This window comes from Paenibacillus validus NBRC 15382 (genome assembly GCF_004000985.1).
GTDB classification, from domain to species: Bacteria; Bacillota; Bacilli; order Paenibacillales; family NBRC-103111; genus Paenibacillus_G; species Paenibacillus_G validus.
Map to the genome: position 1 here is coordinate 1 of NZ_BIMH01000021.1, position 57,671 is coordinate 57,671.

49 protein-coding genes and 2 pseudogenes are annotated in these 57,671 nt (G+C 45.0%); 11 read left to right on the forward strand and 40 right to left on the reverse strand.

Going from position 1 to position 57,671, the window contains the following annotated elements:
* The 18 genes and pseudogenes from PVA01S_RS14940 to PVA01S_RS15025 all read right to left on the reverse strand — a co-directional run.
* Window positions 1–770 (reverse strand): annotated as a pseudogene (locus tag PVA01S_RS14940) (hypothetical protein); the annotation flags it as partial.
* Window positions 771–791: 21 nt separating this feature from the next.
* Window positions 792–1,877 (reverse strand): polysaccharide pyruvyl transferase family protein, encoded by a 1,086-nt coding sequence (locus PVA01S_RS14945; RefSeq protein WP_127608271.1) that lies wholly within the window; start codon window positions 1,875–1,877, stop codon window positions 792–794.
* A 35-nt stretch (window positions 1,878–1,912) separates the two neighbouring features.
* Complete coding sequence (locus PVA01S_RS14950; RefSeq protein WP_127608272.1) at window positions 1,913–2,914, reverse strand: glycosyltransferase family 2 protein; 1,002 nt, start codon at window positions 2,912–2,914, stop codon at window positions 1,913–1,915.
* 2 nt (window positions 2,915–2,916) lie between these two features.
* The gene (locus PVA01S_RS14955; protein ID WP_127608273.1) at window positions 2,917–4,269 is read right to left on the reverse strand and encodes a hypothetical protein; all 1,353 of its coding nucleotides are present in this window, start codon (window positions 4,267–4,269) and stop codon (window positions 2,917–2,919) included.
* Between the two features lie 42 nt (window positions 4,270–4,311).
* A complete protein-coding gene (locus PVA01S_RS14960) occupies window positions 4,312–5,406 on the reverse strand; it encodes a glycosyltransferase (RefSeq protein ID WP_127608274.1) in 1,095 nt (364 codons plus the stop codon).
* Window positions 5,407–5,617: 211 nt separating this feature from the next.
* Window positions 5,618–6,784 (reverse strand): nucleotide sugar dehydrogenase, encoded by a 1,167-nt coding sequence (locus tag PVA01S_RS14965; RefSeq protein ID WP_127608275.1) that lies wholly within the window; start codon window positions 6,782–6,784, stop codon window positions 5,618–5,620.
* A gap of 41 nt (window positions 6,785–6,825) precedes the next feature.
* Window positions 6,826–7,563, reverse strand: coding sequence for a glycosyltransferase family 2 protein (locus PVA01S_RS14970; RefSeq protein WP_127608276.1), 738 nt, complete (start codon window positions 7,561–7,563; stop codon window positions 6,826–6,828).
* Between the two features lie 67 nt (window positions 7,564–7,630).
* Window positions 7,631–8,467, reverse strand: a complete 837-nt coding sequence (locus PVA01S_RS14975; RefSeq protein WP_127608277.1) for a hypothetical protein — start codon at window positions 8,465–8,467, stop codon at window positions 7,631–7,633.
* 18 nt (window positions 8,468–8,485) lie between these two features.
* Window positions 8,486–9,184, reverse strand: a complete 699-nt coding sequence (locus tag PVA01S_RS14980; RefSeq protein ID WP_280531818.1) for a sugar transferase — start codon at window positions 9,182–9,184, stop codon at window positions 8,486–8,488.
* The gene (locus PVA01S_RS14985; protein WP_127608330.1) at window positions 9,184–10,299 is read right to left on the reverse strand and encodes a DegT/DnrJ/EryC1/StrS family aminotransferase; all 1,116 of its coding nucleotides are present in this window, start codon (window positions 10,297–10,299) and stop codon (window positions 9,184–9,186) included. Before PVA01S_RS14985 ends, PVA01S_RS14980 begins: the two co-directional genes overlap by 1 nt.
* Before the next feature lie 350 nt (window positions 10,300–10,649).
* Window positions 10,650–10,841: pseudogene (locus PVA01S_RS27740) on the reverse strand (hypothetical protein); the annotation flags it as partial.
* A gap of 757 nt (window positions 10,842–11,598) precedes the next feature.
* Window positions 11,599–11,973, reverse strand: a complete 375-nt coding sequence (locus tag PVA01S_RS14995) for a type II secretion system protein (RefSeq protein ID WP_127608278.1) — start codon at window positions 11,971–11,973, stop codon at window positions 11,599–11,601.
* 98 nt (window positions 11,974–12,071) lie between these two features.
* Window positions 12,072–12,953, reverse strand: a complete 882-nt coding sequence (gene galU, locus PVA01S_RS15000; RefSeq protein WP_164751844.1) for a UTP--glucose-1-phosphate uridylyltransferase GalU — start codon at window positions 12,951–12,953, stop codon at window positions 12,072–12,074.
* A gap of 616 nt (window positions 12,954–13,569) precedes the next feature.
* Entirely contained in the window at window positions 13,570–15,393 is a 1,824-nt protein-coding gene (locus tag PVA01S_RS15005; RefSeq protein ID WP_127608280.1) for a polysaccharide biosynthesis protein, read from the reverse strand.
* A gap of 27 nt (window positions 15,394–15,420) precedes the next feature.
* Window positions 15,421–16,122 (reverse strand): CpsD/CapB family tyrosine-protein kinase, encoded by a 702-nt coding sequence (locus tag PVA01S_RS15010; RefSeq protein ID WP_127608281.1) that lies wholly within the window; start codon window positions 16,120–16,122, stop codon window positions 15,421–15,423.
* Window positions 16,103–16,867: a YveK family protein gene (locus PVA01S_RS15015; protein ID WP_127608282.1), complete on the reverse strand. Its 765-nt coding sequence runs from the start codon at window positions 16,865–16,867 to the stop codon at window positions 16,103–16,105. Before PVA01S_RS15015 ends, PVA01S_RS15010 begins: the two co-directional genes overlap by 20 nt.
* Before the next feature lie 130 nt (window positions 16,868–16,997).
* Entirely contained in the window at window positions 16,998–19,409 is a 2,412-nt protein-coding gene (locus tag PVA01S_RS15020; protein WP_127608283.1) for an S-layer homology domain-containing protein, read from the reverse strand.
* Window positions 19,410–19,669: 260 nt separating this feature from the next.
* Entirely contained in the window at window positions 19,670–20,434 is a 765-nt protein-coding gene (locus PVA01S_RS15025) for a tyrosine-protein phosphatase (protein ID WP_127608284.1), read from the reverse strand.
* A gap of 223 nt (window positions 20,435–20,657) precedes the next feature.
* Between PVA01S_RS15025 and PVA01S_RS15030 the strand changes: the two genes are divergently transcribed.
* Entirely contained in the window at window positions 20,658–22,202 is a 1,545-nt protein-coding gene (locus PVA01S_RS15030; protein ID WP_127608285.1) for an ATP-binding protein, read from the forward strand.
* A gap of 72 nt (window positions 22,203–22,274) precedes the next feature.
* Here PVA01S_RS15030 and PVA01S_RS15035 read toward each other — a convergent pair whose 3' ends face one another.
* Complete coding sequence (locus PVA01S_RS15035; RefSeq protein WP_127608286.1) at window positions 22,275–24,170, reverse strand: PrkA family serine protein kinase; 1,896 nt, start codon at window positions 24,168–24,170, stop codon at window positions 22,275–22,277.
* 237 nt (window positions 24,171–24,407) lie between these two features.
* On the opposite strand from PVA01S_RS15035, the gene PVA01S_RS15040 reads away from it, so the two are divergent.
* Complete coding sequence (locus tag PVA01S_RS15040; protein WP_127608287.1) at window positions 24,408–25,214, forward strand: DUF2161 domain-containing phosphodiesterase; 807 nt, start codon at window positions 24,408–24,410, stop codon at window positions 25,212–25,214.
* Window positions 25,215–25,231: 17 nt separating this feature from the next.
* On the opposite strand, the gene PVA01S_RS15045 is transcribed toward PVA01S_RS15040, so the two are convergent.
* The 5 genes from PVA01S_RS15045 to PVA01S_RS15060 all read right to left on the reverse strand — a co-directional run bounded on the left by PVA01S_RS15045 (window position 25,232) and on the right by PVA01S_RS15060 (window position 30,490).
* Window positions 25,232–26,170: an NAD(P)/FAD-dependent oxidoreductase gene (locus PVA01S_RS15045; protein WP_127608288.1), complete on the reverse strand. Its 939-nt coding sequence runs from the start codon at window positions 26,168–26,170 to the stop codon at window positions 25,232–25,234.
* A gap of 526 nt (window positions 26,171–26,696) precedes the next feature.
* A complete protein-coding gene (locus PVA01S_RS26660) occupies window positions 26,697–26,885 on the reverse strand; it encodes a hypothetical protein (RefSeq protein WP_164751845.1) in 189 nt (62 codons plus the stop codon).
* 422 nt (window positions 26,886–27,307) lie between these two features.
* Window positions 27,308–28,612, reverse strand: a complete 1,305-nt coding sequence (locus PVA01S_RS15050; RefSeq protein ID WP_127608289.1) for an ABC transporter substrate-binding protein — start codon at window positions 28,610–28,612, stop codon at window positions 27,308–27,310.
* A 157-nt stretch (window positions 28,613–28,769) separates the two neighbouring features.
* Window positions 28,770–29,606, reverse strand: coding sequence for a carbohydrate ABC transporter permease (locus PVA01S_RS15055; RefSeq protein WP_054796071.1), 837 nt, complete (start codon window positions 29,604–29,606; stop codon window positions 28,770–28,772).
* Window positions 29,606–30,490 carry a carbohydrate ABC transporter permease gene (locus tag PVA01S_RS15060; RefSeq protein ID WP_127608290.1) on the reverse strand — a complete coding sequence of 295 codons (885 nt, stop codon included), beginning with the start codon at window positions 30,488–30,490 and terminating at the stop codon, window positions 29,606–29,608. Before PVA01S_RS15060 ends, PVA01S_RS15055 begins: the two co-directional genes overlap by 1 nt.
* A gap of 171 nt (window positions 30,491–30,661) precedes the next feature.
* Between PVA01S_RS15060 and PVA01S_RS15065 the strand changes: the two genes are divergently transcribed.
* From PVA01S_RS15065 to PVA01S_RS15080, 4 genes are read left to right on the forward strand one after another with little or no spacing between them, the layout of a single operon-like run.
* Window positions 30,662–32,464: a cache domain-containing sensor histidine kinase gene (locus PVA01S_RS15065; protein WP_127608291.1), complete on the forward strand. Its 1,803-nt coding sequence runs from the start codon at window positions 30,662–30,664 to the stop codon at window positions 32,462–32,464.
* Complete coding sequence (locus PVA01S_RS15070; protein WP_127608292.1) at window positions 32,445–34,067, forward strand: response regulator; 1,623 nt, start codon at window positions 32,445–32,447, stop codon at window positions 34,065–34,067. The genes PVA01S_RS15065 and PVA01S_RS15070 overlap by 20 nt, the downstream gene beginning before the upstream one ends.
* Window positions 34,064–34,495 carry a hypothetical protein gene (locus PVA01S_RS15075; RefSeq protein ID WP_127608293.1) on the forward strand — a complete coding sequence of 144 codons (432 nt, stop codon included), beginning with the start codon at window positions 34,064–34,066 and terminating at the stop codon, window positions 34,493–34,495. The genes PVA01S_RS15070 and PVA01S_RS15075 overlap by 4 nt, the downstream gene beginning before the upstream one ends.
* Window positions 34,496–34,509: 14 nt before the next feature.
* A complete protein-coding gene (locus PVA01S_RS15080) occupies window positions 34,510–35,586 on the forward strand; it encodes a phosphodiester glycosidase family protein (protein WP_127608294.1) in 1,077 nt (358 codons plus the stop codon).
* A 326-nt stretch (window positions 35,587–35,912) separates the two neighbouring features.
* On the opposite strand, the gene PVA01S_RS26665 is transcribed toward PVA01S_RS15080, so the two are convergent.
* The gene (locus PVA01S_RS26665) at window positions 35,913–36,071 is read right to left on the reverse strand and encodes a hypothetical protein (protein WP_155614500.1); all 159 of its coding nucleotides are present in this window, start codon (window positions 36,069–36,071) and stop codon (window positions 35,913–35,915) included.
* A 229-nt stretch (window positions 36,072–36,300) separates the two neighbouring features.
* On the opposite strand from PVA01S_RS26665, the gene PVA01S_RS15085 reads away from it, so the two are divergent.
* Window positions 36,301–37,860 (forward strand): alpha/beta fold hydrolase, encoded by a 1,560-nt coding sequence (locus PVA01S_RS15085; protein WP_127608295.1) that lies wholly within the window; start codon window positions 36,301–36,303, stop codon window positions 37,858–37,860.
* A gap of 75 nt (window positions 37,861–37,935) precedes the next feature.
* Here the strand turns inward: PVA01S_RS15085 and PVA01S_RS15090 are convergent, their stop codons facing one another.
* Window positions 37,936–38,193 carry an AbrB/MazE/SpoVT family DNA-binding domain-containing protein gene (locus tag PVA01S_RS15090; RefSeq protein WP_127608331.1) on the reverse strand — a complete coding sequence of 86 codons (258 nt, stop codon included), beginning with the start codon at window positions 38,191–38,193 and terminating at the stop codon, window positions 37,936–37,938.
* 163 nt (window positions 38,194–38,356) lie between these two features.
* Complete coding sequence (locus PVA01S_RS15095; RefSeq protein WP_127608296.1) at window positions 38,357–38,821, reverse strand: tRNA (cytidine(34)-2'-O)-methyltransferase; 465 nt, start codon at window positions 38,819–38,821, stop codon at window positions 38,357–38,359.
* A 105-nt stretch (window positions 38,822–38,926) separates the two neighbouring features.
* Between PVA01S_RS15095 and PVA01S_RS15100 the strand changes: the two genes are divergently transcribed.
* Window positions 38,927–39,643 carry a response regulator transcription factor gene (locus PVA01S_RS15100; RefSeq protein ID WP_054796065.1) on the forward strand — a complete coding sequence of 239 codons (717 nt, stop codon included), beginning with the start codon at window positions 38,927–38,929 and terminating at the stop codon, window positions 39,641–39,643.
* A 107-nt stretch (window positions 39,644–39,750) separates the two neighbouring features.
* Here the strand turns inward: PVA01S_RS15100 and serC are convergent, their stop codons facing one another.
* The gene (gene serC, locus PVA01S_RS15105; protein ID WP_127608297.1) at window positions 39,751–40,839 is read right to left on the reverse strand and encodes a 3-phosphoserine/phosphohydroxythreonine transaminase; all 1,089 of its coding nucleotides are present in this window, start codon (window positions 40,837–40,839) and stop codon (window positions 39,751–39,753) included.
* Window positions 40,840–40,941: 102 nt separating this feature from the next.
* On the opposite strand from serC, the gene thpR reads away from it, so the two are divergent.
* Complete coding sequence (gene thpR / locus PVA01S_RS15110) at window positions 40,942–41,517, forward strand: RNA 2',3'-cyclic phosphodiesterase (protein ID WP_127608298.1); 576 nt, start codon at window positions 40,942–40,944, stop codon at window positions 41,515–41,517.
* Window positions 41,518–41,938: 421 nt separating this feature from the next.
* Here the strand turns inward: thpR and PVA01S_RS15115 are convergent, their stop codons facing one another.
* The gene (locus tag PVA01S_RS15115) at window positions 41,939–42,280 is read right to left on the reverse strand and encodes a helix-turn-helix domain-containing protein (RefSeq protein WP_054796062.1); all 342 of its coding nucleotides are present in this window, start codon (window positions 42,278–42,280) and stop codon (window positions 41,939–41,941) included.
* A gap of 254 nt (window positions 42,281–42,534) precedes the next feature.
* On the opposite strand from PVA01S_RS15115, the gene PVA01S_RS15120 reads away from it, so the two are divergent.
* Window positions 42,535–42,906 (forward strand): helix-turn-helix domain-containing protein, encoded by a 372-nt coding sequence (locus PVA01S_RS15120; protein WP_054796061.1) that lies wholly within the window; start codon window positions 42,535–42,537, stop codon window positions 42,904–42,906.
* 573 nt (window positions 42,907–43,479) lie between these two features.
* Window positions 43,480–43,848, forward strand: coding sequence for a helix-turn-helix domain-containing protein (locus PVA01S_RS15125; RefSeq protein WP_127608299.1), 369 nt, complete (start codon window positions 43,480–43,482; stop codon window positions 43,846–43,848).
* A gap of 93 nt (window positions 43,849–43,941) precedes the next feature.
* Here PVA01S_RS15125 and PVA01S_RS15130 read toward each other — a convergent pair whose 3' ends face one another.
* The 11 genes from PVA01S_RS15130 to PVA01S_RS15180 all read right to left on the reverse strand — a co-directional run bounded on the left by PVA01S_RS15130 (window position 43,942) and on the right by PVA01S_RS15180 (window position 57,652).
* Complete coding sequence (locus PVA01S_RS15130; protein ID WP_164751846.1) at window positions 43,942–44,718, reverse strand: L-type lectin family protein; 777 nt, start codon at window positions 44,716–44,718, stop codon at window positions 43,942–43,944.
* Window positions 44,719–45,089: 371 nt separating this feature from the next.
* Window positions 45,090–46,460 carry a sugar phosphate nucleotidyltransferase gene (locus tag PVA01S_RS15135; RefSeq protein ID WP_127608301.1) on the reverse strand — a complete coding sequence of 457 codons (1,371 nt, stop codon included), beginning with the start codon at window positions 46,458–46,460 and terminating at the stop codon, window positions 45,090–45,092.
* Window positions 46,457–47,656, reverse strand: coding sequence for a glycosyltransferase family 4 protein (locus PVA01S_RS15140; protein WP_127608302.1), 1,200 nt, complete (start codon window positions 47,654–47,656; stop codon window positions 46,457–46,459). The genes PVA01S_RS15135 and PVA01S_RS15140 overlap by 4 nt, the downstream gene beginning before the upstream one ends.
* Window positions 47,657–47,661: 5 nt before the next feature.
* Complete coding sequence (locus PVA01S_RS15145; protein WP_127608303.1) at window positions 47,662–48,459, reverse strand: glycosyltransferase family 2 protein; 798 nt, start codon at window positions 48,457–48,459, stop codon at window positions 47,662–47,664.
* A gap of 2 nt (window positions 48,460–48,461) precedes the next feature.
* Window positions 48,462–49,814, reverse strand: a complete 1,353-nt coding sequence (locus tag PVA01S_RS15150) for an oligosaccharide flippase family protein (RefSeq protein ID WP_127608304.1) — start codon at window positions 49,812–49,814, stop codon at window positions 48,462–48,464.
* Window positions 49,814–51,265 (reverse strand): O-antigen ligase family protein, encoded by a 1,452-nt coding sequence (locus PVA01S_RS15155; protein ID WP_127608305.1) that lies wholly within the window; start codon window positions 51,263–51,265, stop codon window positions 49,814–49,816. The genes PVA01S_RS15150 and PVA01S_RS15155 overlap by 1 nt, the downstream gene beginning before the upstream one ends.
* A gap of 45 nt (window positions 51,266–51,310) precedes the next feature.
* A complete protein-coding gene (locus PVA01S_RS15160) occupies window positions 51,311–52,393 on the reverse strand; it encodes a glycosyltransferase (protein ID WP_244932967.1) in 1,083 nt (360 codons plus the stop codon).
* Window positions 52,394–52,442: 49 nt separating this feature from the next.
* Window positions 52,443–53,603 (reverse strand): glycosyltransferase family 4 protein, encoded by a 1,161-nt coding sequence (locus PVA01S_RS15165; RefSeq protein ID WP_127608307.1) that lies wholly within the window; start codon window positions 53,601–53,603, stop codon window positions 52,443–52,445.
* A 35-nt stretch (window positions 53,604–53,638) separates the two neighbouring features.
* On the reverse strand, window positions 53,639–54,793 hold the full coding sequence (locus tag PVA01S_RS15170; RefSeq protein WP_127608308.1) for a glycosyltransferase family 4 protein: 1,155 nt from the start codon (window positions 54,791–54,793) through the stop codon (window positions 53,639–53,641).
* Between the two features lie 51 nt (window positions 54,794–54,844).
* Window positions 54,845–56,224, reverse strand: coding sequence for an oligosaccharide flippase family protein (locus tag PVA01S_RS15175; protein ID WP_127608309.1), 1,380 nt, complete (start codon window positions 56,222–56,224; stop codon window positions 54,845–54,847).
* A 9-nt stretch (window positions 56,225–56,233) separates the two neighbouring features.
* Window positions 56,234–57,652 carry an O-antigen ligase family protein gene (locus PVA01S_RS15180; RefSeq protein ID WP_127608310.1) on the reverse strand — a complete coding sequence of 473 codons (1,419 nt, stop codon included), beginning with the start codon at window positions 57,650–57,652 and terminating at the stop codon, window positions 56,234–56,236.
* Between the last annotated feature and the right edge of the window lie 19 nt (window positions 57,653–57,671).

The window sequence follows — 57,671 nt, forward strand, 5'->3', positions numbered from 1 at the left end:
ACTAGCTTTAGATTTCCTGTCACAATTGTTAAAATTACAATAGGAGCCCCTTTATGGATAGCTCCTAGTACTTGTAAATAGAGAGCATCCCACCTCTTATTTAAAGCACTAAAATTTGGTTTTTCGTTGTAATCGAGATATTTATATTTCAACTTTACATAACCCATAAGAATGAATGAGCGAAGGAATATTGATAATAATGCCACAAAGTATATTATGACTATACTTACTTGATGCATTGCTAATGAGGTAATAATAAGTGTACTAACAACGATATTAACTATAGAAGCTAAAGAAACTACATATGTTTTCTGATCAGCTGTTAGTATCACTCTGTATTTTGCTAACGTAAAAAACTCTAGTGCCCCATTTACACCCAAAATTAATATTAGTAGTCCAACGCTTAAGGGAGATAGCGAATCCAATTTTATATGCAATGGATAGATTAATGATAAACCTAATGTTAAAGATATAAAAATATAGCCTGATAATGTATAAAATTTCTTAGCAGCAACCACTATTGCATTAATAGCCTTATAATTCTTATCAGCTAAAGGTCTATATAATGTATATATTACCGCACTGGATAAACCAGCTTCTACTAAATTGAAGTAAACAATAAATTGATTGATGGATGATACAAGTCCATTAATTTCCGAACCATAATATTCTAACATGACACGAGGAAGAATGAATCCGGTAATCACGAGTATTAATTGGTAAAATGCCGCTGTTGATGAATTATAAAAATAAATTTTAGTTCTATTCATAATTTTATTCCACGATTCAATTTATATATTTTGTATAGCATTTTTCAAAAACTCTAATGATTTTTCTTTCTCTTCATTAAGAATCTTATTTGTTACTGTATAGTCAATTTTTTGTTCAAGATAATCATCAATTTTCATTTGATTATTGATGATTCTTGCATCTAATTTTAGTAAATTTAATAAATCAATCATTCGAGTACCACCTGTTTTATGGGGGATTGTTAAAAAGTCTTTATTAAATATTATTGAAAAAGCGGTACCATGAAATGAATTAGTAATTATAAAAGTGGCATTCTTAAATAAACCAACAAAACTTTCTGGACCTATATCTCTCAAAGTTTTAACATTATACTTTTTTATCATTATTTTATCAGTAATATTTATAATCTTAATCCCCATCTTCTTTGCAATATAATTTGCTATTTCCATTACATTACCTATTGGCCCAACAGTATATACCAGCAAATATTCATTAGCACTTTTTCCACAAATAAGTTCATCCCAAATTTTGGTATCCGCCAATAATGTTGGGTCTAACACTCGTTCAACTCTATTTTCAGTTAACCCATTTAGTATTTTTAAAGCACTGTCCTCTCTTACTGAGATTAAATCGAGATTCTTAATGTTATTTTTTAAAAAATCTTTTTCTTTCTCTGAAATCTCATCCCGACCTATACTGGCTGCGTAAGATATTTTTCTTCCCTCATTTGAAAATTTTAAAAAGAATACCTCATCAAAATTGGTTATCTCTGGATTCCAAACTTGATCACTACCAGATATATATATGTCATAACCTTTAATCTCATTTTTTTCTTTATAAATTTCTTCGGATATATTAAGATATCTTTTTCTAAAATTATTGAAAGCCTCTTTTTTTCGTGATGTATCCTTATATCTTATTAATGTTGATATAATCGAACGTATTAATTTTAGTAAACTACTATTATTAATTCGCACCACTTTATATTTATCAATAATGTAAGGTTGTTTATAATTGACTATTTCTACATCATTGGTCAAAAATTTTACAGTTTCCTGTAAAGCGTATGCCTGAAGAACTGCCCCATAATTATCAGCATCATGAAATGTAAATATTCCAACTTTCATTAATTTATCTCCTTTATTTCCGCTATACTACAATTTTAGTTATTAACTTTACTTTTCCAATAGTTATTTGTATCGAATACCAAGGAACATAACTTTCGATTAAAACGAAAGAGTTTTATAAATAAGATCCTTGTTTTTAAATTTTTAATTATTCCACCATTATTTCTTATTAGTTTATAAAATTCATTTGAATCTGCTATTAAACTCTCTAGTATTTCTTTCTTATTTTCAATATTTACCTTAGACAATTCACAATAACATTGTGCAGCATACGAACAGATATGGAGAGCAGCAAATTTACTTAATTCAGGAAAACAGCTTTGATAAAAGTGATACATGAACTTACCAGCTTCTATATTATCAAGTCTCTTTACTGAAAATGGCATTCGACAAAGACTTTCTGGGGTCATAACATAGTTATAAAAACATTCTTTGACTGTGATCACTTTTTCGGAGAAAGAATACAATTGTGTAAGTAAACAAGAATCCTCTCCAGCATATAATTCAGGATAAACGACATTTTTAAATAGGTGTGCTCTAAAAAGTTTATTCCATAAATAATTAGTCGTATTACTCTGTGAGGCATAATTATAAGAACATTCATATTTTCCAGTTATATAATCATTATCCAAATAATAAGTCTTAATTGTCTCGCCATTAATATTTACTTCTCTATATCCACACTGAATAATATCTATGTTATTATTTTCAGCTTTATTTATTAAAAATTGGTACATATTTTTGTCAATATAGTCATCCGCATCAACAAATGTTATATAATCCCCTGAAGAAACACTTATACCATCTCTTCTTGCTGCTCCGGGACCAGCGTTTTTCTTATGGATTACTTTAACCCTTTTATCCTTATCGGCATAAGAATCACATATTTTTTGTGAATTGTCATATGAGCCATCGTTCACTAAAATTACTTCTATATTTCTGTATGATTGCCCTAAAACACTTTCTATACATTTTTTTAAGAATTTTTCACAATTATATACTGGTATAATAATACTTATTAAAAATTTATTATTCATTTTTAGCTTACCCCATTATAGTTGTTCTTAACTGTTGACTTTTTTAATCTTATTATAGGAATAATATGGAATATAATATACAATACTAAAAGTATAATACTTGAAACTAAAGCAAAATATACACCATTATAAACGGACCCTCTACCAATAATGACATAAACACAGCTGAATATAACAATTAAATTCGATTTAAGCACAAGACTTTTTCTATTGAGCAATTTATCAACAACGGTTGCATATAAAGCCCAAAATATCGCTAGCAAGATGCCGAACCAGTACAAGTTCGCGAAAACATCTCCATACAGTGTTGGGTGTGTAGAAAACGTCGTATTGTAAGTATTACCCAACTCAGCACTCCCCATTGATATGGCAAAATCTGGAGGTTTAAATCCAAAAGAAAAACTAGTTGGTATGGCTATCAATAATAATCTTATATAGGTGTGACCCTGATTAAAATTCATAAAATCATTATTATTGTCAATAAAATTTAAAAAAACATTTCTCAATCCTAACTCACCATCATCATTTAATAACATGTTGAATAACTTATTGTTAAATTCAAAAAAGTCAAAGGTATTAATAAAATTAGTTATTTCCCCATAATGTCGAAATAGTCTCAATGCATAAATAATATATATTACAATAAACCCAACAATAGTAAGTTGTAATACTTTCTTAAAGTTAATTTTTGGATTTTTCATTAAGAAAATCAATATAAAAGGTATAATAATTGGTAGAATTGTTATTCTATCCCTAGTAATAATCGATAACATTATAATAATTCCTGCAACAATCATACTTTTTAACATTTGTTTTTGGTAAAAGTAAAGTAAAAATAACCCTCCCGTTGCAAAAAGAATATACTTAGTAAAATATCGAATACTTTCTAAATTAAATCCTAATGAATAAGCGCTCATAGAGTTTCCATATAGTTGTCCCCAAGATGTATGAAGTAAACTTCCATATTCCTTAGTAAAAAATACAATAGAAATAAGAAAGAAGAAACATAATAAAAACAGTAACCTTCCAGGCTCCTTTTTTTCTTTAAATAAGATAGTTTTATTTTCCAGATCAAACTTTAGACTTTCAAATGTATTTTCTGCATTAAAAATTCTAATAAATATAAATCTAGTAAATAAATAAATTAAGTTAAATAAAATCACGAAAAATGAAGCCTTTATATATACATACTCTGGAAAGATTAATAAACCTGTAATTACAGACATAAAATGTGGCAGACCAAATATTATTAAAAGAGTAGCCCATAAGAAAATAACAGATGAGCCATTTTTGTATTCATACAAAAGGATAATTATAATAAATATTAATTGAATAAATGCTAATATTAAGTTCATTTTATTATCATTCCTCATAATTATCAGTATCTCGATAATTTTTTAGGTTATATTTATTTTTTTAAATAACTCAATTTCTTTTCCGATTGTGTATTCCGCAAAATATTTTTTTCTTTTTGTTATCTCACTCTTACTTAGAAGCTTTTCATATATTGGTGTTATATCAAGCTCTATTTCTTCATTATCTATAAATCCAATATTTTCAAAGTCCGTAAAAACCTCTTTACAAACTTCTATATCGGAGGTAATTAAAGGTATTCCAAAAGTAGCCATTTCACACGCCATAACTCCTTGAGCATCAGTCCTAGTAGGCATTAATGCACATTTAGATTTATTTAAATAACTAATCACTTCATCATGTCTTAAATTTTTATCTATCCATATAAGATTATTCGGCTTTTCATTATTCTGAAAAAACTGCCCTTTTCCAATTACACAAAACTTATAATTCGAATTGCTATTTGCAATTTTAGATACTATATCTATAGAATACTTCGAGTCATCTAAATTATTCCTTATTGTAATAAAATCAAATTCCTTTTCAGAGCTTGTATCATAATCATATTTCTCAAAATTTTTTCCTACAGAATTGTATATTATATGACTTTTTGATTTAATTACGTTTGGATCTAATTGCACATATTTTATAAACATGTCATGCATCCATTTGCTTACAAAAATAAAATGGGCATTATTTAGTATCTTTCTCAGATAGTTGTTCCATAATCTCAATTTAAAACTATCATATAACTCTTGAATAATTAAGGAAAATAGTGCTATCTTTTTCATATAGCCATATGGTTCTGGATAAGTATCAGATATCTTTAAAACTTCATGTCCATGGAAGAAGAAAACTATATCAGAGAAATTTTTGCTATACTTATTTAAAAATAAAAAGTGGTTACGTATATTGGGTGCATGGGAAATGAGAATATCATACTTATTTTGATTAGTTTGATATTCTCTCAGAGTAATCACTTTAACTCCGTCAATCAAATAATTCATTCTTGCTCTAAAATTTATTACAGTTACATCAAATCCATTTTGTACATAATATTTATTTCTTGTATGAATATACATCAATGCAACACTTTCATTTTGTTTTGGATAATCTGTTGCTAAAACCAATAGCTTCATTTCTCCACCTCCATTTTCAAGCTATTTGTCAAGAGTAATTAGGATTAATAAAATAATTTTATATAGTAGTAATTATTCTGCACATTTAGTTTTTGACACTACGTTGATACAAAAAAACTTCTTAATGTCTTCACACAATAGAAGCTTTTAGATTCTATGGTTAATATTTACTATGAATACCACAACGGATTTTATAATTGGAATAGTATTACTAATCTCTACTAAATAAATCTCTCGTATACACTTTTTCCCGCATATCTAAGATTTCATCCGATAATCTGTTTGCTAGAATCACATCACTAATACTCTTGAATTCTTCAAAATTATGAATTACTCTAGAATTATAGAACGTTTCTTCATGAAGAGCTGGCTCATAAACAATTACTTCAATGCCCTTAGCTTTAATCCGTTTCATAACACCTTGAACAGCTGAATGTCTAAAGTTGTCAGAATCCATTTTCATTGTAAGTCTATAAATGCCTACAATCTTTGGATTCTTCTTTATAATCATTTCTGCAATATAGTCTTTTCGTGTTCTATTTGCATCAACAATCGCTGTCATGATGTTATTTGGTACATCTGCATAATTAGCTAATAACTGCTTGGTATCTTTTGGTAAGCAGTAGCCCCCATAACCAAAGGAAGGATTGTTATAATGCATTCCAATTCTTGGGTCGAGTCCCACACCTTCTATTATTTGCTTGGTATCTAAGCCCCTTACCTCCGCATAAGAATCTAGCTCATTAAAATATGCAATCCTCATCGCAAGGTAAGTGTTAGCAAATAATTTAATAGCTTCTGCTTCTGTTGATTCTGTAAATAAAACAGGTATATCTTCTTTGATAGCTCCTTGAACTAGTAAATTAGCAAATACTTTGGCTCTCTCTGATTGTTCGCCAACTACAATTCTTGAAGGATACAAGTTATCATAAAGTGCCTTTCCTTCTCTTAAAAACTCAGGTGAGAAGATAATATTTTCAGTTTCAAACTTCTCCTTTATTTTTTCCGTGTAACCTACTGGAACTGTTGATTTAATTACCATAACAGCTTCTGGATTAATCGATAAAACATTTGCAACCACAGCTTCAACTGTTCTTGTATTAAAATAATTTTTTTCCGGATCATAATTTGTTGGTGTTGAAATGATTACATACTCTGCATCTTTGTATGCCTTATAATTATCTGTTGTTGCAGCTAAGTTTAGTTCCTTTATTGCTAAATATTCTTCGATCTCATTATCAATGATTGGAGATTTTCTATTGTTAATCATCTCTACTTTTTCATGCAATATATCTAAAGCAGTAACTTCGTTATGTTGAGCTAAGAGAATTGCATTAGATAAGCCCACATAGCCTATTCCTGCGATTGTAATTTTCATAAATAAATCCCTCCACTTATCTTATCTTTTGGCAAAATGGCCTAGAGATAATGTTTCTTAACAGCATTGATTCCATAGAAAAAGAAATAGTAAAGACATCTCGGTAACGATAACTTCTCAAGGTTCCTGCAATTATTCCAATGATTCTTAGCTGCTTTAAATTTATCATTAGAGATTGAACCTTCAACTTTTCGATAATAAGCTAAACTTTCATTTAAACCATAGGCCAAATATCCTTCTCTAAGGAGTTTTGCCCAAGTCATTGAATCATGGTCCTTCTTTACATTTACCAATCTAACTTCTCCGACAATGTCAGTGTTAACCATAACAGTCAGTGTTCCTATAATTGTGTTTTTCATAAACTGACTGTAATTAAGCTTTGATGGTACTTTAATGACCTTATTTCCGTTTTCTTTTAATATTTCGTAGCCTGTAAAAGAAAACCCAGCTTTGTTTTCAATCATAAAATTCAATTGTTTCTCTATTTTATTAGGTTTCCACATATCATCAGCATCTAAAAAGGCAATGTATTTCCCTTTTGCATTTTCTAAAGCCCTATTTCTAGCTACAGCAGCGCCAGAGTTTTCCTCTAATTTATAGTATTTGATTCGAGGGTCATTAAATCCATTAATAACCTCAGCTGTATTGTCTTTTGAACAGTCATCAACAATAAGCATTTCCCAATTATTGTGTGTCTGTGCCAAAACACTTTTTATAGTTTCACCGATATACTTTTCTGAATTATAAACAGGTGTAATTATTGAGACTAAATTCTCCATGGTAATGTTTCTCCTATCGTCAAACCTTTTGTAAAATTTCTATAAAGTTAATTGAGGCCATGACCTTTCATTTATCGATGAAACTTCTTCTAATCGTTTCTAGTTCTAATAAAGCACTGACATTATTAATTAATGAATTTACCGCAAACTTTTTTATTATACTCCGCCAAGGATAAAGCAAATTAATGCCCATTTTAACTATGTTTCTATACTGAACGTGTAACTTACAATATGCTCTTCGAAACCCAAAATACTTAATCAGATATTCTTGAAAGTTTGTAACGTGACGAATACTACGTTCTCCATCATTAACATACTTCTTTTTTCGAGTGTTTAGATAGTCACATAGCATTGTATATACTAAAGCAGCGGATACCCTTTTAGATAGATACTTTGGTGCAAATTTCATTATTGAAAAATTCACATAGTCATCAAAAACGTGGTTTAAAGCATAACCTGCTAATTTTCCATCTTCTTTATCAAAAGCTCCATAATATTCGATTCTATGATCGTTATCATGTTTAATGCACTCTGATATAAAAACCTCTTTACTCATGCCTTTGCCGGCATTAACATAGTTCTGAAAAGCATTATGATATACTGAAAACAAGTCTTCGGAAAATTCTCTTGGTGAAATTACCCTGACCTCAAAGTTTTTTATCCCGCTAGTTATTTCATATCTTCTCTTTTTCTTTAGTTTATTAATATCCATCTCGTCATCTTTAACGCAATACCACCATTCAGTTTCATATCCGCAATCAAAATCCGTTGTCCAACGCACAAATAATGGTACGCCTTTACTAAATCCCCATACGCTACCATCATTTACACATTTAATATCAGGATTTACGTGTGGTGGGGTTGATGCGATTATTGCATGATTATAGTACTTCCACCCATTCATTCCTATTTCTCACCTTCCTTAACTGATACTAATTTTTCTACTCTTTTCCATAGCTGTAGAATACTCATCCATGGTAATCTTCTTTTCCCTAAGTAAATAATCACCAAAATCTTCCGCAGTATCCATGCCTTCTGCACTAATTCCATCTCTTATAAATACTTTTGATACTGTCATAAAAATTATCTTCCAGTCATTCAAAAATGAAATATTATTGACATATGCAAGATCTAGTTCTAATTTTTTCCCCCAAGTAATCCCATTACGACCATTAACTTGAGCCCATCCAGTTAGGCCAGGTAGCACACTGTGTCTCTTTCTCTGTTTAGAGTTCATAAACACCATATCCCTTACAAGTTGAGGTCTCGGACCAACAATCGACATATCACCTTTAAAAATATTAAATAATTCCGGTAGTTCATCAAGTGAAGTAGAGCGTAAAAACTTTCCAAACTTAGTCAACCTAATACTATCAGGAAGCAACTCCCCATTCTCATCTCTCTCATCCGTCATTGTCCGAAATTTATACATTGTAAATATCCTCTCATTTAGTCCTGGTCTTTTCTGTTTAAAAATCACTGGACTACCAAGCTTCGTTCTAACAAGAATTGCAACTACTAAAAATACCGGACTAAGTACTATAATAGCAATAAAAGCTAAAATAAAATCCATCGGTCTCTTTATAAATCTTCTATAAATATCACCTTTAGAAGGTTTCATTACTTCAACCACAACCCCTTAATAATTGTACAAACTCTCTCCAAATCCTCATCCGTCATTTTTGTATCAGATGGTAAGCACACACCATTCTCAAATAATTTCTCCGCAACATCCGTCCCAGCAAAATCATACTTCTCAAAAAACGGCTGCATATGCATTGGCTTCCAAACTGGTCTGGATTCAATATTTTCTTTTTCTAGAGCCTCAAAAATGTCTATTGGCCTTATCTTGCCTGCCAAAGTCATCGAGCTTAACCAGTAGTTTGGTTCATTCCATTCATTACTAGGCATGAATTCAATACCTTCAAGCCCACCAAGCTCTCTTTTATAGAATTCAAAAATGTAGTTCTTTTTGGCAACTCTTTGATCTAACACTTTAAGCTGCCCTCTACCAATCCCAGCAACAACATTACTCATTCGATAATTAAACCCTAATTCGCTATGTTGATAATGTCTTGCTTGATCTCTAGATTGAGTGGCCCAAAACCTTACCTTTGCAATACGCTCTTCATTATTGGAAACTAGCATTCCACCACCAGAAGTTGTGATAATCTTGTTCCCATTAAAAGAAAAGATGCCATAATCACCAAAAGTCCCTGTATGCTTACCTTTATAGTAAGTACCCAAAGACTCAGCAGCATCTTCTATAACCGCCACATTATGTTTCTTACAGATTTCCATAATTTTGTCCATATCCGCAGACAAACCATATAGATGAACAACAAGTACTGCCTTTACTTCTGGATACCTCTCAAATGCTTCTTCTAGTGCTTTGGGGCTCATATTCCAAGTTTCATAATCACTATCTATAAAAACCGGAATCGCATTTTGATAGATAATTGGATTTACCGTAGCTGAGAACGTAAGTGTTGGACAGAATACAACATCCCCTTCTCCAACTCCTGCTGCTTTAAGCGCCAAATGAATAGCAGCTGTTCCTGAAGACAATGCCGCAGCCGCTTTAGAGCCAACCTTCTCAGCCAGTTCTCTTTCGAAGCCATTTACGTTTTCACCAAGGGGCGCAATCCAGTTTGTATCAAAAGCTTCCTGTACATATTGCATTTCATATCCTTCATCACTCATATGTGGTGAAGAGAGGAATATTCTTTCTTTCACTTTTGTCGACTCCATCTTCTAGACTTCCTTCCCTTGTTAAGTTAATATTTTAGTAGATTAGGACTTAATTAGAACCTCATCCTTTCCAATCAACTACTAAACCACTAAAATTGCATCTACTTCTGATAGTCACGTCGTAATATCTATTCAATCTACCAAGCAAATACATAATAGATATTCCCTTCTCAGATACCCTTAACCGAGTTTCTTCCTATTATATATACCATTCAATCAATCTATAATTCTCACTAAAAACACCTCAAACCCTTATCCCACAAGGTTTCTAGCGTTCAATCTAACTATGATAGTCAGTTCCCTCTTAACATTCAATCAGATCATATAAATCACGGTTAAGAATTCAACAAATGAACATTTAAGATGCATGATAAGATCTTGTCTGTATTTTCTGCCACATAAGAAGAAAAACCTGTAGTCGCTTGGACGGGACAGATGTGAGTAGGATGATAAAATTTGTTGGCAATGATGTTTTTCTTGAGCCACTTCCATATTCTTTCCATGGGATTTAGATCGGGAGGATAAGGCGGTAGATAAACGCGAAGGAGCGACCCCGGTGGGCTTCAAAAAAGGGAACCTGCTCTTTCAATGTATGAATCAGGGCATTGTCCATCACGAGAATCACACGTTCTCCTTTATAGTGAGCTACAATAACGGCAGCAAAGCACTGAAAAGTGGCTGTTTAACAGAAAAAATCCCCTGTACGGATATTGACCATGCCGAATAGTCCTATATAGGCAAAATGGTCATACGTGAGAATTTGCTGCTGTTTTCCTGTTTTGTTTCATAAAGCATTGAAATCTTGGTAGGCACAAATCCAAATCTCGTCTTCATAAATTGGAACACTGTGTTCAGTAACGTTTTTTTATCCAGTTCATCTGCCTCTTTTTATCGGCGTTAGCCAGTGTATACGTAGGTCGTGTATAACGCACACAAGTTCAAACTGTGAAGAAGTTCAGTTAGTCCGCTCCAACTCATGACGATGGCAAATTTCCCCTCGATAATGTGCTGTAAATCATATCGTTCCAGCACGATTCAGGACCAATCTCTTGTACCTGTGTGCTTTTCATCACCATGTACTCGAGTTCCTGTTGCTCCTTCCACAAAATACGGACTTTTTAATGTTCTCATTGATTTTGTCTCCTTGTCTGTTGGCTTTATCCTCGATGTGGACAATTTTTTGGAGAACTTAGGTGAAAAGTTAACCGGAATTTATATGAATACATAGCTACCATCTATTTTTATACTTCTTCTTATACACTAAAATTCAATACCAAGTACTCATTATAAGAACGGAACTCCTTCCTCCTCACTCCTATTAGTATCACTACCATCCTCTCTAGAATGCAAACTACAGTGAACCTCTCCATCCACATAACTAAGATCACCATGTTCAGGGCAAATATCTTCTCCGTAGTCCTGCAAATATTGAGCAAAAATTACATGTGAATGTTCCACATCCTTTAATTCTAAGTATGCCTCATACACCCTTTCCAGCTGTAAAACATTAACATTACAAACGTCTCGTCTAGACTTTTCTATAATACCCGTAATAGACAGTATAGTAATTCCTGCAAGTATCCCTAAAATAGCAACCACTGCAATTACTTCTATTAATGTAAAGCCTTTAGAGTTAATTCTTTTGAACCTCCTTTTCAGCTTAGTTGGTTATGATTTCCCTATCAAACTAGCCAACCCTCCACAACAACAGCCCCTATCCACATAATAATCATTTAATGAATAGGAGCCAACGTTATTTATTTTTTTATTTTATTTTTTTCAATAACTTCCTCAAGATAGGTGAATAATTCAAATCTTAATTCATTATTTCGCAGCGCCATCTCAATCGTCGTTTTTATAAATCCTAACTTCTCCCCCACATCATATCTTTTGCCTTCGAAGTTGTACGCATAAACCGCCTCATATCGATTTAACTCCGCGATCGCATCGGTCAACTGAATCTCTCCACCTGCCCCAGGTTTCTGATGATCCAGTACTTTAAAAATCCTTGGGCTCAATATATATCTTCCCATGATCGCCAGATTAGACGGTGCATCCCCCGCCTTCGGCTTCTCAACTAAATTACTGACACTATAAAACCTCTCATGGATCTCTTTCCCATCTATAATTCCATATCTTGATACTTCATCTTCAAGCACCCGCTGTATACCGATAACCGATGCCCTATATCGATCATACTGCTCAATCATTTGCTTTAAACAAGGCTTGTCCGCTTGTACGATATCATCACCTAACAACACCGCAAACGGCTCATCCCCAATAAATTTCCTTGCACACCAGATGGCATGACCTAAACCCTTTGCTTCCTTTTGACGGATATAATGAATATCCACCATTCTTGAAGACTTCTGCACTTCATTTAAGAGCTCCAACTTGCCCTTTTCCAAAAGGTTTTGTTCTAGCTCAAAGGAATTATCAAAGTGGTCCTCTATTGCCCTTTTCCCTTTACCCGTGACAATAATAATATCTTCAATCCCCGATTCTATTGCTTCTTCTACTATATATTGAATCGTCGGTTTATCTACGATCGGCAGCATTTCTTTGGGCATCGCCTTGGTTGCAGGTAAAAATCTTGTTCCGAGACCTGCAGCTGGAATAATTGCCTTACGTACTTTCATTAGTATCCCCCTATTTTATATATATCCTGTACTCTCTCTACGTAGTGACTTTAGACAATCAAAAGTCTTACGACGAGTTCTCGGAGTGATGCTTCTTGCATCCATATAATAAAATCATCAAAATAATTAATTATAATAATTCACGTGTTAATGTTATTTCAAAAACAACTCAACATTTGTTTTAGTGCACAATCTGTCGGATTGCTCAAACAAAAAAACTAATTTCAAAACAATTAGGTAAAACTAACTACTTATTAAAGATATTAAAATTTCAGTATTTTATAATACTGATACGCAAACAAATAAGATAAAAGGGCATTTAACCCACCCTCACATCAAACCAACGACGATAAACGTCTAAGGAATTCTCCCACAGCTTGACCGAGTGCCTACGATGATAAAGGTAAATAGTAGACATCACCTTAAAGCAAACTTCACTCAATGAAGAAACTTACAACACTGCTCCCTTAATGTAGCGTCATTGTAAGTAAAAAATTTATTAATATGTCAATTATGCTTAATGCTAATTATTACTCGCTGTTTATTATACAAACTATAAATGGCCCCCTTGTATGAAGAAAGCCATTCCCAATAGCACACTTATATATGTATGGATTTACGAAACATTCAAATAGCTCGGCACCATACTCTTCAAATACTCTCTGATCATGGCTCGATCTTCAATTAACACTCTCTCCAGCTTCTTAAGCTCAAACTCAAGCTGCGATTGGTTAACAAACGTAGGTTTTCCGATGAAGATCCTGTCATGCTTCGTAGAGCCAATCCCTTCCTCATCGGTTAACAGCTCCTCAAACAGCTTCTCACCGGGCCGAATACCGCTGAACTCAATCTCAATGTCCTCATACGGCTCAAACCCGGACAAACGAATCAAATCCTCGGCCAGTTGTACGATTCGCACCGGCTCGCCCATATCCAGGATGAATACCTCTCCACCTTGCGCTAGAGCACCGGCTTGAATGACCAGCTGCACTGCTTCAGGTATCGTCATGAAATAACGGATCATGTCGGGATGGGTAACCGTAACCGGACCTCCTAGTGCAATTTGCTGTTTGAAGTACGGAATTACACTACCGCGACTTCCGAGAACATTGCCAAATCGTACGGCTACAAACTTCGTTTTACTGGTCTTGTCCAGAGACTGAACGATCATTTCCGCAATACGTTTGGTCGTCCCCATAATACTGGTCGGGTTGACCGCTTTATCCGTGGAGATGAGCACGAATCTTTCGCTTTCGAAGCGGTCCGCCGCCTCCGCAACGTTCTTCGTACCGAACACATTGTTCTTGATTGCTTCCGCCGGATTGCGTTCCATCAGGGGCACATGCTTATGCGCCGCCGCGTGGAAAACGACCTCTGGGCGAAACGTTTGAAACACTTCGTTAATTCTTTCTCTATCTTGTATATCGGCAATAACGGTCTCAATCGGTAATGCCGGATATTTCCTGCGCAGCTCCATCTCGATGTTGTAAATGCTGTTTTCTCCGTGTCCTAATAGCAGTAAGCATTTCGGATGGAAGGGAGCAATCTGTCTGCACAGCTCGGATCCGATGGAACCGCCGGCTCCCGTGATCAAGACCATCTTATTTTCCACATAATTCGCAATACCCTCAAGGTCAACCTTGATCGGGTCTCGACCCAATAAATCTTCAACTTCGACTTCCCGAATTTCTTTAACGGTTACTTTGCCGTTAATCAGATCGTTAAGTCTCGGAATAATTTTCAGTTTAGCTTTCGTCGACTTGCACACTTCAATAATTTCGGCAATCTCTTTCTTGGATAAAGAAGGAATGGCGATCACAATCTCATGAATGTTCATTTTATGTACAAGGTCGCTAATATTTTTTCTCGACCCGATAACAGGCAGGTCATGGATGCGCTGCTTATGTTTGGTCTTGTCATCATCAATAAAGGCAATCGGATAGAGTTCGGCATCCGGTTGATTCAGCATTTCTTTCGCAATCATCGCCCCGCAGTCACCGGCGCCATAGATAAGGGCATGCTTCTTGGTCTCTCTCGGCTTTAAGAAGAACCGATCCCGTACAATTCTCCAAGCAAACCGGGAGCCGCCGATCATGAGCATCAAAGTCTCGTAGTTACGAAGCATCACAGATAACGGAACTCTTTGCAGCGTAAACAAATATACAAGCGCGTATGAAATAATAACGCCTATGGTGACCGATTTGAAAATAGCTACAATTTCATGAACACTGGCATACTGCCATACCCGGTTGTAGAGCTTGAAATAACGCATCGTGAGAAAACATACGATACTGGAAATGACGCCGTAAAGCATCGCTTGCGTAAGGGTAGAGGATGGAATTTGCCCGTCAAAACGCAGTACATACGATGTCATGATGCTAAACCATATAATCATGATGTCCAACATGACAAGCATTGATAGCCGTTTCTCGTAACTCATGTCCATCCCCCAATTAATCATTACAATTTAATTTTTGGACTCGGGAGCCCCGTAGTAATAATAGTAATACGACTCCGCATTCTTCCGATCCATATTATTCAGAACGACGCCCAAGATCCGGGCGTTCACATGTTCCAGATTGGCCTTGGCTTTAATCGCCATGTCGCGCTTGACTTTCCCCGAGTCTATCACCAGGATGACGCCATCGCTCTTGGTAGCGACAATCTGCGAATCGGTAACGGCCAAAATAGGCGGCGCATCGATTAAGATGACATCGAACCGTTCCTTGAGATCATCCAGAAGCTTGGTCATCCGCTTCGAGGCCAGCATTTCTGACGGATTTGGCGGTATAGGACCGGATGTAATCAAGTTCAGGTTCGGAATATAAGACTCCCGAACGACTTCATCCAGTTCAGCTTGCCCGGAAAGAACGGAGGTCAAGCCCATACGGTTGGACAAAGAAAAAGTATGATGCATGGTCGGTTTACGCAAATCCGCATCGATTAGGACCACTCGCATGTCTGCCTGCGCATAAGCGACGGCCAAATTCGTTAACGTCGTCGATTTCCCTTCTCCCGGGCCGGCCGAGGTTGCCATAATGACGCGCAGCTCCTCATCGATAGCAGAGAACTGAATATTCGTACGCAGTGTCCGGTAAGCCTCCGAAATCGGCGATTTCGGATTCTCGTGCGTAATGATCGGCCTGCGATTATTGGTTGATGGTAACACGAGACGGTTCACCTACCTGTCCTTGTCTGGAAGATGTGGAAGCGGCTTTCGGACCAGCCATATCTTCCACTTTAATTCTCGCGATCATGGCAACGGTCGGCAGATCAAGATATAGCTTGATGTCTTCTTCCGTCTTGATCGAATCATCCAAATAGTCCATTAAGAAAGCTAGTCCGACGGCAATCATCAGCGAGACGACTAAACTGATGGCAATGTTTAAGTTCGGATTCGGCTTTACTGGAACCGGATTGTCCACATATACCGCTTCATTAAGCAGAGAAACATTGTCTACCTTCATAATGGATGGGATCTCATCTTGAAATACTTTCGAAACGGCATTAACAATGTCTACCGCTTTATTGTAAGAGTTGTCCTGAACGACTAACGTCATTACTTGCGTATTATTGACGGAGCTTACTCGAACCTTATCGATTAATTGCTCAGCAGTCAGATTGAACTGCGGATACTCCCCCGCCACTTTCCCCATGATACGCGGTGTCTTGATTACTTCCTTGTACGTATCGATCAAACGAATATTCAAGTTGACCGAGTTGATATCGACTTGCTGGAGTCCTTGCTGCTCATTCGATTTATTCACAATTAATTTGGTAGAAGCCTCATAAACGGGTGCCATGAAAAAGTAACTAACTACGCCGGTCGAAATGGTACAGACCAGTACAAAAATTAGGATTAACCAGATCCGTTTGCGTATGATCTTGATGTAATCCCGCAAATCGAGTTCCATTATGTTCCCCCATCCCTAGCAAAACAACTATTGTCTAAAACTCGAAGCATTTAACACGGGTAAATTTACCATTTGCGTCTTCTCAAAGAGTGTACCTCCCCCCGCAAGGAGGGAGGTACATTAAAGTAAATTACTTATTCAGCAAACGATAAATGACGACTGCCGCTTGCGCACGGGTGGAGTTAGCGTTCGGATTAAATGCCCCGCCTTCTTCGCCGACAATGATGCCCTGCGATGCGGACAATGCGACGCCCGCTTTCAACGATGCGTTGATCGATGCGCTGTCGTTGAATGCTTTCAACGCGGCGTCCGCATCGGCGACCGGCGCCAGATCCTTCACAGCTATCAAGGCTCTGGCTGCAATTGTAGCCATCTCGGCACGCGTAATTTTACCGTTCGGATCGAATTGGCCTTCGGAACGACCGTTCACAAGACCGTGCTTCACTGCCGAAGCCACATACGGCTTGAACCAGTCGGAATCGTTCACGTCGTCGAAGCTTTCTGCTGCATTCGGAACATCGAGACCGAACGTATTGATGATCATTTTCGCGAACTCTGCACGAGTCACCGTATCATTCGGAACGAATTGCTTGTCAGCGCGACCTTCGACGATTCCCTTAGCCGCTGCCACCTCGATCTGACGTCCGGCCCACGTTTTAACGGATGCCGTGTCATCGAAGGTTACGTTGTTCTCGACGACTGTATAGGACGAGAATCCGCTGCGGTTGGCCGTCAGCTGGTTCGTGTCTGCATCGTACATCCCGCCGTAAATCACGAGTGCGCCGTCAACGATTTTCGCCAGTGTCAGTTTTTCTTTATCGAACTTGGAAGCATCCTTGATCGGGAGGCTTAATTGGACCGGTTCACTGAAGGTGGATACGACTTTGCCGTCAACTGTAATCGTAAAATCAAGCACCACAGAAGCGACCGGCAAGTCCGTGGCAGCCGTTGCTACGGACGCATCCAGGTTTTGCACATCCAAGGTGGTATCGCCTTTAAACGCATCCGGGCTGAGAGCAACACCGATGCCGTTAAACTCGACTTTGACATGCGCTACACCATTGCTTTGCGCAGCCGCCAAGATGTCTTTCGCGAGCGGAACCGCTACGGACTTCGCATTGATGTTGCCCAGCGAGAGCTTGAGCTCCACTTTCAGGCCTGCGGTGTTTGCACCTAGCGCTTTCAGCTTGTCCGTCAATTGCTTGGCTTGCTCCGCGAGCGCTTGGATCTGTTTAACCAAAGCGGCCGCATCGAGCTTTAATTCCGCTTTATCTCCGGTCACGGTAACTTTACCGGAAAGATCGATCGTCGCTGCTTTTTCAAGAGCTTGCGCCGCTTTAGCTGCCAGGTTGTCGATGTACGCTTTCTTGCCGGCAGCATCCAGCTTCTCCAGTTCTTTAGCCGCATTATCCAATTCTTTGTTCACCGTATCGACTTGCGGGCTGGTCGGATTGCTTGGCGTTCCGCCGCCACCGCCGCCCGTGCCGCCGCTGCTGCCGTCGTCATAAGACAAGGTGATTTCTTTCTTCAGTAAAACTTTATTATGTAACGGAAGCGTATCGACTAATTGGATCCGGGCATAAATTTCGCCGGTATAAGTGCCTTCCGTCTTGGTGCTTGCAGTCACTTTGCCTGTATTCTCATCATACGAAATGGCAGCGTTGCCGTTCGCAGGCTCGAAGCTCCAATCCAAAATAGCTGCCGGCACTTTTTGTCCCATAACATCAAAGGTAAAGCTGGTAGAGCCGCTTGTTCCGGATTCTACGACATTGCCTACCGAAGTGGCCGCCTCGTAACGCAGAACGGAAAGAGCTATATTTTCCAAAGCCTTATGTTCAGGATCCGCTTCATTGATGAGATTCATAGCCACATCGGCTACATCTTCTTCATTAATCGGGTTCGATGGATTAACACCTTTCAAAACCGTGCTGAAATAATTGTTTGGATCATCCATCACTTTCTTAATAGCAGCTTTAATTTCGACTTTCATTTTGTTCTCGTCAACGGCTAATGCAGCCAGCTGCGCAAGAGACTTCTTACTGATCTGAGTCAGCAGCGAATCTTGAACCGCAAGCGCGTATTTAATCGCTTCATCGATCGTTAATTGAGGATCGTTCAAGTCCGTGTGGGCTTTATTCGCCAAGTCATTCAAGGTTTGGCGGATGACCGGATCGTTCAAATAATCGTAAGCCGCTTCTTTGTTCGTATTAAAGAACAAGCCGAGACTCGCAAACAAATTCAAAACCTTGGCCGAGCTAATGTCCTGACCAATCTTATCGGTAAGCGGTTGTACCAAGGCTACATCGTCAATCGCTTTAAGCTTGGCGCGGGCATCGCGGATCGGTTGCTTTTCCGTTGCGTCGTCCCACAGGAATGCCCGGTATTGCTGCAGCCTCGTTGCAACATCATCAATATCCGTTGCGGCATAAGCCGTGCTAATCCCAATCTTCTCGAACAAACCTTTGTTGCTCAGCGGCAGGCCTGCAAATGCGCTAAACGTTAAACTTGCAGCTACTGTAGTGGCTAATACCTTCTTCTTCACTATTCACATTCCTCTCCTCGTTAAACTTTATGTATAAAGTAATATTCGAAGACACATCATCCCGTACCTGTGCGGCTGTAAGATATAGCGAACAGAGAGATTCACCTTCTATATAACTTTATCGACAGTTATAGATCTATTTGCATAGTTCTTTATACTCATTCTTCTATCTTGCTTTAAAAATGTTAACATGATCGGATAAGTCGGTCAATAAATATTGTTAAATCTAAACGTTTTTTTAGTTCCCGGGAACCGCGTCGCTATGACCAGAAGCTCCACCATTTCTTCTTATGCGCTTGGGGCACAAGCACGGGGACTTCTTCATTATGAATGATTCTTCTCGCATTTTCTGTGATATAGCCCACCTTGGCCTCCCCGCATTGCTCAGCCACCAGCGAATAGGCCTGACGAAGGGCGAACGCCCGGCTGTCGACATTGTGAGCGTCGGATGAGATAAAGTGAGCCAGGCCTTGCTCGCACCAAGCGAAGCATAGCTTCTGCAGCTTGCGGCCGAAGGCGCCGTTGACGGAATGGGACGTAAGCTGGGCCAGCGCGCCCAGATCGATGAGGCGGGCCAGCTTATCGGGAGATGCGGCAAGAACCGCGTTGCGTTCCGGGTGGGCGATGATCGGAATGCGGTTCATGAGCCTCAGCTCATGAATCATTTCTTCTGTGTAAGCAGGAACGTCGGCGGTCGGCAGCTCAAGGAGCAGGTAAGCGGTATCATGCAAAGTAATCGCATGGCCGGACTGCAGCTCGTCCAGCAGTTCCCGGTGAATCCGCACCTCTTGGCCGGCAAGCACCTTGACGGCTATAGCGTTCTCCTCCAGCAATGTGTTCAGCTTAGCGACGTCATGGCGAACTTGACCGCCGGGGTTCGTGTATTTTCCGTTATAATGATGGGGCGTAGCGATGAGGGTATGTATGCCTTCCTTCTCGGCCGCTTGAGCCATGAGAAGGGCTTGACGCTCGTCCGCAGCGCCATCGTCGATACCGGGCAGTATATGCGTATGTATATCAATCAAGTTTCCATTCTCCCTACCTTCATATCATTCTTTATTGCATAATTAAATTATAGAGGTTCGGGAACACGTTTGTCATTCGCGTTTTCTGTGAATTTTCGCACCATTTCAATGTTGGGATTTACTTCACAAATCGACAAGCAGTATAATGAATGACTGTGAACTGTTACGTTATTACCATCCATGTTATAATGAAATGAATGCGACAGGCAGGTGATCTCATTTCATGCAGAAAATTCCAGTTGTTCGTGATAAAAGAAGTTCCGATATTCTGATCATTCCGTCGGATGAAGTCGTGAAGATCGAAAGCATCCGAGATAAAGAATACATCGTTCATACCGCGAACGATAAATTTTATTGGGCTGCCTCCCTCGAAGCTTTCGAAGAGTGTCTGTTCGAAGAAGGCTTCCGTTTGATCGATCAGATGAACGTCGTGAACATGAACCATGTGAAAGAATATGATCCGCGCAAAGGCGTCGTCAAACTGCAAACCGGCTCCTCCACCTCCTACAAGACCGCGTCGGCGGCATGGATACAAGGCGAACATGTCACCAACGTCATCAATCTCTTACGCAAGATGAAAGATCTGGATCACGGCATCCCGGAAGAGGACGACGACATCTTCGAAACGATCTTGGCGCAGGAAGAAGACTATCGGTTTGCCCGTTCATATGCGATGATTAAAGCGCTTTACGAGAAAAAAAAAGCCGAGATTCTGCTCGAAGAAAGCGAGCTGCGGTATAAATCGTTGTTCGAGCATAACCCCGATCCGATCTGTTCGCTCAATTTGAGCGGGCACATCACCAGCGTAAACCCGGCAATGTTCGCCGTTGCCGGCTATACGGAGAAAGATTTGCTTCACAAAACGATCGATACGCTGCTTGTTCCGGAACATTACGCCCGTTGGTCGCAGAGCTTCTTCGAAACGCTGAAAGGCGCGACCCCTCATTACGAGCTTTCGTTCCGGCACAAAAATGAGGACCGGCTGGTCGAGCTGAGCGTATTGAACTTCCCGATCTTCGTAGGCAAACAGATCGCAGGCGTCTATATGATCGGCCAGGACATCAGCGAACGCAAACGCGCGGAAGAAATGCTCATCCGTTCGGAGAAGCTGTCCATCGTCGGACAACTCGCGGCCGGTGTCGCGCACGAAATCCGTAATCCGCTGACTTCGCTCAAAGGGTTCGTACAGTTGATGCAATCCCGGGTAGCCGGGTTCGACAACTACTTCAACATCATGATGGAGGAACTCGAACGCATCAACTTTATCGTCAGCGAATTTCTCGTCATCGCCAAGCCGCAATCGGTCAAGTTCCAGCCGAAGGATGCGGCCGTTATTTTGCACAATACGATATTGCTGATCGGTTCCCAAGCCATTATCCATAACGTCAATATTGTCACCGAAACGGATCACGACGTGCCGCTCATCAATTGCGACGAGAATCAAATCAAACAGGTGTTCATCAATATTTTGAACAACTCGGTAGATTCCATGGAAGAAGGCGGCGAAATCCGCATTCAATTCAAAAAACAAGAGGACGGTTACGTCCTGATGCGTTTCACCGACCAGGGCTGCGGGATTCCGGAGGATCGCATTCCGAGATTGGGCGAGCCGTTCTATACGACGAAGGAGAAAGGCACAGGCCTCGGCCTGATGGTCACGTTCAAAATCATCGAAAGCCACGGGGGCAAAATGAAAATATTCAGCGAAGTCGGAAAAGGGACGACGGTTGAGATTTATATGCCCGCGGCTGATTCCGCTCCTCGTTAGCACCCTCATGAGAAAAGCCTGCCGATACCTCACAAGGTTTCGGCAGGCTTTTCCGTTGTAACGCCGGCAGGACTATCTGTTCAGCAGGCTTCCCACATAACGCAGCAGCTCGTTAGCAGAGGCTGTCGTGTACCCGTGTTCTTCCACAAGCCGCTTGATCACTTCGTTGATCCGTTTCAATTGATTTTCATCCGGCGTCTTGGTGGACGTCGTAATTTTCACGATATCCTTCAGATCGGTGAACAGCTTCTTCTCAATCGCCTCGCGCAGCCGCTCGTGGCTGCTGTAATCGAACCGCCGCCCCTTGCGGGAGTACGTGGACATGCGGATCAAAATTTCTTCGCGGAACGCCTTCTTCGCATTCTCCGAAATGCCGATCTGCTCCTCGATCGATCGCATCAGCCTCTCGTCCGGGTCCATCTCCTCGCCGGTCAGCGGGTCTTTAATTTTCCCCCAGTTGCAGTAAGCTTCAATGTTGTCGAGGTAGTTGTTGAACAGCGTCTTGGCGGACTCGTCGAACGAGTAAACGAACGCCTTCTGCACTTCCTTCTTCGCCAGCTCGTCGTACTCTTTACGCGCGATCGAGATGAAGTTCAAGTACCGTTCACGCTCATCCTTCGTAATCGAAGGATGCTGATCGAGACCGTCCTTCAGGGCGCGAAGCACGTCGAGCGCGTTAATGAACTCCAGGTCGTGACGAATCAAGGCGCTGGAGATGCGGTTGATGACATAACGCGGATCGATCCCAGTCATGCCTTCCTCCAGAAATTCGTTCTGCATCTCCTTCAAATCGGCATCCTTGTAGCCCTCGACTTCTTGCCCGTCATACATGCGCATCTTCTTGACGAGGTCCATCCCCTGCTTCTTCGATTCCTTCAAGCGCGTCAAAATCGAGAAGATCGCCGCCGCCCGCAGCGAATGCGGAGCGATATGTACGTGTTTCATGTCACTCTGCTGGATCAGCTTCCCATATATTTTCTCCTCTTCCGATACCTTCAGGTTGTACGGGATCGGCATGACGATCATACGCGACTGAAGCGCTTCGTTCTTCTTGTTCGCAATGAACGACTTGTACTCGGATTCGTTCGTATGCGCCACGATAAGCTCATCCGCCGATATTAACGCAAACCGCCCCGCTTTAAAGTTGCCTTCTTGCGTCAAGGAAAGCAGGTTCCACAAAAATTTCTCGTCGCACTTCAGCATTTCCTGGAACTCCATTAACCCCCGGTTCGCCTTGTTCAGCTCCCCGTCGAAACGGTATGCGCGCGGATCCGATTCGGAGCCGAACTCCGTAATCGTGGAAAAGTCGATGCTGCCCGTCAAATCCGCAATGTCCTGCGACTTCGGATCGGAAGGACTGAACGTCCCGATCCCTGTACGGGTGTCCTCGGAAATAAGCACCCGCTCCACCAGCACGTCCTCGATGCGCCCCCCATATTCCTCCCGAACCCGAATTTGGCACGACGGGCACAGGTTGCCCTCAATCTTCACGCCGAACTCCCGCTCCACATCCGGCCGAAGCTCCAGCGGAATCAGGTGCAGCGGCTCCTCATGCATCGGGCAGCCCTTGATCGCGAAGACGGCGCCTTCGTCGGTACGCGAATATCGCTCCAGCCCGCGCTTAAGCATCGTGACGATTGTCGATTTCCCCCCGCTGACAGGTCCCATCAGCAGCAAGATGCGTTTGCGGACGTCCAGACGTCTTGCCGCCGAATGAAAGTATTCTTCGACCAATTTCTCGATCGGATGATTGAGCCCGAAAATTTCTTTCTCAAAAAATTGATATTTTCGATGCCCATTCTCCTCTACAATTCCATGAGAGGCGATCATTTCGTACACGCGCGCATGAGCCGTCATGGCAAGTCGAGGATTGTCGCGGAGCTTCTCCAGGTACTCGGCGAAGGTACCGGTCCATGCCAGTCTTTCGGTTTCCGTGCGATAATCGGCAATTTTCTTGAATATATTCATGATTCATAACCTCCTCCGGGCTTTGCGGCGCAAAACCAGCTTCATGAGCATCGGTACAGGATAAGGGCAGCAATAACATCCTTTGTATCGACATCGGGAACCCTCTTTCAGTAATCCGAAGTGTATTAAATACCTATGCAGGAAAGCGGACGAAGTTGACCGAAATTTTTAGACAAATTGTTGGATATGGCCTATAATGGCTGTAGTTAACAACCGATGGAAGGAGTGCGGACCCGAGTGGCGATCAAAAGCGAAACCGAGCTGTACGCCCCCGTCAAAACTTACCTGGAGCAGCTCGGCTATGAGGTGCGGGGCGAGGTGCGCCACTGCGATTTGGTCGCGATCCGCGGCGACGAGCCGCCGCTTATCGTAGAGCTGAAGCGAAGCTTCTCGATTCCGCTGCTGCTGCAAGCCATCGACCGGCTGCGGATGTCTCGCACCGTCTACGTCGCCTTCGAGAAGCCGGACAAAGGCAGAGCGCCTCACCGTGCAAGCTGGCCCGAGCTTCGAACCTTATGCGGCATGCTCGGGCTCGGGATGATGACCGTGCAGTTCTACAAAACAAAAAAACCTCGCGTCGAGGTTGAATGTCATCCGCCCGAAGCGGCCGAAGGCCGGCTGAGCGCCGGAAACGGACGGAGGCCCAGAACGAGCAAATATGCGGCCGGCAAGCTGGAGCAGGAGTTCCGCGAACGACAGGGCGATTACAACGTTGGCGGGAGCTCGAAGCGCAAGCTCGTGACCGCGTATCGCGAGAAATCGCTGCACCTCGCCGCACTGCTAAGGCAGTACGGACCGATGTCTCCGCGCAAGCTGCGCGACATGACCGGAAACAGCCGCTCGGCCGCCATGCTCCAGAAGAACGTATACCTCTGGTTTCAACGCGTGGAACGAGGCGTATACCAGCTCACCCCGCAGGGCGAGGAAGCGCTGCTGACGTACGCTCATGTCGTCCAGGCATTCCGGCTGGAACCCGTCCCCCTAACCGGGGAAACGAACGAAGCTGCAGCCGAACCCATCGGCAGCCTCAGCGGCTCCGTGTGACCGCGCAGCCCTGCGCTTCAACCCTGAATGTGCCGTCGGGCTCCCCGCTTGAGCAGCTCCTTGTGAATCCAAATCGCGGCTTGCGACCCTTCGCCCATGGCGATGACCGATTGCTCGGCATGCACGCCGATGTCTCCGGCCGCCCATACGCCGGGCACCTGGGTCATTTTCGTTCGCGGGTCGGTGACGATGTGTTTGTTCTCCATCCGCTCGATGCCGAGCGAGACCGCCCAATCGGAGTGAACCCTGTTCCCGCCGAAGGCGATGAATCCCCGTTCTCCCTGTATCGTCTCGCCCGTCGTTAAACGAACGCCGCCGAAGGCTCCCTCTTCCGAACTTCCGTTTCCTAAGACTTCAGCAATCTCCGCCTCCACGTATGCAATGCCAAGCTCCTCGAGCTTTCCCCTATGCGCGCTGCCTATCGCCTTCCGTTCATGATTGACATACACCAGATCATCGCACCAATACTTCAGCGCGAGCGCCATTCCGGAGCCGGCTTCGCCCGCCCCCATCACGATCGTTCGTCTGCCGACCGTCTCGTAGCCGTCGCAATCCGGGCATACATACACGCTATAACCGAGCCTCTCTTCCAATCCGGGTAAGGCCGGATAGCGGTCGGCAATGCCTGTCGCGATCAGCAGCGTTCTGCCCTTCAGGACCCCGCCGCTCCCACCGCCGTATAAGGCGACCTCGAACGTCTCCCCGTCGCGCGCGGCGGCAAGCGCTTCATCCTGCACGAACTCCACCCCTAACCGCTGCGCCTGGAGCTGTCCGAGACGCCGCAGCTCCTGTCCGGAGACGCCGTCCGGCCAACCGATGAGGTTCCGGTAGCTGCGGCACAGCGTTGACCTGCCGTAACCCTTGTCCACAACCTTGACGCGGTGGCCGTAACGGCCTAGCTGAATCGCCGCTTGAAGCCCGGCAAACCCTCCGCCGACAATGATGCAATCGTACATAAGCAGAATGCTCCTTCCTCTCCCCGTTCAGTTACAAACTAGTTTCCCCATAAGGATGGACATTCCATGCATGATGCTTCACGTAGACCTAAAAGCCTAATCTAAACTTTATAATTAGGTAAATTGGCCTATTTCCAGTTTTTAATGTACACTAAATTGGTAGGAGTCATTTGTATAGGAGGGGTCATCTTGCTTCGAACGCTTATGTGGATGTACCATCGCTTAATGAAAAACATTTATAAACGGAAAGGCTCTTGGCAAAGCGAGAAGTTTTACTATCACCATCAAAAGGAAAAACAGTACCGCGGGAGGTAAACTTGCCATATATTCTCCAGCCTCTCCGGCCTTACCCCTCCGTCGTGTGCGATGCGAAGGTTCCGGAACGCGATCCGCCTCGATCAACCCGTACAGCGCGATTTGCAGCGCGGAGCTGCCGAGCAGTACCCCAGGGCAGCACTTCAATGCCTGCGTTCTCCACCATGTATCTGGCGATTAATACGATAACGTTCACGCTTGGCCGGCCGATCTACCGGATCCGGTTCGTATCGGTCGATACGTCATACACGAGCGTCAAATAACCGACGCAATAGAAAGCGCTTGCAATCCCATTGCAGACAGCGAACAGGAGATAGTAATTCACGAGATGTTCTCCCGTAAACACGACGGACAAATAAAAGACGGCATGCATGCCGATTCCGATACGGTAACCGACCATGCGATCATTTTGCTTGATCTGCCACCCCCGATGATGAATGAGAAAATAACGGAAGTGTAGTTAACTGCGTAATAGATGCCGTTAATGGCCATACTTTCAGTCAACCGCCACAGGTAAAGAAAGACACCGAACATGGAAGCTCCGAACTGAAAGCAAAGTGGATGAATAGCGATACGCCCGCCTCAACCGCCGCTCCAAGTCTCGCCTGCAGCAAACCGGGGCGCGTACCGTTCGTACGACGCCGGCTCTAGTCTCCGCTCCGGAAGGGAAGCCGTAAAAACCGCTTTCTCGCGACGTTTGAGCGCATCATCGGGCGCCTGCTTCTTTCTCTTGTATGAAGCGCAGTTATTTCCCGGAAACTCTCCCGAATGGATTGCAAAAGACACCGGTCCTGTAACCGGACCGGTGTCTTTGAATCGACCTTATTTTTTCAAGCTGTCCCATGTTTGTTGGAACTCGGTCAGCATTTGATCTTTCGTTTTTTGCTTCGCGACATAAGCCTGCATCGTAGCCGCGAACTTCTTGCTGGACGCTTCGCCGCCCGGGAATTTGAACCAGTTCCAGCTAAGCGTTTTGTTGTCTTTGCTGTAACGGATAATGTCAGCTGCCAAAGGTCCGAGAATCTTCTCGTCAGCTGGAATCGATTTGAACGCCGGGATAAATTTGAACTCTTCAACAATGTACTTTTTACCCATATCGGACGTTACGAGCCAGTTAAGGAACTTCTTCGCCTCTTCTTTGTTCGGCGAATTTTTGTTAATCACCCAGTTGTTCGGTACGCCGACCGGCAGCTTGTCGTTCGCCGCTGCGTCGTCACTGATCGGCATCGGCAGGAAGCCGACCTTCAGGTTCGGGTTCGTCTGCGTCAATTGCAGCTGCGTCCAGTTCCCTTGCTGCGTCATCGCCGCTTTGCCTGTCGCGAACTCGGTCACTTGTGTTTTGTAGTCGGTTTGCAGCGGGTTTTTGTTGCCGTATTGCAGCTGCAGATCGAACAATTTCACCCATTGATCGAACACAGGGTTGCCCGGGATTTTAGCCGCGCCGCTGTTCAAGTCGGCGATAAATTTGTTAGGATCCGGTTGGTAAGCGAACGGCAGGTTCACGAAGTGGTTGCCAAGCACCCACCATTCCGCATAACCGTTCACGAACGGTGTAATGTTTTTGGCTTGCAGCTTCTTCGCCGCATCCTCGAGCTGCGAGATCGTCTTCGGCGTCTCGGTGATGCCGGCTTGCGCGAACAAGTCCTTGTTATACAGGAAGCCATACCCTTCCAGGTTAAGCGGCTGACCGTACAGCTTGCCGTCCTTGGTCATCGGTTCTTTCGCAACGTCGACGAGGTCCTTCACCCATGGCTCTGCGGAGAGATCCTCCAGGTGCTCGATCCATTTGTCAAGATCGGAGAAACCGCCATTGTTGAAGATATCCGGTTTATCTCCGGAATTGAACTTCGCCATCAGCGCTGCGCCGTAGTCCGCGCCGCCGCCAACGGTGTCGATTTGAATTTTTACGCCCGGGTTCGCCTTCTCGTACTCGGCTGCCAATTTGGCAAGCGGCTCGGCGATTTCCACTTTAAACTGGAACATTTTCAGGGTGACGTTCTTCGCCGCTCCGGCATTACCTTCCGTTCCGCCCGTGCTTGGCGCTTCCTCTTTCTTAGCGCAACCTGCGGCAACGGACATCGCCATAATGGCCGCCAGACTCAAGCTTACGATTTTCTTTGCATTCATCGAAGTAACCTCCCTTATTTCTGAACCATTTTTATTTATGATTTACAAGTTTATTGTATAAAATGCCCACCTTGCCGAACACAGAGAAAATTGATCGAAAAGGTGGAACATTTTGAACAAACGCTTTCATTGGAAGTTCGTAACCCTGGGTATCCGGTTAGCCCTTAACCGAACCGGCCGTAATTCCTTCGATAATGAAGCGCTGCATCGACAGGAAGAAGATGATGATCGGAATGACGCCGAGCACGAGCGCCGCGAGCGCCATATCCCACTGCTTCGTATACTGACCGAAGAACGAATACGTCGCCAGCGGAATCGTCCGCAGATCCGGATTGTTCAATACGAGAAGCGGCAGCAGGAAGTCGTTCCAAATCCATAAGCTGTTCAGCAGGACGATCGTAACCGACATCGGCTTCAAGAGCGGGAAAATGATTTTCCAGAACACGCCGTACGGGGTGCATCCGTCCACCGTTGCGGACTCCTCGATTTCCTTCGGAATCGATTTAATGAAGCCGTGATACAGGAACACGTTCAACGATACGCCGAACCCAAAGTAACAAATGATGAGACCGAGCCGGCTGTCCATCAGACCGACCTCGCTGGCAACCTTCACGAGCGGGATCATGATCGATTGGAACGGAATGACCATCGCGGCCACGAACGCAAGAAACAGCCAATTATTGAAACGCGACGGATGGCGGACGAGCCGGTAAGCCGCCATGGAGCTGATCAAGACGAGTCCCAGGTTGCTGACCACGGTGATGATCAGCGAGTTCGAGAACACTCTTGGGAACTTCATAATCCCCCAAACCTTCGCATAGTTGGCGAGGTTGAACGATTGCGGCAAATTGGCCGAATTCACGAGCAGCTCCCCGAACGTTTTCATCGAATTGACGATAACGAAATAGAACGGTACGAGGAACAGCAGGCCCAGCACAATGCCCAGCACTTCAAGCGAGAACAGGCGGAAGTTGTAGTTTTTGCCCGATTCCATTACGCTTCGACCTCCTTCCGCTTCGTAACGGTAACTTGAATCATCGTAATGATGGCAACGACGATGAAGAAAATGAACGCTTTTGCCGTTCCGAGACCGTATCGGTTGTTCCGGAACGCTTCTTCATAGATGTTCAGCGCTACCGACTGGGTCGAGTTGAACGGACCGCCTTGCGTCAGCGACACGTTAAGATCGTACATTTTGAACGCCCATGAGATGGTAAGGAACAGACAGACCGTGATGGACGGCATGATCATCGGGAACGTGATGTTCTTCAATGTCTGCCAGCGATTGGCGCCGTCGATATACGCGGCCTCCTGCAGCTCCTTCGGCACGTTCGCCAGCCCCGCAATGTAGATGACCATCAAATAACCGGCATGCTGCCAGACGCTGACGATGACAAGCGCCCAGAAGGCGGTCGGCGAATCGCCCAGCCAAGGAAGCTGAAAAAACCAAAGTCCCGTCAGCTCGCCGATGTTGGAGAATCCTTTGACGAAGATGAACTGCCAGATGAACCCGAGCAGCAGGCCGCCAATGACGTTCGGCATGAAAAATACGGTACGGAGCATGTTGCGCGTCTTGAGCGCCTGCGTCAGCAGAAGCGCCAAGCCGAACGCCACCACGTTCGCAAGAAGAACTTCGGTGACGGTGAATCGTGTCGTGAACCAGAACGACCTATGGAAATCTTTATCCTCCAGGAGGATATGTTTGAAATTGTCAAAACCGATCCACTTGACGTTTGAGGTGACCCCGTTCCACTCGGTGAACGAGTAGTACATACTCATGACGAACGGGACGATGACGATGATGCCGAAGAAAATGAAAGCCGGCCCTACGAACACGAGCTGCTGCAGCGCGCTTGATAACCGCTGATTTGCTTTCATGGGTACCTCCCCCTTTTGGTCTTAAAGTTTGCAAAATTCTTGTAAAGTATACCCTTAGTATAGAAAGTGCGGCTGACAATGAACATGGAATCTCTTGTCGGATCAGGTGGAATTTATTGATCTTTGTTGGTACAATTAAGGGCGCTAGCGCCAAAATCAGGAGGGACGCCCTTGATCCGAAACAGCATCCGCAACAAGCTGATCTTATTTCTGCTGGCCGCAACCATCTTGCCGATCTCCACGTCGATCGTGATGACGTATTACGTCACCGAACGCCAGGTCATCCAAGATACGATACAGACTAACTCCAACCTGATTTATCAAGGAAAAACGAATCTCGTCAACTATTTGAACGGGGTCAAGCAGGCGACGCTGCTCGTTTACAATGACAACAATTTATATACGGTGATCGAGAACGGGGCCACCGGATTCGGCAGCCGCCAGGAAATTATACGGGGCTTGCTGAGCATCAACAACGCGGTTCAAGAAATTCATCAAGTGTACCTGTATCTGAGCAAAACGGATAAAGCTTTCCTGTATACGCAGGGCAATACGAATTCAAATGAAAGCAGCCAATCCAAATATGTGCCCAGCGTGGATAAAGGCAACGTCTGGATCGAGCCTACGCATTCGAGCCATACGTATGCGATGTTCCCTTTCAATCCGCTGCCGACCGCTACCGTCTTTACGTTTCACCGCTCGATTACCAACTCGCTGACGATGGAAGATCTCGGCACCCTCTCGGTAGACGTCAACGTCTCGTTCATCGAGTCGATCTGCAACCAGCTGATGTCGCAAGGCGAAGAGCTGTTCGTGCTGGACGCCGGCGGCAATGTGGTGTACGGCTCCAATGCCGAGTACCGCGGCAAGATGCTGGATGAGCCCTGGGTGCGCGACTTGCTCGCTCGCGAAGAGGAACGCGGCAGTCTGGAGTGGAACGGCGGCGGCTTTAGCGGCATCCAAATGTATGAGCGTATCCGCGAGCCATACGCCGATTGGATCATTGTCAAGCGTATTCCCAACGAGCTGTTGTATGAACATGCCAAACGGCTGACGTTCGCCAATACGCTCATTTTGCTCGCCTTCATGGCAGTCGTCATCATCGGGACCGTGATTGTCTCGATCCGGTTTACGGCGCCAATCCGGAAGCTGCTCGGGTATATCGGCAAAATTCAGACCGGCAACATGCAGGTCGATATTCACGTCAAAGGCAATGACGAGTTCAGCATTCTCGCCCATCGCTTTCGGGTGATGATGCAGACGATCAACCAGCTGATCACGAAGGAATATAAGCTGGAGATCGCCAACAAGACGAATCAGTTGAAGGCGCTGCAAGCGCAGATCAATCCGCATTTTCTTTATAATGCCCTGCAGTCGATCGGAACCCTTGCCCTGCAGCACGAGGCGCCCAAAATTTATTCACTGCTGTCCGCTCTCGCCAAAATCATGCGCTACAGCATGAACACGGGCGAACCGATCGTCCCCTTCAAACGGGAAGTCGATCACGTCCGTTCGTATTTGGCTTTGCAGCTGCACCGGTTCGAGAACGAGCTGACCGTCGAGTACCGCATCACGGACGAAGCGGCTGAGATTCCCGTACCGAAAATGATCCTGCAGCCGCTAGTCGAAAACTATTTCAAGCACGGGTTCGATCCGCGCAGCCAAATCGGGCAGCTCGAAATTGGCGGACGGCTGCTGGAGGGAAACCGGTTGGAGATCACCGTCGCCGATAACGGCAAAGGCATGAGCGCCTACCATTTGGAGCAGCTGCGCCGCAAGCTGAGACTTCCTATGGATGCCAGCGGCGAGGAGGACGGCATCGGGCTTTTGAATGTGCTAGCAAGACTCAAGCTCTACTATGACGACGAAGCGGCTATGATCGTTGAGCCTCATCAACCGGGCGGCCTCATAATCACCATAATCATTCCCTTACAACGCAAGGAGGCGGACGAAGATGATCGCCATGATCGTTGACGATGAGAAGCACGTGCGCGACGCGATTAAGCTGCTCGTGCCATGGACGACGTTCGGCATCGATACGGTGCTGGAGGCGCAGGACGGCGCCGAGGCTGTGGAGATGCTGCGGCAGCACCGGCCTCAGCTCGTATTCACCGATATGATGATGCCGCTGATGAACGGGATGGAGCTGATGGCGTGGCTGAGCGAGCATCTGCCATCCGCGAAGACGATCGTCATCAGCGGCCACGACGAATTCGACCTGGTGCGGCACGCAATCAAGCACGGCGGGGTCGACTACATCTTAAAGCCGATCGATGCGGAGCAGCTTGTGGAGACGACGCAGAAAACCGTCGCGCTGATTCGCAAGGAGCAGGACGAGCGGCGCCAGCAGCAAAGCTTGAACATGGAAATGAATCAGATTAAGCCCGTATACTGGGACACGATCTGGTCGAATTTGGTGAGCGAGCCCAAAACATACGAGAAGCATGCCAAAGAAATTGCCGAAGAGTACGGCTTGAGCCCCGACGTCACCTCGTGCCGTCTGGCGGTGCTAAGCCTCGATACGATCAGCGGCAAACTGAAGGACCGGTTCTGGTCGCAATGGGATCTGGTCTTCTTCTCGCTCATGAACGTCTGCAATGAAGTGCTGACGATGGACCGCGGTCAGCGGATCGGCGTCGCCTTCCGCTTCTGGAACAGCGAGAACGAGATCGTCCTCCTGCTGTTCCGTGAGCTGGAACGGTCGGAGGCCGTTTTCCTCCACATTCAGGAGTGCATCGTCAATACGTTCCAAAGCTCCATGGATATCGGCGTCAGCGGCGTACACCCGTTCCCGGACAAGCTGAAGGAAGCTTATGCGGAAGCGAAGCAAGCGCTGAGGCGCCGCAATCTGCTCGCCAGGCAGAAACGCATTCACGAGTACGACGACCGTCCGCCGCTCTCTGCCGGCGTTCTGTCGATGTCGGAGTACGCCGAAGCGATCCGCCTTGCGGTCCGCAGCGGCAGCGAAGAGCAAATTCGCAAATCCGTCGGCGAATGGATTGACGCCGTGCGGCGTCTTCCTTCGATCAATACGGAGCAGCTCGAGCTGTGGTGGCACGAATACAACACGCTGAAAACCCGCTGGATGAGCGAATGGTTCGGCGACGGTCCGCCTCCGCAGCGCACGCAGGACGACGCCCCGTTTCACGTCCCGATGGATGACGAAGGACGCTTATCGATCGATATGTGGGAGCAGCAGCTCGTCCGCAGCTTAACCGAGCTTTCGAAGCACATGCTGAAGTCGCAGCAGCAGGACAGCAACGTCATGTTCGAAATCGCCAAATATATACGTAATCATTATCATCAGGATATTACCTTGCAGGAGATCGCCAACCATTTCTACTTGAGCCGTGAATATATTTCCCGCAAATTCAAACAAGAGTTCGGCGAGAACTTATCCGATTATCTCAGCGGCATCCGAATTGACAAAGCCAAGCTGCTGCTGTTAAACCCTCACCTGCGCATCGCGCAGGTCGCCGCCATGGTAGGGTACGAAGATGAGAAATATTTCAGCAAAGTGTTCAAGAAAACGGTCGGCGTCTCTCCGAACGAATACAGGAAGGGGAGAGAATCTTGAATACTCCGATCGAACCGAATTTGCCGCAAGCCCCGATTCGCACTGGCCGGCCGAAGCAGGCAAAGCCGAGAACGTATACGATACTGATCGTTTCGTGGATCATTCTTGTAGGCTTGGGCATATGGGGAGCCAAAGCCTATACCGATTATCTGCAATTGCAGATCAAGACAGATATCGCCGCGCAAATCGAGAACCAGCTTGCCGCTGTGCAGGAAGACTATCAGAAGCAGATCGGCGACTTGAAGCAAAGCATGTCCGCCGATATGACCCAGTTGCAGTCGAAAATCGATTCGGTCAATGAGCTTCTCTCTTTCACGAAGGACAGCGCCAGCAGCAAAACCGACAACAGCAACCAATTGTATACGCAGCTGGCCGATGTGACGAAGAAGCTCGACGACTTGAAAAAACAACTGGATGCGCTGCAATAGGAGGTGCACCTGCGATGAATCCGATTCAACAAATCAACCGGGTGATGCTTCTCGCGTTGGCTCCGTTCCTCGGCGCACTCGGTTTTCTGGCGGCGGCGCAGCTCTCCGTAGAGCTTCCTAAACCGGTTGAACGGCCGCAGGTCGACCTGCAGCTGAGGGAGAGCCTCCAATCGGCGCTGACGAAGCTCGACCGATCCAAGGAGGATGCGGCGCTTACCCGCACTACCGTCGAGAAATACTTTCAGTTCTACGCCAAAAGCGCCGACGAAGCCGCCCGCCTGTCGAAGCTGGCGGAAGCCGCCGCCGAGCGCCCGGCAGCGATCTTCGACACGCGCGTAGCTTCCAAGCTCGGGGGGAAGGTGAACCGCTCGGCTTCTTCGGCGAATATCGATCTGAAGCTGTACACCTTCTCCGAGGAGCGTTACAAAGGGTACGCCTTGAAAGTTAATCTAAAGACCGATAAAGGGATGACAATGGTTCTGGGCGGCGACAAAGTCGGCGGCAGCGAAACGACGCTGCAAGCGGTGCGCCGCTACGGAGCGGTAGCGGGGGTCAATGCGGGAGGCTTCGCCGACGATGCGAAGACGGGCAAGCGGTACCCGCTCAGCACGACGATGGTCGGCGGCAAGTACGTATACGGCTTCGAGCCTTCCTTCGAAGACTTGACGTTCATCGGACTGAGCACCGATCGCAAGCTGATCGGAGGCAAGTTCTATAAGCAGGAAGATCTCGACAAGCTGAAGCCGTCGTTCGGCTCCACCTTCGTGCCAATCTTGCTGCAGAACGGCAAGAAGCAGCCGATTCCGCCCCAATGGGTCAGTTCTCCGGCACGCGCGCCGCGCACCGTGGTCGGCAGCTTTAAGAACGACCAGCTGTTATTTATCGTAACGGACGGATACGACGAGCGCGGCAACTCCGGTGCTACGCTCGCCGAGCTTCAGGACAAGCTTCAGTCGCTCGGCATCAAGGACGCTTACAATCTGGACGGCGGCGGTTCGTCGAGCTTGATTTTCGACGGACAAGTGATCAACCATCCGTCGGATAACGGCAAGCTTCGTCCGCTGGCAACCAACTTCCTGTTTTTTAAATGAGGCAATTGTTCACAGATTTATTCATTTTCTTGGAGTTTTTACGTTTTCTTTTAGGGGAAGGTTGGTTATAATATAGGGCGGGAGGTGCTGAATCATGTCCGCTACGTTTTGGCTTGTTATTACGGTGTTTGCTATGTTTATTACTGCGATGCTCACGGCCGCCTACAATGAAGATAAAACAAAAGGCTTGTAAGCCGTTCGCATGCGCACTCGCGGGTTGAAGGAACTCGGATAACCGGAAACGGACCGAATCGTTCAACCCGTTTGATTTATCGCGGCCTTCTCGATACATTATGTATCCGAGTTTATATGATCTAATACCTTATTTATGATGGCTCTTCTTCGGAACGGCTGCCTTCTCGTTCCTGCTTTTCATCCGAACCGCTTCCCGAACTTAAACCGCGCCAACGTTCACCGTCTATGCCCAGTTGATCCAACAAATCATCTATATCCAATTCAATCGGGGCTCGATTGGTCGTTGTCATTGTTTGTCACGTCCTTTAAGTTATCGTATGCTACTAAAGTTCAATTCCAGTATATTGTGAAGTTTAGCATAACAACCGTTACAAAAAGGTTACAAAACCAACAAAATAATATACTTTTATTGTATCCTTTCTTAAATTTTAACTAAATTTTTGGTACACTGGTGAAATACATAGTCCTAATTGATCATTTACCGCTAGAGACTCGTTCACATTGGAGGACTTTGGACTTATGGCCCTACTGGCAACCAGCTACAGGATGAGTTATGAATTTACACCGAACCCCGATCCTGACGCCAAAACAATCGTACTGCTTCACGGTCTCGGTCTATCCGGCTCCTTCTGGCGATCGTTGATCCCGCTGCTGTCGGTTCGTTACTCGCTGCTCGTCTGTGATTTGCCCGGACACGGCCTAAGCGGCGAAACGTCGGAAGACGTCACGTTCGCTACCCTCGCTGAAGATCTACGCTTGCTGCTCGAATCGTTGAACGTAAGCTCGGTTGTCTTGGTTGCTCATGACGCGTCCGTGTATATCGCCAGGCGTTTGGCCGCGTTAACCCCTTCCAGCGTGGAGCGCATGATTTATATCTCTCCTTATATGCCCCACACGCTGCCGGCTACGCTTACCGAGCTGCAGGATCGCAGGCTTCTGCTCGAACAAGCGCCGATGACGGTCTACGCAGCCGCCATGGCGCACAAGCTGACGGGGACTCCCGGCGATGCGCTTCTGCATCAACGCATCGTCCAAGCCCATGAGCGCGTTTCTAAGGCTTTATACATACAATTGCTCGACCTCGCCGGCTCCGAGCAGGCGTTACATGAACAAGCTCACGTCCGCAAGCCGCTTATGATCATATCGGGCGAGCTGGATGCAAGCTTTCCGCCCGGCATGGCGCATATCGCGCACATGCTGTTCGACGCCTCCGCCTTCCTGATCGTACCAGGCGCCTCCAACCTCACCTTCGTGGATCAACCGTTGTATACCTCGGACTTTATCGACCGCTTCGTGCGGAAAACGCCCTTCGAACCCGGTAAGCCGAAACCGGTGGAGGACGAGCTTAAGCAAACGCTTCGTGTCCTCTGGTCGGGACGCCTCCCTTCTGCCCCTGAACGCAACCGGTTGACGATCCGTTGTATCGGAACGTTCGAAGTCAGTCTGGGCCAGCGGCCGATCCGGCTCGGTTGGAACACGCGGCACGCCAAGAGTATACTGATGTATTTGGCGTATCACCGCTCGGCAACGCGGGAACAGCTGTGCGAAACGTTGTTTCCGGAGACGGCTTTCCCCAAGGCCATGCGCAACCTTCGCGTGTATTTAAATCATTTTAGCAAGCTGCTCGAAACGGAAGACGGGCAAGAGCCTTGCTTAACGATCGAACGGGATACGATCAAATTGAATATTGAAATCGATTGCGATCTATTCGTCCTCCTGCGGGAATTGCAAAGCGCTTCCGAACAAGCGGACAGCGCTTACAAGCTCAATCAGTGTGTGACTCTTTCCGAGCAGCTGCAGAGCAAAATATTGTCCGGCTGCTTCGACCCGTTCTCCATCGCGCTCAAGGAGACCGTCGAGCAAGCATGGGAACAGTTATCATTATGGGCCGCCGATAACTGCTGCGAACGGGAACAATATGCGGAAGCCGTCCGCTTCCTGCAAAGCGGCCTGCAGTATGGCACCGGGGAAGAGCTCTTGTTCTACGACCGCCTGATCGCGATTTCTCAACGAACAGGCAATGCGAAAGAGCTTCGCAAGTGGATGCGCATGCGGAAGAAGGCCTGCGTCCCGACATAGCTGATAGCAAAAAAATAAGACTTGCCCCGGCGCACGGCCGTCCGGCAAGTCTCTTTCGCGTCACAACTGCAGCACCTACGCCTGAGTGTTCTTCATCTGTTGCATTTCACCCAAGCATTCGGAACAAATGTATCTTTCTTTGAAGTCGCTGACCTGATCCATGGACCCGCAAAATACGCAGCGTGGTCGATATCTTTCCAGAATAATATGATCGCCGCTCACTAAAATCTCTACCGGATCTCCTTCGTTCATTTGATACCGTTTGCGTAGCGACTTCGGGAGCACTATTCGTCCAAGCTGGTCGACCTTCCGTACGACACCTGCCGGTTTCATCATTAATTCACCTCACCTTTACTCTACTTAACTTCCCGACTTCCCTTATATGGTTTCGACGCCAGTGCATAAATTCCTGCCACCGGCTTTCTCGCAACCGGCTTCCTCCACTGTTCGTTACCCGTTTCTTGTCCTTCTGAATCAGCCTATATCCGGCTCCCGATCACGATAATCCCGGGAATCCGATTTGTCTTAAGCCTTCATACAAAATAATCGCTGCGGAATTCGATAAATTCAGCGAGCGCACCGCATCGGTCATTGGCATGCGCATCAGCGCATCGGGATGCTCCGCCAAAATTTCCGGCGCCAGCCCCTTTGTTTCTTTGCCGAATACCAGAAAATCGCCGTCGCGGAACGTAATGTCCGTGTACAGCTTGTCCGCTTTCGTCGTAGCGAAGAAAAACCGCGCGTCTTTATACTTCTCTTTCACTTCTGCGAACGAATCGTGATATTCGAGCTTAACCGCGTGCCAGTAATCGAGACCCGCACGCTTCAAGGTCCGGTCGTCGGTGTCGAAGCCGAGCGGCCGTACCAAATGAAGCCATGTTCCCGTAGCGGCGCACGTTCTGGAGATGTTGCCGGTGTTGGCCGGAATTTCAGGCTCGACCAATACGATATGAAACGCCATTGTTCAGTTCACCTCAATTTTAACACTCGTTTTACCTTTTTTTAATACATAGATGACGGTCGGCTGCGATAATGAAGCTACTATGTGCTAAAGGAGACATGTCGAATGATGAAGAAGAAAATCCTTGTCGTTGACGACGAACCTTCCATCTCGATGCTTATAGAATTCAACCTGAAGCTGGTCGGTTTCGAAGTCCACTGCGTATATGATGGCGAAGAGGTATTCAGCGCCATTCCTCAATTTCGCCCGGACTTGATTGTGCTCGACTTGATGCTTCCGAAGATGGACGGCATCCAGGTGTGCCGCAAGCTGCGGAGCCAGAATAACATGGTGCCGATCGTGATGCTGACCGCCATGCAGGACTTGTCCGATAAAATTGCGGGGCTCGATAACGGCGCTGACGACTACATGACGAAGCCATTCAGTCCGCAGGAGCTTATTTCCCGTATCCAGGCGATTATACGGCGTATTCAAATTTTACCTTCCGCAATGGAGAACACGCCGGTCCAAATTGGCCCTATCGTCATTCGACCAGACCAGCGGGAAGTGAAGGTCAAGGGCGAAACGATCGAGCTGACGCCTAAGGAATTCGATCTGCTGCTCTTCTTATGCAAGCACCGGGGCAAAGTGCTCAGCCGCCAGCAGCTGCTGCACGGCGTCTGGGATTATCATTTCCTCGGCGACACGCGAATCGTCGACGTTCACATCAGCCACCTGCGCGATAAGATCGAAACGAACGCGCGGACTCCCGAATATATTGTAACGATTCGCAACGTCGGTTACAAACTGATGGAACCTAGCGCGAAAGAATCCTTGGCCTGATCGACAAAAGGAGCACCGTACGCATCCGGCGCGGCGCTCTTTTTTTACGCGAAAAAGCAGCTCCGCAAGACCCGTAAGCGCCCTGACGAAGCTGCTTGTCCCGGCTGTTAGCCGTTACGCTTCTGGAAATCGGCCATGAACGAAGCGAGCGCCTCGCAAGCTTCGAACGGTACGGCATTATACGTGGAGGCGCGCAGTCCCCCGACGTCGCGGTGGCCCTTCAGCCCGACGAAGCCGTGCTGTTCGGATTCCTTCACGAATTTCTTCTCAAGCTCTTCGTTTTCCATGCGGAATGTAATGTTCATCAGGGAACGATATTCCGGTTGGACGACACCGCGGTAAAATCCGCCGCTTTGATCGATGGCTTGATAAATCAAGCTGGTTTTCTCCCGGTTGCGCTTCTCCATCGCAGCCACTCCGCCGTTCTCCTTGATCCACTGAAGAACCAGGTTGACCATGTACACCGAATAAACCGGAGGCGTGTTGTACAGGGAGTTGCCCTTGGTATGCGTATCGTAGCGAAGCATCGTCGGAATACCTTTAGGCGTATCTTGAAGTAAATCTTCGCGCAAAATAACAACGGTTACGCCGGACGGCCCCAGGTTTTTCTGAGCACCGGCGTATATCATCGCAAACTTGGAAACGTCGACCGGACGGCACAAAATGTCGCTGGACATATCGCCGATCAACGGAACGCTGCCGGTATCCGGGTATTGGACGAACTGGGCGCCCCCAATCGTTTCATTCGACGTAATATGCAGATAAGCCGCATGATCGCCGAGCTGAAGCCCGCTTAGATCCGGAATACGCGTAAAATTGTCCGCTTCGGAACTGGCCGCAATCGCCGTTTCGCCGATCAATTTCGCTTCCTTGATCGCTTTGCTGGCCCAAGCGCCCGTATGGACGTAATAGGCGGTTTGACCCGCTTTCAGGAAGTTCATCGGGATCATCGCGAACTGGGTGCTCGCTCCGCCCTGCAGGAATAACGTCTTGTAACCGTCCGGAATCGAAAATAGCTCCTTCAACAAGGATTGCGTATCTTCGTTCAATTTCTCGTATTGAGCGCTTCGATGAGAAATTTCCATAATGGACATGCCAATGCCTTGATATTCCACAAACTCTTCCTGTGCCCGCCTTAGTACTTCCAAAGGCAGCGCAGCCGGTCCTGCATTGAAATTGTAAGCGCGCTTTGTCACGAGATTCACACCTTCACTTTTCATAGGATATGGCTATGATAGCAAAGGTTAGCGCGCCGATTCAAGTGTAAGTTTCATGAACGAGAAGGAGGATGGATTCCGATGATTCCGAAGTTTCGATTATTTGTGGCTGTGCCGCTGCCTGAACAGGTCCGTCTCGCCGTATCCGCTTGGCAGAACGTATTGAAGCGCGACCTCCCTTTTGCCAAATGGGTGCATCCGGATGACCTGCACATCACACTTCTTTTTATAGGAAACGTCAATGCCGAGCGTCTCCATGAAGTCCGGGCGGCGCTTGATGCTGCTTGTACGGGGGCAAGCGGAAAAACGTTCAACCTGCAGTTGGGTAAGCTCGGGACTTTCGGCAAGAAGCAATCGCCTACGGTATTATGGGCGGACATTCAAGGGGAACTCGCGCCGCTGGGCGCGATACAACGCCGTGTCGAAACGGCCATGCAGGATCTGCTCGGGATCGAGCCGGAACAGCGTGCCTACAAACCGCACCTTACGCTTGCCAGAACATACAACGGAACATGGGTTTGGAGCCCCGAATTGATGCGGCTTCACCCTCCAACCGATGAAGCAAACGCCTGGCGTTGCGACGAAGTCGTCTTGTACCGCAGCCATTTGGGCCAAACGCCTATGTATGAGCCGGTAAGCAAGCATTCGTTAGACTGACTCCTGCTCCTGCGGGTCGAATCCTACGGCAGGATTGCACGTTTGGAGGAATAGAGGGGTTGGAATGCGTCAGCTCTCTATGTCACGGGTGTAATAAGTATGATCATCGGAAAGAGCCGGCTCTTTCCGGATTTCCATCTGGGTAACTTGATCTACAGGGGAAAGGTCCAAAATCTCCATGGCTTTAGTCGGATTTATGCCCAGTTGGCGCAGAGCGTGCCTAATGTCCAACGATATGGTCTTCTCCATAATTACCTCTCTTTTAGATCGATTTCCAAGTCAGATTTTCTCCTCATCCTTGTTACACATTTTATCGGGAAATCGCATTTTTTTTGATAGTCTTAAATGTCTATTTTTTCCAACATAAAGATTTTTTTAGACATTCAACATATAGCGGGAATGGGGGATTTGTCAGCTATTGTCACTGCGCTTGTTCGAATACGGCGGTTTGACTGCTTTTCAGCTGATGAACGATTCGGCGAAGCGAGTCTTTGCCCAGGCCCAAATCAGTCAGCTCTTGAATGATTTGAATCCATTCTTGATCGATCGGCTCCGGCTTATCGGACTCGTCGTGAAGAATGAGGGTTTGAACGTTGACGCCCAGTACCGGAGCCAGCTTGCCAAGAAACTGGATCGAAGGGTTCGATTGCAGGTCGCGCTCGATCGAGCTCAGGTACGATTTGGCTACGCCCGCCCGGGCGGCAAGCTCTGTTAAGGACATGCGTTTTTGATGTCGAAGATTTTGAATACGTGCACCGATCATTCGAGGATTCCTCCTATAATATGGGATCAATTGATTCCTTCGACTTATTTCAATACTGATTGTATCACAATCAGATACACTATGTATCTATTTTGTTGAAATTAACAAATTTTGAGGCAAAAGTCCCTGGTCTTTTCTCCCTCTAGTTCTTCACAAAACTTGCTACATAATGTATAATCTAGTCGTACGTTAAGCAACACGATTCGACAAACGATTCACTGCGGCATATTGTTGGATTTTGGAGGGAAATAACCATGATTAAGATCGGGGATAGGATCGCTCTTCTTCGAGAAAAATTCAAGCTGACACAGGAAGAACTATCCAAGAAGATCGACATTTCCCGCGCTTCGCTGTCACATTACGAGAAAAATCGACGAGAGCCGGATTACGATACCATCGTCAAATTGGCGGATCTGTTCAAGGTCTCTTTGGACTATATGACGGGGAGGACGGAAGACCCGCAACGAACTTTAGACCCGGATATCCGTTCGTTCGTCGATCAACTGGAATTGTCGGACCAGCAAATCCTGGAACGCTTTCAATTGACGGTAGACGGGAAGAAACTGACGCCCGATGAGGCCCGCCGGTTTATCGCCTTCGTCAGAGCGGAGCGAGAAACCAGATGACGGCTCTTACCGCGGCTTCTTAGTAACGAACACCCGCACGTCCTGAGCTGGTATGTTGCTTAACGCTCTTGAAACGTTTATTAACCCTATGGGATGGGAATGCTTAGCAATGGGACTGCAGCTTCGCGGGGGCTTCCGTCTTAGCTGCCCGATCGCGATCAACCTTCGATGTTTAAGCTCCATTTACAATACTTATTGTATCACAAATCGGATACATTTCGTAACTATTTAATTAAAATTTGATTTATTTTTGACGTTTTTTAAAATAAGCGGGCAAAAATCAAGGTTGCGTTCTTCACAAACTTCGATACGTAATGTATAATTTAGTTAATGTAACGAAGGTCCGCAGATCCCCCCCTGTTCTATATAGCTTACGAACCGTAATTTTGTTTAATCGGGAAACGCATTCAAAGCCATGAATTCAACCCTACGGTTAACGGCAGCTCGAACCATCATCGGGTAGAAGCAACGGGAACATGGCATGCGGTTCGGAAGACTTGCGTGTAGGTGCTGCGTACCTTATAACCTCTATCTTAACAAGATACAACTTTATACCGATCGGGGTGAACACCATTGGGGCAAATTGGAAATCGTATCGCCGCATTAAGGGAGAAGCAAGCCTTGACTCAAGAAGAGTTGTCAATCAAGCTGGACATTTCCCGCGCGTCGCTTTCGCACTACGAGAAAAATCGCAGGGAACCCGACTATGATACGTTGGTGAAAATAGCGAATTACTTTAAAGTATCCATCGATTATTTACTCGGCCGCACGCAAGATCCGGAAATGGTTTTGGATGCTGACGTTCGGCAATTTGTAGATAGCCTTGAACTTTCCGACGAACGCATCATGCAGCAATTTTTGCTCACGATAGACGGGAAACAGCTGACGGCTGAGGAGGCGAAGCGGTTTATCGCTTTTGTTCGAGCAGAGCGGTCGTTATAACATTTTTTGTTGGGGGGAACTATTTCCATAGTTCCCCCTATCTTCATGCAAGTATGCTTTACTTAGGGGAATCCCCACCTCTGCCATAAATCATTAATCCCTTGGGTCCATTCTTAGAAATATAAAGTCGTCTATCATATGAATATTGCTGTACTTACCAGTGCTTGCACTAAAGCCAAATCCATCATATTTGAAGTCGTAATTTATTTTTTTAGAAATTATGTCTTTACCATCTAAATCAATTTGAATATTTCCTTTAACGGTTGTTATAGTTACTTGATGCCACAAGTTATCCTCTGTTTTTACCGTCTCGTAGATAGCTAGCTTTTGTTCAATGCCTTTCTCTACTAAGGCAATATAATTTTCAACTGGATCGCGAAGTTCCGGGTTGTAAAAAGAATCGAAAACGACACCGTATTCACTGGCATTAGGCTCAAAACCAAGATAGCCACCTAATGGAAAAATCTCCAGGCTATGTACCCCAAACAAGAAAGCGATTCCATCACCTCCTGACCCCCCTCCTATTTTATATCTAAAAGACACTCTCCAATTTTCTCCAAGACTTAATTTCGATTTAACAGCTCCGAATACAAAAGTTTCATTCTTAGTAAGAATCAGACTGCCTGCCTCTAGACCTGCTTTTCCATAATAAACCCAGTTCCCGGAATCAGTCTCGAATGAATCCAGGAAAATATGCTCACTTTCGGCCAAATACGTTTCTTTAGATCCAGTAAAAGTACTCTGTTCCGGTGACGAATTTGGGTTGCGGTTGCGAGGTTCTGCCAGATATTTATTATTCGTTGCTACAGAAGTTAATATGACCGTAAGCAACACCACAGTAATGGCTGTTTTTTTGTGCCTCTGCTTCAACTCAGTCTCCCCCTGCACCTCTCGACATGCTGATGTTAAACGAGTGCGTAATACTTCGGACTTGATCTGAAGGAATCCTGAGATATTCGAATAGCGCACCTACTTCAAGATATATGGTTGAATCCTTGGATAACTTCATACACGCGCATAATATCTCAAATTCTACGTTCAAATATTTCGAAAGATACTTGTAAATGTTGATATTATGCGTAACCACTTCTTGACACTGCTCACACAAGAAGTGAATCGTATAATTACATCCGTCAACGTCCTTTGAATCGACTACAAAATTCACGATTACCTTTAACGGCACTCCGCAATCACAAACCATTTTTACCAAACCCCTGTGTGAAGCCTGTTATTATATTGCATTATTGTGTAGATAGCTTTATTATTTCATGCCAATCTTTGCTTAATTCAAAAGTATCCTCAAGGTCTGTTCCTTGCTGAACTTCAACATATTCAATTTTTGTGATCGCATGAACGCTGTGCCTGGTTCCGCGGGGAATCCGAATCGTATCACCCGGTTGAAGCTTCATGATTTTCTCGTCAATGATCATCTCCCCAGTTCCGGAGATTACCGTCATCACTTCATCATGATTGCGGTGCAGTTGATAACTCAAAAACCTGTTTTCAGAAATGCTTACTCTTCTAATCAATGTCCTCTGTCCATCTGCATCTGTCGCGTAGTCCAGTACTTTAAAGTTACCCCACAGTTTTTCCTCGTACATAGGAGGTTGATTAATGGACTCAATAATGTTTTTTATTTTCGGTGTTGAAGATTTACTTGCAACGAGTATACCGTCCGGACTAGCAGCAACGATCACATCCGACAGATCCAACACCGTTACTGGAATGTTAAGCTCATTAATAATATGTGTATCTTGGCAATCATCCGTCAAGATGCCTTGACCCAAAATGGAAGTGCTCATTTCCTCCGTTAACGTGTTCCAAGTTCCAAGGTCTTTCCAAACTCCATCATAAGGCATCATAGAAATATGCGTCGTTTTCTCAACAACTTCATAATCAAAACTTATTTTTTCTAATTTACCATATTGTTTCTTTAACTCTTCATATTGTAGCGGAACTCCCTTTTGAATTAATAAATTAATGATAAAATCAAGCTTGAAAGCAAAAATGCCACAATTCCAAAGAGCAGATCTCTTGATCAATTCAGCTGCTGCAGCTTGACTCGGCTTCTCATGAAAAGATCCTACTTTGGTGTATAAAGCATCTTCATTCCCAGTCCGGCAAACATCCGGTACGATATAACCGTACTTTTCCGACGGGAAGGTCGGTTTAACTCCCATTAAAGCAAGATCGGATCCGGATTGTTCCAATACCGTTTCAAGATCTTTAATCTTTTCGAAGAACGCATCTTCAACATAAGGATCTACAGGCAGTATGACAACCGTCTCATCCAATCCTATGCTTTCCACGGAGTACAAATATACCGCGGCAAGCGCGATAGCAGGAAATGTATCGCGGCGCTCCGGTTCGATAATTAATGGAACTAGCTCTCCCACTTGGCTTTGCATAATTTCCTTTTGCGATTGTCCTGTTGCAATGTATGCGGAATTGGTAATTCCGGAATTCCCCATTTGTCGCCATACCCGATCAACCATCGATTCCAAATTGCCTTGATCGTCGCGTAATACCTTCAAGAATTGTTTCGATCTGATGTCATTGGAAAGAGGCCACAAACGTTTGCCTGAACCGCCAGATAACAGAATGAACTTCATAACAAAGCACCCTCTAACTCAAATTTTTTATATTTCACTGTTTCATTCAAGATCGAATCGACTTGATCTGCGACTTTGTTCCATGTGTATCCCGCCAGCACATGATCGCGGCATATTTCTGCTGAAGGCCAGTCGTTTCGTTCCCTTAACAATCGAATTAAACCGGAGGCTATCGCCCCGGAGCTTATATCGTCAAACAAAAAACGTTTGTCAAAGGCGCTTAATATCTCTTTATTTCCACCAATTGGAGTCGCAGCAACAGGAACGCCGCTGGCTAACGATTCGATAGTGATCAAACCAAATCCCTCCAAGGCTTGAGTAGGAACAACAAACAGATCTGCACTTTGGTAATAGAGCGTAATCTGATCTTCAGGAACATAACCCAGCAATCTAACGTGATTCTCCAATCCGTATTCCATTATTTTTTGTGATAATTCTTCGGCTAGAGGTCCCCTGCCTCCAATGAGAAGTACTCCGTTAGGAACAGTATGGATTACTTCCTTCCAAGCTTCTACCAATTGCACAAGGCCCATGCGCCGCATTAGCCTTCTAACGGTTAACACGATCACACTGTCACGGGGGATGTTCAGTTGTTCTCGGATCATGTTTTTCATCAAGTTATCAGTAACCGGTTTATACTTCATGACGTCGGTCGCACCCGGAACAATTTTGATTTTCTCATTAGGTACATTAAATTCCTCATGCAGAATGTCTTTGAAATACTGGCTCAGTACGATGAAACGATCACCTAACCGATATACGCTCTCTTCAATTTTCCTGGCCATCGCTACTTTGAGTCGAGCAACCGAACTGTGGGATTCTATACTGCGTTCGTTAGCCCATGGTCCGTGAAAGGAGATGACTATAGGTATTCGGCGTTGCTTCGCTTCTAGGGCGGGCCCTAGCGCATAGGGAGAAAAATGGGAATATAATAAATGAATGGGCTTAGCCTTCATTATTTCTGAAGCTTTTCTCTTAAAATCCCGCTGCCTTAGCAGCATGGCCTTATCAGGACTTGTAGCCTGAATAATGCGCAGCCTGTTATGGTTCTGAGGCTTCTCCGGACTGCTAATTAAAGCGTCGATCTCATGAACCTCCGAGAGTTTATTGCATATCGACCGAAAATAAGTGTTTAATCCACCCGCTTGATAAGTAGGCCATCCCATACCCGTCGCGAGTATATTCATTCTAGACATCGGTATCAACCTGCCTTTTGTTCAACATGACCTGTCTTTTGGACTCGAATCAATTCATAAAGTTTAATTTGACATAAGTATTCATAATACGCCCATAACATGGCAATAGTGAGTCCGGCTAACCCTTTTCGAAACAATCCTTGAAGAACATATTTTTGCCCGAACCGAAGAATAGGTCTGGTTAGCAAACGTAATAGGCTGAAATTTTTATTCGATGACACTGCTTTTTCCGCCTCAAGTTCTGTATAGCGGTTAAAACGGTTCACGTGATCAGCAATGCTTCGATATCCGTCATGCCATAATACCCCTGGTAAGCTACCTACTTTCAATCCTTCCGTTTCAGGACCTTCATGAACGGGAGTCACTCGAATCTTCGACTTTCGTTTGTTGTACAGACGCGTTAAATATTCGCCGCGGCTCAACCAAGTCCCCATGAAATTTCCAATTCGATACATGTTATACACATCAGCCTCAGAAGCCGCACCCTTTTTCCAATTCAGAAGTGAACCATTTAATTCACTATCAACGAATTCATCTGTATCGATGAAGAATATCCAGTCGTGCTCTGCATGGGTTGCGGCGAAATTTCGCTGCTCCGCATAGCCCGGCCATGGATTCAGGTATACTTTGCAACCAAGGCTCTCAGCAATTTCTCTTGTAGCGTCTGTACTCCCGCCGTCAACCACCACGATTTCATCAGCAAACCCTTTACATGACTCTATCGCTTTGCGAATTCTGCTTTGTTCATTTTGAGCTATGATCGTTACTGATATTTTCTTTGTGTCTGACTCTATACGATCCATCGTTACACCCCTTTCTGAGGCATCTCCAGATTTTTTCTTCTTGTAAATTTCCCCCAAAACCATACGATATCCGCTTTAACGGGAAAGAGCATCGGCATGCTTACCTTTAAACTTAGTGGAAATTGTATCATGATGAGAAGAAAGCGCGTCATAGTCGCCGTAAACAGTGCGAAGGCTGCTCCTGTAATGCCGAACTTGGGTACCCAAACAACCAATAACGGAAGACTAACGCATAATCCGATGCACTGCAGAACCGCCACACGTCCGGGTTTCCCTATAGCCATAAAAGTTTGTGCCAAAACCGCGACTGCACCGCTCATGACAGTTTCCAGCAAGAGAATCCACAGTATGGTTGTAGATTGTTCATACTTGGAACCGTATAGAAAAATTAATGCCATTGGAGCTATAGCCATCATTATTAGAGCGATAAACAGAGTACCGCTGAATGCAATGCGAAATACTTTTTTCGTCAAGCCAATAATTTCAGATTTCTCCAAACCTGCCGCTTTTGGTAGAAGCACAAGGGTAATGGAGCTCTGAAAAATACCTGCCATTTTAGCTAAGCTTAACGCCACTAAATATAATCCTAACTCGGCCGGTTTCATGATGCGGATTAAAACAAGCTGATCCATAAACAAGGTCAAAGTGGCAACAACATCGATCAGGTAGGAGGAAAGTCCATACGTAAGTAGCCTCTTCATCGTGCTTCTCCACCCGTTTATCGATCGTTTATACCTTTTATACAGTAAATAAACCGTGTAGACCCCGATCGGAACATTTGGAATGAAATAGCAAAGTGCAGAGTAAAAAGGATTTAAATACCCGGTAACAGCGAGTATTGCCAACATGATCAATGTTACTGCAACCGGCAAATACCTTCTTCTGTTAAGTCCTTTAAAGTCTTCCTCTCCCTGCAAAACGGCGTTTAAAAAGTTGGTGTACAGCACACTGGGCGCAAAAAACATCAACAACTGCGCCATAAATATCGTTTCCGCCGAATAGGCATGCAGCCAAAGAGGAATCAACACTATACCTGCGCCTGTAACAAGCAGACCGATCAACAAATTCATCAAGCAAGCAGCGTTGAAGAAACCTCCCTTTTCAGAAGAGAATTTCTTCATGTTATAGATGACGGAGCTGTGCAGCCCTAGCGTAACTAATTGGCCCAATAGCGATGGCCACAGCATCATCGCAGATTGTTCTCCTCTACCTTCCGGCCCTAAATATCTAGCACAAATGATCCCCGTCCCAAGGTTCAAGAGTACAATAACCATGCTTATTGCCGTTGTACGAATCGTATTCGATAAACTCGATTTCGCTTGAAATCGAGTCCTCACGGTAGCTAGAAAAGACATTAACTTAAATCTCCTTTAGATACATCCAGTTCTCGATATCCATAATTGCCTACACCCAGAGCAACGATAAACCAGATCATGACACCGAAGGCCGAGGTGTAACTATTTGCAAATAGTAAATTTACAATGGAGGCCAGCATAACGGAAATCGATAAACGGTTGAATTCGAGATTCGTCTTCTGCTGTGCTTTCTCCAACCAGAGTGTCTTCGCCAAGTGACAAAGAGCATACAAAATAATAGGGGTCCCGATCACTCCGAATGTCAGCATAATGGTGCCGATTCCACTATCGAAAATTCCCGTCTCCGCACTGAGATTCCCGCTGTTTTGCAGTTTTGTAGCCATACCTATGCTCCCTAAACCCATGCCTTCTATATTACTGAAAAGCATAGGGAGTAACTGTTTAGTCAGGCTTAATCGGTAATTAAAGGATTCGTCTCCTTGGATTTCACCAAATGTTTCAAACCGCTGCAGTAAGATTTGGCCCTGTGGTAAAACCAATAATATGAAGTAGACAAGACTGAAAAACAAGAGAAGCACGAACAGCTTTTTGAATCTGTTCTCATGATTTGAAATGATTATATAAATGAGAATCGTAACGAATCCAAACATCCAAGCGGCCCTGACCAGCGTAATGATACTGCCGATAACTGCAAGCAGAACACCTATCCACCCCCAAAGCTTCCTCCATCTGGCATCTACGATCATAATCGCAGCCGCCAGCGATAAGAAAACACCGGCGGGACCGGGGGAATTCAAAGTTGAGAATACTCTTACCTCAAAGGGCTCCGATTTTCCGATGGACGCCATGTCTACACCATCCATCCAAAACACATCCCAAGGTGGTAATATGGTGTACTGGATAATGCCATACAAAGCAACCACAAGCGCCAAATTTACAAATTGTAGAATCCAAAAGTGCTTCAAATCATCCGTAGGTTTTCTAGCAAAAATATAAGCTAGCCAAAGGAGAGGACCTACAATATTCGCCAGGTCGTATAGGCTTGAGCTGCCATTTCGAAATAAACCTATAACTAAAGCATACCCTAGAGCACAGCCCCACAAAATTAAAAACTTCTTAATTGATGTATCGAGCGACTTATAATGCTGCATCAAGGGGTAAACAAGAAACATACTTACAACAATCGGAGTTAAGCTAATTAAGGACATCGAATGATACTCGTTTGTTGACCAATCATACAATCTACGTATTTCAGGGGTAAAGACCCATATGGCTAAGTTGTAAGGAAGCAGCCATTTAGAATCTACCAAAGCCAACAATAAAGAAGGAATCGCAATGACCGCAACGATGGAAAGTTCGAACATCGTGCCCCCTAATCTGCTGCCGACCACGTATCCGATAAATGCGGCGATAATCCATGACACAAGTAAACTAAGCAAAATTTTGACTTCACTTGTATGGTAGACTCTGAATAGAGTATATCTTTTCAACTTATACGGACTCCCATCATCATCCTGACCGGAAGGATGCTAGAATTAAACTGTTAATTTCCGTACCAAGCCAATGTCAAATCTTTCTTTGGCTCGCAACATTCGGTTATGAAATTCATGCTTAAAGCGTTCTTCATTAAAAGCCTCTGCGTGTTCCTTGATTGCGACAGGATTCCATTCATTGGACTCGTTATCCCGAACCGCCTGAATAAGTGAATCAGGCGTTTGCCGATCGAAAAAAAGCCCATTCGTTCCATGAGATATCGTATCCAGGGCTCCGCCTGCTTTATAAGCGATGACGGGGCGACCGGCAGCGTTTACTTCAAGCGGGGTAATACCGAAATCTTCTTCCCCGGGAAAAATAAATGCACGGCATCTCGACATCAACCTGGAAACTTCGTTATCTTCCAAACGCCCCAAAAATTGAATGTTTGGGTTGGCCATGGACTTTAAACGCCCTAAGTCGGGTCCGCCCCCGACGATGAGAAGCTTCTGCCCGTTTCGATTGAAGGCTTCCACAACCAGATCAATTCTTTTGTAAGGAACAAGGCGTGAAACAACCAAGTAATAGTCTTCTACTTGATTGGAAATGGAGAAGCGCTCCGTATTCACCGGTGGAAAGATGACCTGCGCATCAATGCCATAACATGACTTAATCCTCTGCCTCACGACATTCGAATTAGCCACATATTCGTCTACCCGGTCGGCCGTTTTCATATCCCAATTTTTCAGATATTTAACATAAGATCTTAAGGTTTTCTTTACAAGCGGTGAATAAGTTTCCCTTGCTATATAGGATTCAAAATCCCATGCAAACCGCATTGGAGTATGACAATAGCAGAAATGAAACGTTGAAGGGGGAACTTTGATTCCTTTTACAAAAGCGAAGCTCGATGAAATAACGACGTCGAACTCGCTCAATTCAAGCTGCTGTAAAGCGATGGGATATAAGGGAAGCAGCTTCTTAAAGTTCGTCTCGATCCCCGGTATTCGCTGCAGCCACGTCGTTCGAATGTCCGCGTCCTTCAACTCCTCCATCATTTTGCCCGGGTTACTTGCCAGCGTATAAATAGGAGCATCCGGGTACATTTGATGCAGAACGGCAAGAACTCTTTCCGCCCCTCCCATTTGCGTTAATAAATCATGAACCAGAGCGATTTTCAAACTGAAAGCCTCCTTAAATTTTAAGTCTTCCGCTTATCACCTGGGGATAAAAAGAGGTGATCGTCTCCACTGTTTGCTCGATAAGGAATAGCTCTTGGACCCTTTTCATGGCCAATTCTCCCATTTCTTTTCGCGCATCAGGGTGGTCTATCATCCACTGAATAGCCTTAACCAACGGAACTGATTCTCCCGGAGGAATAAGGAGCCCTGTCTGCTCGTGAACAACAATTTCCTTTGGACCGCCTGCATCGGATGCGATGACGGGAAGCCCGACGGCCATCCCTTCCACAATCACCTGACCGAAAGGCTCGGGAACGATAGACGTATGAACGAGAAGATCGGCCTGACTCATCAAATCCGTAATATTATTAACATGACCTAACATTGTGACGTTGGTTAATTTATACTTTTCTATGTAGTTCAGCAGCTCATTTTTATATTGTTCATCCGCATTGAACAATGCATCACCAGCAATCCAAAATTGAACGTTTAGATCAGAGAACGATCTCGCAGCCTCAAGCAGCACATGCTGTCCTTTCCAGTCTGCAATCCGGCCTACCAGCAATACGGTAAAATCATATTCGTCCTTGATCGCTCTCTGGCTTTGTCTGCCGATTTTTCCAAAGTACGAAGGGTAGGCAACCGTCTTCATCTTCCTCCGAGATTCTTGTAAATTCAACGTATCCATCGTTGCTTTGGAATTCGCGATGACTCCGTCCGGCAAATGCTTCACAAGTAATCTCATAATAAAAGCGACGATCTTACGTATGTAAGGAGCTTCAATGATGTCGTGGATATGCCAAATGAGTGGAATTCCCGCCCATTTTGCCGCGACTGCTCCATAAATGGCCGACTTCAAAGAATTCGTATGAACGCAAACCACTTTCTCTTCCCGCAACAGGCGTCCTACTTCTTTACCGTATCTATACATTTTGATGGCAGACGTTATGACTTGAGGACTCAGGTTATTACGATTGCGGTTGCGCACCGCCTCGTCTAAATACAAGATGCAGACCTTATGTCCCCTTTCGCGCAAACGATCCGCCAAAGGACCTTCCTCAGCCAAAACGACCAAAGGCTCAACCGTTTGATCCATATTTGTTATCAAGTTATACAGTGCCACTTCTCCCCCGCTCCATCGGGCGGTATGGTCTAAATAAGCCACTCGATACATATCTTCGGTAACCTCCTTTCTACAATACGTATGAATTATTGTGCCTTCTGTTTGACAACGTTGGGATAAAATTCGCTAATGCGTTTGACCGTCGAATCGATCAGGAAATTTTCACGAACCCGCGAAATCGCCTTTTCCCCCATACGCGCCCTCTCCTCGGGATGGTCAATCATCCATTGTATGGCATCCCGTAAAATTTCAGCATCGCCTGGGGGAATTAGTAGTCCGGTCACATCACGCAGCACGATCTCCCGCGGACCTCCCAAGTCGGAAGCAATGACGGGTAAGCCGCTCGCCATGCCTTCGACAATCACTTGGCCGAAAGGCTCCGGCATGATCGACGTGTGAACCAATAGATCCGCTTTCTGCAATAAAGCCGGAATATGGTCCACATGACCCAGCATCGAAACATTCGTTAAATCGTTATCTTTAATTTGTTTATCCAAGCGTAGCTTGTATTCGTCATTACCAAAGATGGCGTCACCTGCTATCCAAAATTGTATTTCTGAATTATTTTTGAATCGTGCCGCCGCCTCCAGAAGAATGTGTTGTCCTTTCCATTCGTCAAGCCTGCCGACTAACAAAACGATGAACTGCTTTTTATTCCATTCCGCATCCGTGCCTTTTGCGATGGGCCCGTTATACGAGGAATAAGCTACCAAGGTATGAATATCTCGGTAGCTGGAAAGATGTAAAGAGGCCATTGTAGAATTCGAGTTGGCAATGATTCCGTTCGGAAGCAGTCTAGCCATCAATCGGATAAACTTGGCTATCGTCGGTCTCAAATACGGCGCAGCGATATTATCACGAATATGCCAAACTAGAGGGAGATTGGCACTTTTTGCGGCAATTGCTCCATATATTGCAGATTTTAATGAATTGGTATGTATACAAGCGACATTTTCTTTTCGTAATAATTTCCCGAGCTTCAACCCATACTGAAAAAATTCAAAAATGGAAAAGAACATTTGGAAATCAATTTTATTACGATTACGGTTTCGAGTCTTCTCTCTTAATTTATGGATTCGTACGTCCACTCCCTTTTCCAGCAACTTGTCCGCGAGTAATCCTTCTTCCGCCAGGATGACTAACGGCTCAATTTCCTGGTCCAGATTTGTGAGCAAATTATATAACGCAATCTCCCCCCCGCTCCATCTAGCGGTATGATCTAAATAGGCAACTCGTAGCATGATTTACTCCATCCTTTCCCTGCTCCTGACTCCTCAATCCTATCAAGACACTTATTTCGTATTTCCTTCTCTAATTCGAATTTGGCGAAACAACCAATTCAAATCGTCTCTGGTTATTAGTAAACTCGGGATATTCGTCTTCAGCACCCATTTATATTGGCTAATTACAAACAAGAAACGGACACAAGTTGCCGCTAACAGTGAAATTCCCGTAAACAACAAACCGTATTTAGGGACTAGAAGAACCATAAGCAGGACACTAATGAAAAGACCAATCACTTGTTGGATGGATGAAATTTCCGGTTTTCCGACGGACATGAACGCTTGCGACAAAATCAAGGTTCCCCCGCTGATTACAACTTCAAATAGTAGAATACGAAAAACCGCGATTGCCGGCTGATACTGATGTCCGTACAGTAAGCTTAGAACAAATGGACCGATGAACATGAAAACGACGGCCACCGTGCATGTAATAAATGAACTAATCCGGAACACTTTCTTCACTAGGATGATCGCCTGTTCTGTATCTAGTTCCGATGCTTTTGGGAAAAGTACCATCACAAGAGAAGCATGTATGATATTAACGACCCTGGATAAACTCAAAGCAACCAAGTAAAGGCCTAGACTTGCTGGGTTTAATAACAAAATAACAATCACCTGATCCATGTAAATATACATCGTGCCCATGACGTCAACGCCTGCTGAGCGAATTCCGTAGTGCAAAATGGACTTTAATGAAAAGGTTAGTTTCTTTATCTCCGGAAGATAGGACCGAACCATACGCAACGTAAGAAGGATGGTGATCGGAACAGTCGGCAGCGCATAGGCGAAAGCCCCTGTAAAAGGGTCTAATTTATGGAAATTCAAAAGCAAAATCAGCACTACCAACGTTCCTAAGTGAGGCAGTAATCTTAAACTATTAAAAAGCTTGAATTCCTCACGCGCTTGTAAGGTTGCATTATTCGTATATTCAATCAACAGCACGGGTACCGTCAGCATGAGCCATTGGGAAACGAGCACCACTTCACTTGAATAACTGTTCAGAATACTTGGCAGGAGCAGTGCGCCCGTCCCCGCCCCGACTAGGCCGACTCCCAAACAAACCAGTTTGGCCGTTATGTAAAACGAAGCGGTCTCTTGCGGATGCTTCTTCAGATTGTATAGAAGTGCGGAGGGCATACCAAGCATCAATAAGTTTGCAAAGAAAGTAGGCCACAGCAACATGGCCGACGACTCGCCTTTCCCCTCAGGGCCTAGATATCTCGCTGTTATTATCCCAGTGATTAAGTTAAGCAGAAAGATGAGCATCGTGACCGTTACAGTCCGTATTGAATTGGCCGTACTGTCTCTCCTTGTAAGAATGCCCTTTAGGAATGAAAGAGCACTTTGAAAGTCTAAGCCTCTACGTAACAAGGAAATGAGTGGATTCATTTTGTCTCCTCACTTAACACGTATACTGTTTTTAGGTTCCATGCCCAAGGCGACAAAAAACCAAATGATATAACCACCTACACCTGCAAAACGGTTCTCGAACATCAAATAACAAATACCGCTAATCATTGCGCACAGCGCCAATCTTATATAAGTTCGATCTGTATCAGAATGTTTTGTAATCGTCGAAGCCAGATATTTCATAAAACCGTACAGTGCACCCAAGATGGCAATTCCCCCAAAGAAACCGAAGGTTAAAAGTATTGCAAAAAATCCGTTATCAAAATTCCCGTACTGTCCCAGTTGACCGTCATTCTCAAGTTTAGTGCCTGTTCCTACACTTCCCAGACCTGAACCGAAAGGATTTCCCAGCAATTCCGGAATCATACTTGCAGTAAATTGAAGACGATCGTTATACGAATAATCGTCCCCTAAGTTACTCAGCGTCTCCAACCGTTCGATTAAATACTCGCCACCTGGAATGACCGGCAGCGATATGATACCCAAACCTGCTACTACCATAATAAGCAAAATACCTTGAATGCCCTTTTTAATACTGCTAAGAGCGAAATACAGGACAATACCAATAAGCATTGTTACCCAGGCTGCTCTGACAAGTGTGGTGATCAAACCGAAAGTGACAATAAGCACGCCGCTCCAACCGAGGACTCCTCTCCATTTCTTATCTACTAACATGGCAATTAATGCTGCTGAAATAAACATGGCAGCCGGGCCTGGGGAATTTAAAGAAGAAAACACCCGAATTTGGTAGGGCTCTGGCAGTCCGTTAGAAAACATGTCTACTTCATTCATCCAGAATGTGTCCCAGGGAGGAGCAAAAAAGAACTGTACGGCACCATATATGGATACTAAAACGGCTATTCCTACAAAAGAAACAATCCATAATTTACGCTCTGCTTGTGTAAATGAACGAACGATACAATAAATAAGCAATAAAAATGGAACTAAATAGTTAGCAAAATCAAACAAACTCGCTGTTCCGTTTTTAGCGATACCGACAATAAGCCCGTAACCCAGTGCGACTAGAAACCAACATAATGGTTTTCTTATTGTAAGAGGGAACCGCCATTTTATTCTTAGTAAGGGTAAGATGACGAATAGCGTCGTCAGCAGTGGAACTACGCTAAACAATGACACGGATTGGTACTCTTCATGATACCACTCGAATACTCTACGGATCTCCGGCGTTACCGCCCAAACGAATGTAATGTAAGGGAGCAGCCACTTCGAATCCATCTCGGCAAGCAGAATGGCCGGAAAAATCAGTAATACGATAAAGGTCAATTGGATAGCCAGTACATTATCCACCATAGAACAAAAGAGGCCGATACCTATGGAGCCCATAAGCATCAGCCACAACATAAACGGAGTTTGTAATAAATTGAACGTTCTTAATACCGTTTTCATAGTCTTCCTTTGTACTTTT

Coding starts and splice junctions, on each gene's coding strand:
- PVA01S_RS15150 (WP_127608304.1), bottom strand. CDS start 49,814: ATGTCTTTTCTAGCTACCGTGAGGACTCGATTTCAAGCGAAATCGAGT.
- PVA01S_RS15055 (WP_054796071.1), bottom strand. CDS start 29,606: ATGGAATCGGGCAAAAACTACAACTTCCGCCTGTTCTCGCTTGAAGTG.
- PVA01S_RS15085 (WP_127608295.1), top strand. CDS start 36,301: ATGGCCCTACTGGCAACCAGCTACAGGATGAGTTATGAATTTACACCG.
- PVA01S_RS14970 (WP_127608276.1), bottom strand. CDS start 7,563: ATGGAGAATTTAGTCTCAATAATTACACCTGTTTATAATTCAGAAAAG.
- PVA01S_RS15035 (WP_127608286.1), bottom strand. CDS start 24,170: ATGAATATATTCAAGAAAATTGCCGATTATCGCACGGAAACCGAAAGA.
- PVA01S_RS15140 (WP_127608302.1), bottom strand. CDS start 47,656: ATGTCTAGAATGAATATACTCGCGACGGGTATGGGATGGCCTACTTAT.
- PVA01S_RS15030 (WP_127608285.1), top strand. CDS start 20,658: ATGCAGAAAATTCCAGTTGTTCGTGATAAAAGAAGTTCCGATATTCTG.
- PVA01S_RS26665 (WP_155614500.1), bottom strand. CDS start 36,071: ATGACAACGACCAATCGAGCCCCGATTGAATTGGATATAGATGATTTG.
- PVA01S_RS14960 (WP_127608274.1), bottom strand. CDS start 5,406: ATGAAGCTATTGGTTTTAGCAACAGATTATCCAAAACAAAATGAAAGT.
- PVA01S_RS15045 (WP_127608288.1), bottom strand. CDS start 26,170: ATGTACGATTGCATCATTGTCGGCGGAGGGTTTGCCGGGCTTCAAGCG.
- PVA01S_RS15100 (WP_054796065.1), top strand. CDS start 38,927: ATGATGAAGAAGAAAATCCTTGTCGTTGACGACGAACCTTCCATCTCG.
- PVA01S_RS15170 (WP_127608308.1), bottom strand. CDS start 54,793: ATGCTACGAGTTGCCTATTTAGATCATACCGCTAGATGGAGCGGGGGG.
- PVA01S_RS14975 (WP_127608277.1), bottom strand. CDS start 8,467: ATGAATGGGTGGAAGTACTATAATCATGCAATAATCGCATCAACCCCA.
- PVA01S_RS26660 (WP_164751845.1), bottom strand. CDS start 26,885: ATGGTCGGTTACCGTATCGGAATCGGCATGCATGCCGTCTTTTATTTG.
- PVA01S_RS15060 (WP_127608290.1), bottom strand. CDS start 30,490: ATGAAAGCAAATCAGCGGTTATCAAGCGCGCTGCAGCAGCTCGTGTTC.
- PVA01S_RS15135 (WP_127608301.1), bottom strand. CDS start 46,460: ATGAAGTTCATTCTGTTATCTGGCGGTTCAGGCAAACGTTTGTGGCCT.
- PVA01S_RS15160 (WP_244932967.1), bottom strand. CDS start 52,393: ATGGGAGGGGCGGAAAGAGTTCTTGCCGTTCTGCATCAAATGTACCCG.
- PVA01S_RS15015 (WP_127608282.1), bottom strand. CDS start 16,867: ATGGAACTCGATTTGCGGGATTACATCAAGATCATACGCAAACGGATC.
- galU (WP_164751844.1), bottom strand. CDS start 12,953: ATGAAAGTACGTAAGGCAATTATTCCAGCTGCAGGTCTCGGAACAAGA.
- PVA01S_RS14980 (WP_280531818.1), bottom strand. CDS start 9,184: ATGAAACCTTCTAAAGGTGATATTTATAGAAGATTTATAAAGAGACCG.
- PVA01S_RS15145 (WP_127608303.1), bottom strand. CDS start 48,459: ATGGATCGTATAGAGTCAGACACAAAGAAAATATCAGTAACGATCATA.
- PVA01S_RS15005 (WP_127608280.1), bottom strand. CDS start 15,393: ATGAGTTACGAGAAACGGCTATCAATGCTTGTCATGTTGGACATCATG.
- PVA01S_RS15175 (WP_127608309.1), bottom strand. CDS start 56,224: ATGAATCCACTCATTTCCTTGTTACGTAGAGGCTTAGACTTTCAAAGT.
- PVA01S_RS15180 (WP_127608310.1), bottom strand. CDS start 57,652: ATGAAAACGGTATTAAGAACGTTCAATTTATTACAAACTCCGTTTATG.
- PVA01S_RS15080 (WP_127608294.1), top strand. CDS start 34,510: ATGAATCCGATTCAACAAATCAACCGGGTGATGCTTCTCGCGTTGGCT.
- PVA01S_RS14945 (WP_127608271.1), bottom strand. CDS start 1,877: ATGAAAGTTGGAATATTTACATTTCATGATGCTGATAATTATGGGGCA.
- PVA01S_RS15120 (WP_054796061.1), top strand. CDS start 42,535: ATGATTAAGATCGGGGATAGGATCGCTCTTCTTCGAGAAAAATTCAAG.
- thpR (WP_127608298.1), top strand. CDS start 40,942: ATGATTCCGAAGTTTCGATTATTTGTGGCTGTGCCGCTGCCTGAACAG.
- PVA01S_RS15095 (WP_127608296.1), bottom strand. CDS start 38,821: ATGGCGTTTCATATCGTATTGGTCGAGCCTGAAATTCCGGCCAACACC.
- PVA01S_RS14950 (WP_127608272.1), bottom strand. CDS start 2,914: ATGAATAATAAATTTTTAATAAGTATTATTATACCAGTATATAATTGT.
- PVA01S_RS15115 (WP_054796062.1), bottom strand. CDS start 42,280: ATGATCGGTGCACGTATTCAAAATCTTCGACATCAAAAACGCATGTCC.
- PVA01S_RS15165 (WP_127608307.1), bottom strand. CDS start 53,603: ATGTATCGAGTGGCTTATTTAGACCATACCGCCCGATGGAGCGGGGGA.
- PVA01S_RS15090 (WP_127608331.1), bottom strand. CDS start 38,193: ATGAAACCGGCAGGTGTCGTACGGAAGGTCGACCAGCTTGGACGAATA.
- PVA01S_RS14965 (WP_127608275.1), bottom strand. CDS start 6,784: ATGAAAATTACAATCGCAGGAATAGGCTATGTGGGCTTATCTAATGCA.
- PVA01S_RS15070 (WP_127608292.1), top strand. CDS start 32,445: ATGATCGCCATGATCGTTGACGATGAGAAGCACGTGCGCGACGCGATT.
- PVA01S_RS14955 (WP_127608273.1), bottom strand. CDS start 4,269: ATGAACTTAATATTAGCATTTATTCAATTAATATTTATTATAATTATC.
- PVA01S_RS15050 (WP_127608289.1), bottom strand. CDS start 28,612: ATGAATGCAAAGAAAATCGTAAGCTTGAGTCTGGCGGCCATTATGGCG.